Consider the following 57,671-nt stretch of genomic DNA (forward strand, 5'->3'; position numbering starts at 1 on the left):
TCATCTTTCAATTTTGCACAGCCCTGTGTTTTTGTTAAACAGTTGCCTGGACCTATTCTCTGCGCCTCGCCGTTAAGCGAGGACCCTTTATCCCGAAGTTACAGGGTCAGTTTGCCTAGTTCCTTAACCGTGAATCACTCAAGCGCCTTAGTATATTCAACCCGACTACGTGTGTCCGTTTGCGGTACGGGTACCTGCAGGATTAAGTTTAGCGGATTTTCTTGGAAGTATGATTACACGCACTATTGGATTGTTCTAAGAACGCTCCATACTATCAGGTTCGACTCTTGCTCCGGATTTGCCTGGAACAATCAGCATCTACACCCTTCAACGGACTATTCCGTCAGTCCGCGGCGCTGTCACGACTCCGTCTCCACGTCACTCCCACAGGTAGTACCGGAATATTAACCGGTTCTGCCATCGGCCTCGCCGTTCGGCTGAGCCTTAGGACCCGACTTACCCTGATCCGATTAGCGTTGATCAGGAAACCTTAGTCTTTCGGCGAGGGGGTTTCCCACCCCCTTTATCGTTACTTATACCTACATTTGCTTTTCCACACGCTCCAGCAAAGCTCGCGCTTCACCTTCGACGCCGAGTGGAATGCTCCCCTACCGATGATTTCTCATCCCAAAGCTTCGGTAGAATACTTATGCCCGATTATTATCCACGCCAAACTCCTCGACTAGTGAGCTGTTACGCACTCTTTAAATGAATGGCTGCTTCCAAGCCAACATCCTAGCTGTCTTAGCAATCTGACTTCGTTAGTTCAACTTAGTATTCATTTCGGGACCTTAGCTGTTGGTCCGGATTGTTCTCCTTTAGGACATGGACCTTAGCACCCATGCCCTCACTCCTGACATAGAACTGACACGCATTCGGAGTTTGTCAAGACTTGATAGGCGGTGAAGCCCTCGCATCTTATCAGTCGCTCTACCTCATGCCAGTATAAGTCAAGGCTGCACCTAAATGCATTTCGGGGAGTACGAGCTATCTCCAAGTTTGATTAGCCTTTCACCCCCACCCTCAGGTCATCCAGAAGCTTTTCAACGCTTATTGGTTCGGTCCTCCAGATGGTGTTACCCATCCTTCAACCTGCCCAAGGGTAGATCACTTGGTTTCGCGTCTACTCCTTCCGACTATACGCCCTGTTCAGACTCGCTTTCGCTTCGGCTGCAGATCTGAAATCCTTAACCTCGCCGGAAAAAGTAACTCGTAGGTTCATTATGCAAAAGGCACGCCGTCACACCAGAAGGTGCTCCGACCGCTTGTAGGCACATGGTTTCAGGAACTATTTCACTCTTCTGTTCGAAGTGCTTTTCACCTTTCCTTCACAGTACTGGTTCACTATCGGTCTCTCGGGAGTATTTAGCCTTACCGGATGGTCCCGGCAGATTCACGCAGAATTCCTCGTGCTCCGCGCTACTCAGGATACCACTAGGCTTCGCTTGGCTTCGCATACGCAGCTCTCATGCTCTATGGCTGTACTTTCCAGAACATTCTGCTCACCAACTTTCTTGCCACGGCGTGGTCCTACAACCCCACCCATGCCGTAACATGGATGGTTTGGGCTATTCCCCGTTCGCTCGCCACTACTGGGGGAATCATTGTTTATTTTCTTTTCCTGCAGGTACTAAGATGTTTCAGTTCCCTGCGTTAGCCTCCTGCAATGCAGGATGATACTTCTTCAAAGTACCGGGTTGTCCCATTCGGAAATCCGCGGATCAAAGGTCATTTGCACCTACCCGCAGCTTATCGCAGCTTATCACGTCCTTCATCGCCTCCGAGAGCCAAGGCATCCGCCATGTGCCCTTACTTACTTTTTGTCTTACCGATCACGTATGGTCGATATATACTTTCAGCTTTTAACTTTACTTTTTTTTGGTCACATCATGTCAAAGAACGGTGTTTCAATTATAAAACAATAATCAAAACGGAGTGGAGAATAACGGATTCGAACCGTTGACCCCCTGCGTGCAAAGCAGGTGCTCTAGCCAGCTGAGCTAATCCCCCTTCTTATAAGTGGAAAACGGAAAGTGGAAAGTGGAAAATCCGGAGAGTTCCCGATTTTCATTTCTCAATTTTCAGTTTTCAACTTTGAAGTAGTCCCAGGCAGAGTTGAACTGCCGACCTCTACATTATCAGTGTAGCGCTCTAACCAACTGAGCTATAGGACTGTCAGTCAAACCCTCGCCTTACGGCTCGGCTTCTACTTTTCTCGTATATTTTAATAAACAAGTACGCGCAGTACAAGAGGTTCTTATGGAAGCATAACTTCAAGAACCAACGATCGAGTCGAGACGTCACTCCAGAAAGGAGGTGTTCCAGCCGCACCTTCCGGTACGGCTACCTTGTTACGACTTAGCCCCAATCACCAGTTTTACCCTAGGGCGCTCCTTGCGGTTACGCACTTCAGGTACCCCCGGCTTTCATGGCTTGACGGGCGGTGTGTACAAGGCCCGGGAACGTATTCACCGCGCCGTGGCTGATGCGCGATTACTAGCGAATCCAGCTTCATGGAGTCGGGTTGCAGACTCCAATCCGAACTGAGAGAGGCTTTAGGGATTAGCATCACGTCGCCGTGTAGCTGCCTTCTGTACCCCCCATTGTAACACGTGTGTAGCCCCGGACGTAAGGGCCGTGCTGATTTGACGTCATCCCCACCTTCCTCACATCTTACGACGGCAGTCTCGACAGAGTCCCCAGCATAACCTGATGGTAACTATCGATAAGGGTTGCGCTCGTTATGGCACTTAAGCCGACACCTCACGGCACGAGCTGACGACAACCATGCAGCACCTTCACAACTGCCTTGCGGCTGACATGTCTCCACATCATTCAGTTGCAATTCAAGCCCGGGTAAGGTTCCTCGCGTATCATCGAATTAAACCACATGTTCCTCCGCTTGTGCGGGCCCCCGTCAATTCCTTTGAGTTTCACCGTTGCCGGCGTACTCCCCAGGTGGAATACTTAACGCTTTCGCTTGGCCGCTTACTGTATATCGCAAACAGCGAGTATTCATCGTTTACTGTGTGGACTACCAGGGTATCTAATCCTGTTTGATACCCACACTTTCGAGCATCAGCGTCAGTTACAGTCCAGCAAGCTGCCTTCGCAATCGGAGTTCTTCGTGATATCTAAGCATTTCACCGCTACACCACGAATTCCGCCTGCCTCTACTGTACTCAAGACACCCAGTATCAACTGCAATTTTACGGTTGAGCCGCAAACTTTCACAACTGACTTAAGCGTCCGCCTACGCTCCCTTTAAACCCAATAAATCCGGATAACGCTCGGATCCTCCGTATTACCGCGGCTGCTGGCACGGAGTTAGCCGATCCTTATTCATACGGTACATACAAAAAGGCACACGTGCCTCACTTTATTCCCGTATAAAAGAAGTTTACAACCCATAGGGCAGTCATCCTTCACGCTACTTGGCTGGTTCAGACTCTCGTCCATTGACCAATATTCCTCACTGCTGCCTCCCGTAGGAGTTTGGACCGTGTCTCAGTTCCAATGTGGGGGACCTTCCTCTCAGAACCCCTATCCATCGAAGGCTTGGTGGGCCGTTACCCCGCCAACAACCTAATGGAACGCATCCCCATCGATGACCGAAATTCTTTAATAGTTCTACCATGCGGAAGAACTATGCCATCGGGTATTAATCTTTCTTTCGAAAGGCTATCCCCGAGTCATCGGCAGGTTGGATACGTGTTACTCACCCGTGCGCCGGTCGCCATCAAACTTAGCAAGCTAAGTTCATGCTGCCCCTCGACTTGCATGTGTTAAGCCTGTAGCTAGCGTTCATCCTGAGCCAGGATCAAACTCTTCATTGTAAAAGTATCTTGACTGCGCATATTAAAAATTAAAGTGCGACAGCTTAATTATCTGTTCAGGACGCTCGAATTCAAAAAGTCTATCTTTACCTATCTATATAAAATAAGTATTGACGGTTCTTTTGTTTTACCCAGGTACGACGCGCCTTAATCATTAGTTTCCAATTATTAATTTGCGAAGCACCTGCTCTTGTACTACTTGTATTGTTTATGTAAATCTGTTCAAAGATCGCTTGTTTCACGATTGCTGTTCTTTTCAGAAAGCGGATGCAAAGGTAAGAACTTTAAAGCATATCTTCCAAATATTTTCGGAAGTTTTTTTCATTTTTTCTTTTTTTCTCTTTCCTCGTCGTCTCTCTTGTCGAAAGGGAGGCAAAAAGAAAAAGGAAGAAGGACCAGGCACCGTTTCTTTAAAAAGAATGTCAACTCGCGCTGCTTTCGTTTTCAAAAGCGGGTGCAAAGGTAAGGACTTTAAAGCATAACTTCCAAATGTTTCGGAAGTTTTTTTTCATTTTTCTTTTCCAAGGCCGAAGTTCCGAAAGAAACCTATGGCAAAGAAGAGAAAAATGGAAGCTTACCGCTCCGTTTTACTGTCAGAATGTCAAAACATCGCCGCCTTCGTTCCCGAAAGCGGATGCAAAAGTAGGGCTTTTACGGACATCTGCAAAATATATACAAGCTTTTTTTGAGGGTTTACGTGAACTTTTTCATAACTAGCTGATTGATAGATATGTTTTAAAGCATGTTTTTTAAAGGGAAAGAAAGGCAGGAAGGAAGGGGACACATTATATATATACGCGCGCGCATCGGAATATACTAAGTTCACCCCTTGACATAGACCACTGAACGGCCGGCACCACGCTTGAGGAGCCCAAAGAGAACTGACAATAAACCTGCGAAAGGCTACATCCGGAAAGCCCGGATACTAAACGAGAACTACTGAACAACTTTTCTCACCACAGATATGTTTCTTTCTTACCACACCCGCGTTTCTTTCTTTCCACAGCTGTGGTAAGAAAAGAACATTGCTGTGGAAAGATTAGTTTTTAGAGAAAAACAAGGTAGTACATCGCAGTTTTTTTCCTAACTCTTAGGTGTCATCTACGCACCATACTGCGACAATCAGTAGAAGCCTTTATCAAATCCACTTCTGTGCCCTACCCAAAGAACGCACAACGGCAGCAAACTCTTCCCGAGGAATGATAGCCTTATTACGTGTTTTCAAACGATTATTATAAACGGTCTGAGGTGAATAATGCAAGAATTCGGCAATCTTCACACTATCAGTGATACCTAAACGCACCAAAGCATAAATGCGCAATTCCGTATTCAGCAGCTCACCATCTTTTAGCACAATCTGCTCGTCAGGATGGAGCAAGGCATTGAAGTCACTTACGAAATCCGGATAAATGTGCAAGAAGATAGCATCAAAGTTATGATAGAACTCTTTCAACTCATTCTGTGCCATAGAATGAGTATCGGTCAATGCTTTCACATCCTCCAACTGGTTTGCCTTAAGCTTACGATTGATATTTTTCCGATACTCATCCAGCTTACTGATATAATTGGAACAAATGGAAAAGACATAACCTATGTATTCCTCCTTCACATAGTTGGATTCACGAAGCTGATTATTGGTATCCCTCAACTGTTCATTCAAAGAAGTAAGCTGTACATTCGTTTCTGCCACTTGTCCGTGCATTTTCGAAAGCTCTTCCACATGCTTATTCAAGCGGTTGTTTGCCTCATTCAGCTGTTGGCGCGACTGCTTCAACCGCTTCATCTGCTTGTATATATATAGGAAGGCAAACAAGGATATCAAGGACAAGACACTGACCAGTACCAAATACATACGTAACCGCGCTTCTTGCCTCTGATTACGTTCCTGATAGATCTGATGAATGGTGTCCTGCACCGCAGAGATGCCCACTACCCTCACCCGGTTCCGATATGCCAAGGCATTCTGCAAGCAGTAACTCATGTAGACATAAGCATGGTCAATATCACCCAAACTAAAAAGTACCCCCGCCAGCTCTTCCAACGAAGCAATATCTTTATTGGAGATACGTACATCGGCCATAGCAGAATATATCAGGTAAGTCAGATAATTTTCCTGCTCATCGGACTCGCGATAAAAGCAGGCCAGCACGTAAGCATTCATGGCATCGCGCCGAGTGTCGAATGCAGAATTAAGAATTCCCTTCTGCAAACGTTCTTTAAAAACATACATACTGTCCGTACCTTGTACTACCTGCCCTTTATACCACAAGAACAAGGGGTCTTCAGGGGTAAGAACCATATTCAAAGAGTCCTTGTAAACACGCTCCAACTGTGCATAATGTTCATGCAAAGTACCCATTTCACTACCGGTATACTGATTGAAATGCGAATACAGATACAACATTTGTCCGTAATAGTCCACTAACAATTCTTTGGGGAGCGAACCGCCCGAGACTCCGTCCAACTCATCCTGGGCTTCTTTCAACAGACCGGTGGCAGCCAACAGAAAAGACTTTTTTATCTTCCACTCCATCTGCCGGTATTTATCATTCTGCTTATAAACTATGTCCAAATTGCCTGCCACATAATTCATTGCAGAATCGGCATTATAGACACAATACTCATCATAAAGATTTTTATTCAGCCAATATCTCTCCTCCAAAGTACGCACATCCTTTCGCAACTTGTGCAACTGGGCAATCTTCGCCTCTTTAAGCATAGCAAACGTGTTTTTTTGCGCAATCAGAGAATCAAGACGCACCAGCAGTTCTTTTATCTTTTCACTGTAAGGTGCCGCATTCAGAAAGGTACACCCCATCAGCAAAAATAGTAAAGCTATGATTTTTCTTTTCATTTCTATTATCTATATAAGGCTGAGAGCACAAAGATAAATTAATCTATCTAAACATAAACTACCTCCACCCTAAAAAGTACATGAAATTTAAGAGATATTTCGACCGCTCAAAGCGACAAAACAGTATATACAGACCTCCTTCCATAGTGGCCGACCTTTACTTTACACAGTAATCAGCAAGAATACAACTTATTATATATCTGATATTTACATTTCACACAGACTTACTTCTCCATATTACCTGCCTATCGGACGAATAGGGTTGTCCGCTATCTTTGCAGCACAGAAAGAAAAGTGTACTATGGAAAACCACCAATCTCTATTAGGACATACTTTTCTAATAATAAATTAAATCTTTCAATTAAAGTACTATGAGAATGATTACAAGAAATCTTCTTACGCGGAGTTACAAGCTCCTTTTGACATTACTCGTACTGCTAATGTCAACAAATGCATTTGCCCAACGATTGACAGCTACGGGTAAAGTAACAGATGCTGCAGGCCTGGAGGTCATTGGCGCATCCGTATTGGAAAAGGGTACCGCCAACGGTGTTGTTACCAATCTGGACGGGGAGTTTTCCCTGAGTGTAGGACAGAATGCCACACTGGTAATATCCTTCATCGGCTACAAAACGATAGAGGTAAAAGCAACCACCAACATGAATATCACATTGCAGGAAGATAACGAACTGCTGGACGAAGTGGTAGTTATCGGTTATGGAAGTGTGAAGCGTAAAGACGTAACCACAGCCGTATCCACGGTTTCTACAAAGGATTTGGACCAACGCCCCATTGTATCGGCAGCCCAAGCCCTGCAAGGCAAAGCAGCCGGCGTGTCGGTTATGCAACCCAGCGGTGAACCGGGCGGAGGCATGAGCATCCGCGTACGTGGTACCACCTCATTCAACGGCAGCAACGACCCGCTCTACGTAGTGGACGGTGTGCCCGTGGACAACATCAACTTTCTCTCTCCCAACGACATTGAAAGTCTCTCTATCCTAAAGGATGCCTCATCGGCAGCCATCTATGGTTCGCGTGCAGCCAACGGTGTGGTACTGATTACGACCAAAGCCGGAGCAGAAGGCAATGCCAAAGTGGCACTGAACGTACAATATGGTATGACGAAAGTAGCCAAGAGCATGGATGCCCTGAATACAGAACAATACCGTGAGTTACAGGAAGAAATCGGGGCTGTCAACCCCGCTGCCCTTGAAGGTCTAACAGACCAGACAGACTGGTTTGATGAAGTTTACAAAACCGGACAGACCCAAAACTACCAGGTGTCCGTATCTAACGGAAACGAAAAGATGAAATACTTCCTCTCTGCCGGTTATCTGAATGAAAAAGGCATTTTGGAAGGCACGTACTTCAAACGATATAGCTTCCGTGCCAACATTGACAACCAGATACGCAGTTGGCTGAACGTAAGTGCCAATATCTCCTACTCCGACAATATCGGAAACACCGGCATCATTTCCGGTACGGGTGCCAACCGTGGCGGTGTAGTCCTCTCGGTTATCAACACACCGACCTATGCTCCTATTTGGGACCCTGAAAAGCCGAATCAATACAATAAGAACTTCTACGGGGTAAATATCATGAACCCGATGGAAAACCTGGCCCGCCAGAAAAACAACAAGAACAAGGAGAACCGCCTCATCGCATCCGGAGCCGCTACCATCAGCTTTCTGCCCAACCTGAAGTTGAAATCATCCGTAGCCCTGGACCGCCGTAACGGTGTAAGCACCACATTCCTCGATCCAATATCGACCACCGACGGACGCAACAGCTTCGGTACAGCCTCTGACAACCGGAATATGAATACCGTGTTGGTTTTCGATAATATATTGACTTACAATACCAATATCAAGAAGCACGGCATCGACGTAATGGCAGGTTCTTCCTATACCAAATCGGACTATACCAACAGCTGGATAAACGGCTCACATTTCCGGGACGATAAAATACAGACCCTGAACGCTGCCAATAAAATTTCATGGGACGGTACCGGAACAGGAGCTTCACAGTGGGCCATCTCTTCCTATTTCGCCCGTGTGTCCTACAACTATGACAGCAAGTACATGCTTACCATGAACATGCGTGCCGACGGTTCATCCAAGCTGCATCCCGACCATCGCTGGGGTATTTTCCCCTCCTTCTCGGCTGCATGGCGCATTTCGTCGGAAAAGTTCATGAAAGACATCGCTTGGATTGATGACTTGAAGCTCCGCGGTGGCTGGGGACAGACCGGTAACCAAAGCGGTATAGGCGATTACTCGTATCTGCAACGTTACAACATCAACCGCATACCCTGGTTTGAAGAAGGTAACGACCATGCAGTTCCCGGTATCAGCCAGGCCAACCTGAGAACAAGTGACCTGAAATGGGAAACTACCAACCAGACGAACATCGGTCTTGACCTGACTGTACTGAACAACAGACTGACCTTCAGCATGGACTACTATTACAAGAAAACTACAGACATGTTGATGAATGTAAGTCTGCCTGCTGGTGCGGCAGCAACCACCAGCATCACCCGTAACGAAGGCGAGATGACCAACAAGGGATTCGAGTTCGCCATCAACTCCCATAACCTGACCGGCGAGTTTTCTTGGGATACAGACTTCAACATTTCTTTCAATAAGAACAAGCTGACCAAGCTGTCATTGCAGAAAATCTATACAGCAGCAAGCAGCGCCGAGGTGGTGAAAGAAAATATCGTACGCAATGAGCCCGGACGTCCTTTGGGTGGTTTCTACGGCTACATCAGCGACGGTGTAGACCCCGAAACCGGTAACCTGATTTATCGCGACCTTAACGAAGACGGCAAGATTTCCACTTCTGACCGTACCTATATCGGCGACCCGAATCCCGACTTCATCTACGGATTGACAAACACCTTTACATGGAAAGACCTCAGCCTGAGCATCTTCATCCAAGGAAGCTACGGAAACGACATCTTCAATGTGTCCCGTATGGAAACCGAAGGTATGTATGACGGTAAAAACCAGTCAACGGAAGTATTGAAACGCTGGAGAATTCCCGGACAGATTACGAATGTCCCGAAAGCCAACTTCAACATCAAGAACTCCACTTACTTTGTAGAAGACGGCAGCTACCTGCGTGTCAAAGACATTTCACTCTCTTACAACATCCGTTGCCGCCAGTTCAAGAAATGGGGTATCAGCCGCGTACAGCCTTATTTTACCGCCAGCAATTTGCTGACCTGGACCAGCTATTCAGGTATGGATCCTGAAGTGAACCAATATGGCAACAGCGGTTCTGTACAGGGCATCGACTATGGAACTTACCCGCAGAGCAAATCATTCGTTTTCGGTATCAATGTTGAATTCTAAAAAAGGAAGAAATAACTTATGAAACTAAACCATATATATAAAAGTATAGCTTGCGGTGTATTGTTGGCAATGACCGCAACCTCATGTGACTTGGACTATAATCCGGTAGACACCTACTCGGATGTAACGGAAGGAGTGAACAAAACTGATGAAAAGCCTATTTTCAACAGTGTGCAAGACGTGGAAACTTCAATGGTAACCCTTCACAAAAAATTTCGTGACCAGCAGGAGCACTGGTATGTCGACAAACTGCTTATCGGTGACGCTCATTCCGATAATGCCTACGCCGGAACAACGGGGGCCGAAGTGGTGCCTTACGAAACCAACTCCATTGAAGGCTCTAATTCTGTACTAAAACGTGACTGGGACCGTTTCTTAGGCGACATTGCCGTTGCCAACCGCATCATCGTGGGCTGTGACCAGCTCAAGGCACTCAGTGAAAGTGAACGCGGCAAGTATCAGTCACAAGCCAAGATATTCCGTGCCATGGTCATGTTCGATATGGTACGCTTATGGGGTAACTTCCCGGTCATCACTACCGTGGGCGGTGACATTACCGAAGACAACGTAGAAGAAATGTACCCGACCTATTTTCCTCCACAGAATACGGCTGAAGAGGCTTACGCCCAAATAGAGAAAGACCTGACTGAAGCAGTGGAAAACCCCAACACACCGACAAACGACACATCAGACAAGAGCATACTTACCAAATCGGTGGCACGTGCCATGCTTGCCAAGGTCTATGCAGAAAAACCTCTGCGCGATTATGCAAAGGTTATCAAATATGCCGATGAACTTGCTGCCGACGGCTTCGACCTCGTGGAAGACTTCAGTGACCTTTGGGCGTATGATACGGAAAAAAAAGACTGCCGGGTGCGCAATACCAAGGAGGCAATTCTCGAAGCCCACTTTCCTCCCGGCTCCGGCAACTGGTGTACTTGGATGTTCGGCCGCAACTTGAGCAACTGGGATGAAAGTTTCACCTGGGCCAAATGGATTACCCCTTCCCGTGACCTTATCCGCCTCTATGAAGAGCAAGGAGACACGAAACGTTACAATGAATCTGTTGTATGGTATGACTGCGGATGGAGCAACTATTATCCGGCAGACCATTATGCCTTCATGTACAAATGCCGCTCTGCGTTCAACAGCATTATCTATCTGCGATATGCCGACATCCTGCTCCTCAAAGCCGAAGCAAAAATTATGGGAGAGACTCCCGACCTGAACGGTGCAGCCGACATCATCGACCGCATCCGCAACCGCGCCGGACTGGGCAAACTTCCACAAAGCACCCGCAGCAGTAAAGAAGCATTGCTCCAAGCTTATATGGACGAACGCCGCATGGAGCTTGCCTTTGAAGGACAGCGCTGGTACGACCTTTGCCGCCTCAATAAGGTAGAAGAAGTGATGAACGCCGTTTACGCCAAAGACAGCGGCCGCCATGCACAAGAAAATCTGTTCAATGAGAACTCCTATCTGCTGGCTATTCCCCAAGGAGCCATCGACCAGAACGAAAATCTGATACAGAACCCGGGCTATTAATACTAATGAGTAATATAAAAATCAATTGAATATGAATTTAAGAAATATATTCACTACCGCATTAGGCTGCTTCACCATACTGGCAGCCTGCGGCAATGACAATGACAGTAACATCACCCCTACACCGGAACCCAAGCCAGACCAACCCACGGAAGAGGTAAAGGATGTTACCCTCTATGTAACGAACACCAGTCGTACTTATGATTTGACAAAGTCCGGGCTGGCCTTCGGCACCGGAAGCAACATGTCACCTTCTACCGTGACACTCGACCCCACCACCCGTTATCAGGAAATGGACGGTTTTGGCGCAGCCATTACTGGCTCTACCAGTTACAACCTGATGCAAATGACACAAGAGAACCGCACGAAGTTTCTGACTGAGACATTCTCGGATAAAGAAGGCTACGGCTTCAGCTATGTACGTATTGCCATCGGTTGTTCCGACTTCTCATTCAGTGAATTTACTTGCTGTGACGAAAAGGGACTTGAGCACTTTGCCCTTCCGATGGAAGACACCAAGTATGTAATTCCTATATTGAAGGAAATTCTAGCAATCAATCCTACTGTCAAAGTGATTGCCGCTCCCTGGACATGTCCGAAGTGGATGAAAGTGAAAAGCCTGGAAGAACGTGTACCCTTTGACTCATGGACCAGCGGACACTTGAACCCCGAATATTACAGAACGTATGGCGAATATTTCGTAAAATGGATACAAGCTTTCGAAAAGGAAGGCATCAAAATCCACGCTGTGACTCCGCAGAACGAACCGCTGAACCACGGTAACTCAGCATCCTTGTTCATGGGATGGGAAGAAGCCCGTGACTTCATCAAGACTGGCCTGGGCCCTGCCTTCAAAGAAGCCGGAGTTACTACAAAGATTTATGTTTTCGACCATAACTACAACTACGACAATCTGGCCGACCAAAAAAGTTACCCTACCAAGATTTATGATGATGCGGAAGCCTCACAATACATTGCGGGCGCTGCCTACCATAATTATGGCGGTAACCGTTCTGAGTTGCTGAATATCCACAAACTCTATCCCAACAAGGAACTGCTTTTTACGGAAACCTCCATCGGTACTTGGAACTCCGGTCGCGATTTGGAAGCACGCCTGCTTAACGATATGGAAGAAATAGCATTGGGAACAGCCAACAACTGGTGCCGCGGCACCATTGTGTGGAATCTGATGTTAGACAGTGACCTGGGACCGGTAAGCCCCTCAGATGGTTCTTGCAAGACCTGCTACGGTGCAGTGGATATTGACAATACAAACTATTCTAAAATTGTCCGTAATTCCCATTATTACCTTATCGGGCACATGTCTTCAGTCGTGAAACCGGGAGCTGTACGTATCGGAACGACCGGTTACACAGCCAACGGAATCACCTACTCCGCCTTCGAGAATACGGACGGTACCTATGCATTCGTATTGGCAAACAACAATGCAGATGCCAAGCGAATCACCGTAAGCGACGGCACACACTACTTTTCCTACGAAGTTCCGGCCAAAGCAGTCGTTTCTTACCGTTGGAAAAAATAAAACTAATAATTTAAACAGAAGATTATAATGAAAAGCTTAAAATACTATCTAATGGCATTGGCAGGCATAGCCATGCTGAATGCTTGCAGCGATGACGATCCGGTTCCCGGCAACCCGACAATGGACTTTCAGGCAGAACCTTCTTCAGCCTTGTTCGGAGACAGTCTGCCTTTTACAATCAAGGCATCGGACGCAGATGTACCCCTTTCCACGTTAAAAGCGCGGTTATACTTCAGCGACGAAATGGTGTCAGAGACTATAATCCGTACAAAAGTAAACGGTCAAGACTATACCGGGAAAATATATGTTCCCTATCTGGCAAATATTCCCAACGGAACAGCTACATTGAAGTTCATTCTGCAGAACATCAATTTCACAATTACAGAAAAAAGCTATGACGTGGCGCTGAGTCGTCCGGACTTCCCCTACCTAACTCTGATTTCCGGAGACCAAGAATACCGCATGGAAAAAGTCGCAGCCAATCAGTATAGCGTGACCGGTGAATTTGCACAAAAAGTGAAAGGTTACATCAAAGCTCCTAAAGTAGGCGCCAACGGGAATGAAATCAACTTCGGATGGAGCAACGGTGCCATTACACAAGGTACCTCCAGTGAAATTACCTTCTCCAATCTGTCAGCTGGAGAATATTCCATCTCCTTCAATACGTTGACTTATGCAGCCGCTCCTTTCGTGAAACTACTGCTGAACGGTTCTGAAATGGAGATGGTGGATGATGACCATTACAGCATCGACCTCAATCTGAAGCAAGGGGACAACATCACTGCAGACATTCCCAACTTCGACCAATATTGGATAGACCCCGACTTCTTCGAAAAGAATGAAGACGGTTCGCTGAAGTTCCTGCCCATCGATGGAACTTATCGCGTCATTGCCAACCTGGCCCTGAATTATCTGGAAGTATTGAAAATGAACGGAACAAGCACCGCCACTCTGAACGATGACGGAACCGGCGCCCTTTGGATTATCGGTGACGGTATCGGTAAACCTTCCGTAGCGACCAATGCCGTAGGTTGGACTACAGAAAAAGGTCTCTGCATGTCACAGATTGAAGCGAAGAAGTATCAGGTAACAGTAGTAGCGGGAGAGCAAATCAAATCTGATGACATCAACTTCAAGTTCTTCCACCAGCAAGGTTGGGGAGGTGAATATAAAAACGATGCCTTGTCTACCACCAGTGACTTAGTATTTATAGGTGACAGTACCAACGGACGTGATGCCGGCAACTTGGGCCTCGTAGAAGGCAAAAGCCTGGAAAACGGTGTCGCTTACCGGTTCACAGTTGACGTAACGGCAGGTGTCTCTTCGGCAGTTCTGACAGTAGAAAAGGTAGAAAGATAGACGGATAACGCAGAAGATTAACTAAATGAGAAAGGGGCTGGCTCTATAAAAGAGTTCAGCCCCTCTTGTTTATGCAGAATATATGTTCCGGATTTAGCTTAAACCTTCTTTCGCCTCCTCTTGTGGAATACGTACCGAAGTGTAAAGCTCAAGAATGGCGGCTATCGTCAGAGACACAATCCATTCATTGCCCCTTGTAAAGAGCATGAATGCCCCCGTAAGCACCAGCAAAAGCGCACCGAATATTTGCTGTCGGCGCAGGCGTTTGACAGTGGGACTTTTACATTTGGACGGAGAATTAATTTGGGCCAAAGCAACCATCGTAGCGCCGATAGTATATATATAAGGTGAAAGAGGCCAGCCCGTGATATAAACGGCAGCTCCTGCCAAGAGCATCACGGCCCCTACTGCGAAAAGGGCGGGTATCAGTTGTTTCATTCTTCTATATCTTCTTCAAATACATAAATATCCTCATTGGGCTTTTTCATCAGATACTTCTCACGGGCAATCCGTTCGATGGCACCGGAGTCGACGGCAAGCTCATTGAGCCGTTCGGTATTCTCCTCGTATTCCTTGCGGTACTTTTCTATTTCATCGCGCAGACGGCTTTCTTCCCGGGCGTAACCCAAACGGCGTACAACACTGTTCTCATCCAGGAACCCGATAATTACAGCAAACAACGCAAGCGTAATCAGATATTTATGCTTGCGGACAAAAGACCAAAGAGAAGCAAGTTTATCCATCTCGTTATCTACTATTTAGCAATTTATCATTCATGATGGAGCTTGTCCATCATATAACTTCACGTCACAAAGATAAGAGGAATAACCGAAAGATTTCTTTTTTTTGTGTACATTTGCACAAAAAGCAAAGAATATCCCAAATATGGAAAACTATATCGTATCTGCACGGAAATATCGTCCCTCGACCTTTGAGTCCGTAGTAGGCCAACGTGCACTGACCACTACCTTGAAGAATGCCATTGCCACCGGAAAACTGGCGCATGCCTATCTTTTTTGCGGTCCAAGAGGCGTGGGAAAAACAACTTGTGCCCGTATCTTTGCTAAAACAATCAACTGCATGAGCCCCACAGCAGACGGCGAGGCATGCAACCAATGTGAATCCTGTACTGCCTTCAATGAGCAGCGCTCCTACAATATCCATGAGCTGGATGCCGCCTCAAACAACTCTGTGGATGACATCCGCCAATTGGTGGAGCAGGTACGCATTCCACCTCAGATAGGCAAATACAAAGTATATATCATTGATGAGGTACATATGCTGTCCGCCTCGGCTTTCAATGCTTTCCTGAAAACACTGGAAGAGCCTCCACGCCATGCCATATTCATCCTTGCCACTACCGAGAAGCACAAGATATTGCCCACCATCCTTTCACGCTGCCAAATATATGATTTCAGCCGGATTGGTGTGGAAGATACCGTAGCACACCTCGCATATGTCGCCTCCAAAGAAGGTATCACTGCTGAACCGGAAGCGTTGAATGTCATTGCCCTCAAAGCAGACGGCGGTATGCGCGACGCACTATCCATCTTCGACCAGGTGGTAAGCTTCACCGGAGGACACATCACCTATAAGAGCGTGATTGAAAACCTCAATGTGCTGGACTATGAATACTACTTCAAACTAACCGGATTCTTTCTTGAGAACAAAATCAGTGACGCGTTGCTATTACTGAATGATGTGCTCAACAAAGGCTTCGACGGCAGCCACTTCATCACCGGACTTTCATCCCACCTGCGCGACTTGCTTGTCAGCAAAGACCCGGCGACACTGCCGTTGCTTGAAGTGGGCGCAAGCATCCGCGAACGTTACCAAGCACAAGCACAGCAATGCCCCCTCCCTTTTCTTTACCGTGCCATGAAGCTCTGCAACGATTGTGACCTGAACTACCGTGCCAGTAAAAACAAACGGCTACTGGTAGAGCTCACTCTGATACAAGTGGCACAACTGACCGCCGAGGAGGACGACGGTGCCAATGGGCGCAGCCCTAAACAAGCTATAAAACCCATATTCACGCAGCCTGCCGCCGCTCAGCAGCCACAGGCCACTGCTGCCATGCCCCAACAAACCGTACAGCCGGCAGTACAGACAAACAGCACTCCCCAACCTGCTGCCACGCAGCATAGTAATGCAACAACTCCACATGCCACACCTGCTGCCGTATTAATGGCGCAAGGGAGAGAAGAGAAAAAAATTCCGGTCATGAAAATGTCCGGATTAGGGGTCTCCATCAAACGCCCCCATATAGAAGAGGAACAAAGAAACCCTTCATCTAACCCTACTGCCGCCCACCAAGCAGCACAACCGGAAGAAGACTACATCTTCAATGAAAGGGATTTGAACTATTACTGGCAGGAGTATGCCGGACGTATGCCCAAGGAGCAAGTAGCCATAGCCAAGCGCATGCAGAACATGCGCATCACTTTAATAAATGACACAACTTTTGAGGCTGTGGTAGACAATGAAATCGTTGCCAAGGAATTTACCGGCATGATACCCACTCTGCAAAATTACCTACGTACCCGGCTAAAGAACCGCAAAGTCACCATGACTGTCCGGATTAGTGCTCCTACTGAAAAGGTACGTGCCTATGGACGCGTTGAAAAATTCCAAATGATGGCACAAAAGAACAGTGCACTATTACAACTAAAAGAAGAGTTTGGTTTGGAACTGTATTAATCCCTTCCAATCGCCTGCATAAAGTTGCTAACAAATTGAGTATAAAGGATAAAAAAACATCTATTTAATTTTTTATTTATTCATTTATATTTATTTTTGCCAATAATAAACAAAAGAGGCAAACAAACATTTGAGAACAAAAATGATTATATGGATGCTATTGGGGCAGATACTGTATACTTCTGTCTTATCAGCACATACAATAGCCAATCAAGAAAAGCAGAGTATTCTGCAATCATTGGTCAAAAGACAAGTTCTCTATGATGACTCCATATCCATAGACAGTGTCATTGCGTGGAGCGAGCAACTTCTTCCCACCCAACAATCAAATGAAGATAGAACAACGTATTTTCTATTACAACTTCAATTGGCCAATGCCTATACATTGCGCGGCGATATCAGCTTAGCGACGAACCGGGCACAACTTATGTACGAAGAAGCTAAAGCAACAGACTACCAATTTGGTATGGTAGTGGCCAACCAAGCCATCGGAGACGCCTATAATACAATAGCCAACATGGGGGATAAAGCCCTGGAATCATACCAGGATGCTTTGACTGAACTATCCAACATTTCAGACCAGCATCCATATAGGGCACAGCTTCTTTTAAAAATGTCCAACGTTCTGCAACGGAAAGGACGTCTGGAAGAAGCGGAAAAAATCCTGGAAGAGCTGGAGAAAATATTATATCAGGAGCCTGACTACCCGACAGACTTCTTTTTCTGCATCGAAAAGACGAATTTTGCCATTTCCCATGGACACCTCTCACAAGACTATCTTGATGAAGCAAACATCTGGCTCCACAAAATGGACTCCATTTACCAACTGCACCCAGAGAAGTTCTATCGGTTTCACTTGGATTATACCACTGCCGCCTACTATAGAGCCATGGGAAATTGGGACAAACAATACTGGAAACAAGCTCTGGACATCTACTCCAAATTGCAAGCAGAATACTCCGGTAATAAGCGCTCCACGTATTACCGCTGGACTTCGCTGGAAAAAATCTATCTCTGTAAAATACAAGGCATGGCCATGGAAGCCTGCCGAATCTACCAGGAATTGTATCCTCCTATAGATACACTCGCTTCACAAAGCTATATCCGGCAAATCAATACGATAAAGGCAAAATACCAGGTAGATAAGGCAGAGACGGCCAGCAATAACGAATACAATAAAATCATAACCAGCATATTGGTAGGAACGATGGCATTAGTAACGTTATTTGTTCTACTTGCCATCCTACTCAAAAGGCAACGGGAAAAGGTGAAACTCTCCACCCAAAAACTGGCAACATCACGGATAAATGCCGAAAATGCCATGCGTGCAAAAAGCGTGTTCCTCTCGAACATGAGCCATGAAATCCGTACCCCACTCAATGCATTATCGGGCTTTTCATCCCTATTGACGGAAGAGGGACTGGACGATGAGACACGCCGTCAGTGCAATGAAGTTATCCAACAGAACTCAGAACTATTGCTGAAGCTTATTAACGACGTGATAGATCTATCGAGTCTTGAATTCGGCAAACTGCAATTCTGTATTGCACAACATGATGCCGTAAGCATCTGCAGAAACGTGATAGATACCGTGAACAAAGTGAAACAGACACAAGCTGAACTTACATTCACCACCGAGCTGGAAGAAATGCCCATCGAGACTGACGACTCACGCCTGCAGCAAGTCCTGATTAACCTACTGATAAATGCTACCAAATTTACCCCACAAGGCAGCATTGTCCTAAAGCTGGAAAAAGAAACGGACGACACCGTACTATTCACCGTAACAGATACCGGTTGCGGCATTCCCAAAGACAAGCAAGCCAACATTTTCCAACGTTTTGAAAAGCTGAATGAGAATGCTCAAGGCAGTGGGTTGGGGCTCTCCATATGCCAACTTATCATAGAGCATATCGGCGGACAAATATGGATTGATTCAGAGTATGCCGAAGGCTCACGCTTCTGCTTCACCCACCCCATAAGCCAGACAGGCAGAAAGGAGAATAAGAAATGAAACAGATATTTACATTGCTCATTGCCTTATGCTGGCTGTTACCGTCCGCACACGCAGATGTGCGACGGACAGAAGCCAAGGATAGCCTGCTACGTATATATCTTGCCTCCCCAGCCGATACCACCAGATTGGAAACCCTATATCAGATAGCACTGCTTGACCAACTGTCACCGACATTCATCTATTACGAGAACAAATTACTGGAAGAGGCCATCGCCCAGAAAAATATACCTTACCAGAGTGCGGCCATATATGCGCACATTATTTATTACTACAACCTACTGGACCAAAAACATGCAGAACAATGGCTGAAGAGGCTCGAACAGTTGTCTGAAGAGCACAACTACTACCGTCATTACTTCAGAGGCAAAAAGATGATGATAGAATTCTATGTCATCAGCCAGAAGATTGAATTAGCCCTCAAACAAGCACAAGACATGTACGACAAGGCTCAAAGTCTTGGCAACCATGACGGTATGCGCGAAGCATGCCTATGCCTGATGACTGGATATTTCAATACCTTACGTTACAAAGAAGGAATCACCTACCTAAACAAGGCTTTTGAACTGACAAGTCCGGATTCCTCCCTTGCCACTCAGATTGATTTATTGACAAAAGCGGTACTGGCTTACTCATATCTGCATGACAATGACAACATGTTCCGGTATCTGGAGGAACTCAACAATGCAAAAAACAGATTGCAGGAAGAAGGCACCACCGTACTGACAAACGGCTATACCAATTTGTATCTGCTCATAGATTTACAATACGCCCTTTACTATACCCGCCTTCAACGTCCTGCGGAAGCATGGGAATATTTGCAGAAAGCAGAGCGGCATCTCAGTACATCTTCATTTCTTCCTTATCGGTTGATACGTTTGGCAGCATATGCCGAATATTACCAACTGACAAAAGAATACGACAAAGCTTTGGTTTATTTAGAAGACGCCATTGAACTTGTAACCCCTATTTCACTGGATAATGCCATGATTTATGGACTTCAGAAAGCGGATATACTAGTAAAGATGGGGTTTCCGGACGACGCACTTCCTATCTATAAACAAATAACCAAGGCAAGAGATTCGTTATATACAGTATTCTCCACCTCACAGATAGAACAGATACAAAGCCTATATAATATGGACCAACTGCTTTTCCAGAAAGAACAGCGGCAAGCCACTTTTCACCGTATCTGTCTGGTCACTTCCATTATCATCATTATAGCCTTGTTACTTTTCAACCTACATATGTATAGAAGCAGGAAGCGGCTGCAACAAGATGAGAAGGAAATGCGTAAATTGGCAATTATTGCCGAAGAAGCCAACGAAGTAAAAAGCCGTTTCCTTGCCAATATGAGTTATAATATCCGTATTCCACTGAACAATGTAGTCGGTTTCTCCCAACTGCTTTCCACCGACAACGAACTGGATGAAGAAGAGCGAAAAGAGTATTCCGGTATTATCCAGACCAATTCGGGTGAGCTTATCCAACTGGTAAACGACGTATTGGACCTCTCACGCCTGGAAGCGAATATGATGAAATTTCAATTGCAGGATTGTAATGTAAAAGAATGGTGCAACGAACTAGGTTGTCTAATACAAATGCGTAGTGAAGGCCGTATCCTCCTGGAACTACAAGTAGAGGTGGGAGATGTGCGTATCCATACCGACGTCAACCGCCTTACACAAATAGTGACAAGTATGCTGCTTTATCCGAACGACTGCAAAGAAACGCGCAAAGTCAGCATGTTCTTGGTCAACCATCCGGACAAACACATCATCGCATGCCGGATAGAGAACAGTCCTATAGCCGATTCCAGGTTTGCCTCTCAAAAAGTATCAGTGCAACAGAAAATCAACCAGTTGTTCTTTGAACATTTCAAAGGTACCTATCAAACCGAGAATGTCGAAGAAGGAGAAATCGCAGTGATTACTTTTACCTATCCGACTCTTTCTTAAAAGTTGAAAATCGGCTTAAGCTCCAGCTAAAGCCAATAGTATCAGAGCAATTCGTTTACGAAATTCAAAAACGAACATTTTTCAGTCTCTGCGGTATGCTGTGTCGCTTTCTCGACTCCTTATTTAGACGACATACAAATTATACGTTTTTAATCAAGATTGATAGCAAGTAATAAAGAAAACCACTATTTTTGCCAAACGAATTAGTACTAATAATAATTTAAATCTAAAAGAAAATGGCTTACGTAATTAGTGACGATTGTATTGCTTGCGGAACTTGTATCGACGAGTGTCCGGTTGGCGCTATCTCTGAAGGTGATATCTATCATATCGACCCTGAGACTTGCACAGAGTGTGGTACTTGTGCAGATGTTTGTCCTTCTGAAGCAATTCATCCGGGAGAATAATACAATCCCAGTATCAAAAACAAAAGCGTGGGTAGATAAACTGCCTGCGCTTTTTTATATCCCCCACGTGAAATTCAGTACCTTCACCCCCCTCATTGTTATTTTCTATATACGGATAATACGTTAGTTCACAGACATGAACACTTTGTTCCATAAGTATAAAACAAAGTGTTCATATAGTAGAAAACAAAATGTTCGTATAATATAAAACAAAGTGTTTATACTGTATGGAACAGAGTGTTCGCTATAATGAAACAAAGTGTTCGTCATAACAAAACAAAGTGTTCGTCATAACAAAACGAACAGTCCGCTTTGATGAAACGAACTGCTCGTGACAGCATGACAGATGTCTTGCTAAAATAAGTTTGTAGAAGAAGTTAGAATCACTTCAGATTAGCCAGTGCTTCTTTTATACGACGGATAGCTTCAACTATATTTTCATCGCTGGTTGCATAACTCATACGAATGCATTCAGGAGCTCCGAAAGAAGCACCACCTACGCAAGCCACATGAGCCACTTCCAACAAATACATGGCCAAATCATCTGAATCATTGATTTTACGTTCTCCGGCAGATTTACCGAAGAATGAATCGCATTTAGGGAACAGATAGAAAGCACCTTCCGGTACATTCACCTCGAAACCCGGAACTTCCTTGGCCAACTTTACAATCAAATCACGACGACGCTCGAAAGCCTTGCGCATTTCCTCCACCGGAACTTGTGTACCCGTATAAGCAGCCTCAGCAGCCTTCTGAGATACAGAACAAGGACCGGAAGTATACTGTCCCTGCAATTTATTGCAAGCCTTCACAAGCCATTCCGGACCTGCAATGAAACCGATACGCCAACCAGTCATTGCATATGCTTTGGAAACACCATTCACAATGACCGTACGCTCTTTCATTTCGGGGAATTGTGCTATGCTCTGATGCTTGCCGATATAGTTGATATGTTCGTAAATCTCATCGGCAATCACAACAACCTGCGGATACTTTGCCAATACTGCGGCCAGGCCTGCCAACTCCTCCTTGCTGTACACCGAACCCGTAGGGTTAGAGGGAGAGCAAAGAATCAGCGCCTTTGTCTTCGGGGTGATGGCAGCCTCCAGCTGTGCAGGTGTTATCTTAAAGTCCTGGTCGATACCGGCAGGTACGATAACCGGCGTACCCTCAGCCAACTTTACCATTTCCGGATAACTGACCCAATAGGGAGCAGGTACAATTACTTCGTCACCCGGATTTACCAATACCAGGATTGCATTGCAAACCGACTGCTTGGCACCATTGGCGCAAGAAATTTGTGCGGCGGTATATTCCAGACCGTTTTCCTTCTTCAACTTCTCTACAATTGCATTACGTAAGGCAGGATAACCCGGCACTGGAGAATAGCGAGAAAAGTTATCGTCTATCGCCTTTTTCGCAGCCTCTTTAATGTGGTCGGGAGTATTGAAGTCCGGTTCTCCCACACTCAGGTTAATTACGTCTACGCCTTGAGCCTTCAGCTCTGCGCTCTTTTGAGACATAGCCAGTGTCGCAGAAGGCGACAAACTGTTTAAACGATCTGATAATTGGTTCATTTTGTTACTATTTAATGATTGTTACGCAAATCCGGTTGCAAAATAAGCGATTTTCTTTGATATAAGAAAACAAAAAGACAGTTACTTATTGAAATGAAGTGTATGTCCCATACGTTCTTTCTTGGTACGGAGATAACGCTCGTTGTATGGATTCGGAGTAGTCTCAATAGCTACGTTCTCCGTTATTTCCAAACCGTAAGCCTCCAAGCCCACACGTTTCACGGGATTATTGGTCATCAGCCGCATTTTGTGCACTCCTATCTCACGAAGAATCTGGGCACCCACACCATAATCACGCTCGTCTGCCAGATGTCCCAGGCAAATATTAGCATCCACAGTATCCATGCCTTCTTCCTGCAATTTATATGCTTTCATTTTTTCCATCAGGCCAATGCCGCGACCTTCCTGATTCAGATATACAACTACCCCCTTACCGGCTTTCTCTATCATCTCCATTGCCTTATGCAGCTGCTCGCCACAATCACAGCGTTTGGAATTGAATATATCACCAGTGGCACAAGAAGAATGTACACGCACCAGAATCGGTTCATCCAATTCCCAAGTACCCTTGAACAAAGCTACATGTTCCAAACCGTTCGACTTCTGGCGGAAAGGAATCAAACGGAAATGACCGTGGTCTGTAGGCATATCCACTTCCACTCCTTTTTCTACAATAGACTCCTGCTTCAAACGGTAGGCAATCAAGTCACGGATAGAAATCAATTTCAAGCCAAATTCATCTGCCATTCTGCGCAATTCGGGCAAACGGGCCATTGTACCATCCTCATTCATTATTTCCATAAGGGCTCCCGCCGGATAAAGTCCAGCCAAACGTGCCATATCAATAGTAGCCTCCGTATGTCCGGCACGGCGCAACACACCTTTCTCCTGAGCATACAATGGATTAATGTGGCCAGGACGCCCGAAAGTGGCCGGAGTAGAAGCCGGATCGGCCAACGCCTGGATAGTAGCAGCGCGGTCTGCCGCAGAAACCCCGGTACTACAGCCTTCCAATTTATCAATAGTAACAGTGAAGGGAGTACCCAATACAGAAGTATTATCCGATACCTGATGCGGCAAATCCAGTTCCTTGCAACGCGAAACTGTAATTGGAGCACAAAGCACACCACGGGCATGCTTCAACATAAAGTTTACTTTCTCCGGTGTAATCTTTTCAGCTGCAATTATCAAATCACCCTCATTCTCACGGTCCTCATCATCCACAACAATCACAAAGTTACCGGCTTTGAAGTCTTCAATGGCCTCTTCTATCGTATTCAACTTTACATTTTCCATAATCTATTTTGTTTTTATTTATTCTGATCCCTTTCTATAATTCCAATCACATCTTCATTTGTCTTGATAATCCGCTCCATATCCTTATTCAGACGGATACGGAATGCCCAGATACGGAAATAAAAGAACAAGCCTATCGGGAAAACAATACCGCAGAGCAAGTTTAACCAATAATTGCGGAACGGACGGACATGCGCATGGATGGGGATGACCGGATAGGTGTTCAGCGCTGTCAACAAAGTAACGGATCTTGTATTCGACATCTCATCTATCAGACTTTCCAAACGTTCGTTAATATCTTCCACTGCCTCATCCTGGCTATCAGTCATCCACAATTTAAAGTAATTGGGAGCACGTTTCAACCCCTTTCTATCAGCATATTCACGACAGTCTACGGACAAAGCCTTCAGCTCTTCCGGAATACGTGTATAATCAGGATCATGGATGATTACTTCCTTACGGAACAGATGGCGTACACTGCGAATACCCACAACCTTCTTGAACCAATTTATATAAGCATCAGCATTCAATACCACTGAATCATTGTTGGATTTATATGTCAAGAACGCACCCAATGGAGCCAAGACAGCAGTACTGGTCCACATACCCATCCAGACAACCCACTGTCCGTCACGGGCCATCTTATACCCCGTATTGTTGATGATGTAATAGATAATAAAAATCAATACAGAAACCACCACCGGCATTCCCAAGCCTCCTTTACGGATAATTCCTCCGAGTGGCGCACCAATAAAGAAGAAGATGAGACATGCCAGAGAAAGAGTCAGTTTCTCATGCCAGGAAGTCATGTGCCGTCGAAGGCTGCTTTCAGTCTGCGATATATTAAAGCTCTTAAAACTCCAGTCACTCCCCGCACTCTCTGCACGGCTGACGGCCGTGGATATAACCTTCTGTTTCTGCATCAGTGTAGCCACATTGTAGAGGCTGTCTACATTGTACTCACCTAAATAGGCCTTTTCAATCTTCAATGTATCCTCTTTAGACAAGCTGGCTGTCACCTTATAAGTTCCTGCCATAGCTTCTTTATAATAACCACGTCCCACACTGTCATTCTGCAATTTCATGGAATCAATATCCGCCTGCAGCATTCTCATATCCTTACTGTTGGACTGATTACTCATGATACCTGCATCCACCATATTAAAATCCGAATTGAACTCAATGATTGCATGCTTTTCGCGGAATGTCTCACGCCGGTAAGGCACATTCCTTTGGTTCATGTTCTGCGATTTCAAATTCTCAAACTGCTCACCACTGTATAAATGCAAATATAAATGCTGTTTGTCAGCCGTCATCTCCAGACGTCCCGAATCAGACTTGATAATTTGAGCATTCTCAAAACCTTTCTCAAAATTATATATCAGTACGTCATACAGCATACCAGTTTTGCGGTTCTTATGCTTCACATACAGATTATAACCATCTATTTCATCGTAGAACACACCTTCAGGAATATCCACTTCGGGAGATTTCTGCTTCATGGAAATAAGCAAAGTCCATAATTTTGTTTGGGCTTTTGGTCCTATGACATTTTGGAAATAGAAAGAGACACAACAAATGAAACAAATAAAGATAATCAGGGGCCGCATAATTTTCAATAAAGAAATACCGGCTGCCTTCATGGCAAGTAATTCAAAACGTTCTCCGAAATTTCCAAAGGTGATAAGGGCAGCCAGCAGAATAGCCAGCGGCAACGACGCAGGTACCAACGAAAGCGCAGAATAAAAGAAAAACTGTGCAAGGACAGTCATCTCCAATCCTTTTCCTACCATTTCGTCCACATACCTCCATAAAAACTGCATCATAAAGATGAAGAGGCAGATGAAGAAAGTACCCATAAAGAGCATGCAAAAGCTCTTCAAAACAAATATATCTAACTTTTTTATGCGCAGCATTTTACTCGTTTCATGCAATGAGAGCACAAAAGTAGTACAAAAAAAGGGAGTACGGGAAATTTTTAATCTAAAGTTAACTAAAAACCACAAGTTCTTCGCAAAGTATCCACTTGCGATTCCCATAATTCACGCGAATCACCCACCTCGTCTATATCGGCAAAGTCTGTTATCTCCAATACGAAATCATTGGTCAACTCATTGTTTGTCATCTTCAGTTCAAAGTATTCTCGCTCGTTCTCATCGTCCAGCCAGCGGAAGCGGATGAATGAATACGCCCGCACGGCAATAATCTCGGCATCACGTTTTTCTGTTTTTCCCCAAAAAAAGGTTACTGTTTTATCGTCTGACTGAACCCTATCAGCAAACCAGCCCTCCAAACCAGTAGGGGTACTTATCGCTGCCCAAAGAATACTTTTAGAAGTCGCATTCAAGAGATATTCCAAATGTATTTTCTTTCTTTCCATAGTCTATTCTGCTTTTTATTGCGCCAGCCAAGATAAATACTTTTTTCTAATTACAGAAAATAAATCATCAAATTTATTTATACCTCCCTTTCCATACGCCCCTAATTCATTGATAATGTTATACAAAGACTTTTAATAAAAAGTACTGCAAACCACTTCAGCACCCTATCAGCAAAAGAAAAAGCAGAAAATATCCATAAAAGTTTTGGCAATTTAAATAAAAGCTATATCTTTGCACCCGCAATCGAGAAATGATGGCGGGATAGCTCAGCTGGTTAGAGCGCATGATTCATAATCATGAGGTCCCCGGTTCAATCCCGGGTCCCGCTACAAAGAAGATTTAGACTGTTAGGAGGCTTCCACTCTTGGCGGTCTTTTTTGTTTTTAATACTCGTTTTTTACTATGGTTTGTTTTCAAATTATAGTAAAAAGGAAAATATGAATACAAACAGTTGATATATGGATAGTCCTCTTGCATTTTAAGCCACTAACTTTGTGTGCAAATATCAAGTGACTATTATGAAAAGACAACTGTTCACATTTTCCTTTCTGTGTCTGCTTGCACTAGGTACAAGAGCACAAGATACCCTAACCTTGGAGGACTGCCTCAAAATAGGTATCGAAAACAATTTGTCCTTACAAAGCAAACGGAAGGAAATACAAAAAGGGAAATACGGCATCTCTGAGAATCGAGCCAAACTACTGCCCCAAATCAATGGTTTTGCCAACTATAACGACAATATCGATCCACCCGTATCCGTTACCGATGGTTCAGCGTATGGCAATCCCTATAATGTAACCCAAACTTTGCAATACAACGCCAACTTCGGATTACAGCTGCAGATACCACTTTATAACCAAACACTCTACACCACTCTGTCCATAGCTAAAACCATGGATGAGATGAATCGCCTTTCTTATGAAAAGGCAAGAGAAGACCTCATCCTTCAAATTAGTCAAATGTACTACCTAGGACAGGTTACAGCTGAACAGATTATTTTGATAAAAGCCAACATCACTCGCCTAGAAGAGTTGAGAGATATCACTCAGGCCTTCTATGACAACGGTATGGCTATGGAAGTAGATGTGAAACGCGTCAACATCAACCTGGAGAACCTCAAGGTGCAACACGACAACGCACAAGCCATGATGGAACAGCAACTGAACCTACTGAAATACATCATCGACTATCCGGCAGAAGAAAATATAGCACTGGTACCGGTGAATACAGAAATGATTACGCCCGCAGCACTCACCGGGCTATCTGAAACACTATATGAACTACAGCTGCTGCAATCACAGAAACAACTCGCAGAGCAACAAAAAACAATAGTCAGCAACGGTTACATCCCCTCCTTGAGCTTGACGGGAAGCTGGATGTTCTCTGCCTATACGGACAAAGCTTACCATTGGTTCCATTCCGGCCCTTCCAACCATTGGTATCGCTCCTATGGAGTGGGACTCTCCTTGCGCATTCCCATTTTCGACGGACTGGACAAACGCTACAAGATGCGTAAGGCAACCATTGACATAGAGAACATCAAACTCGCTCAAGAGAATACCCGAAAAAATCTTCAGACACAATATCTGAATGCTACCAATGACCTGATGAACAGCCAGCGTAACTTTAAGAAGCAGAAGGACAATTATCTGCTTGCTGAAGATGTATATACCGTTACCATGGACCGTTATCGGGAAGGAATCGCCTCAATGACCGAAGTGTTGCAGGACGAAATGCGGATGAGCGAAGCCCAAAACAACTATATCAGTGCCCACTACAATTACCGGATAACCAATCTGACTTTGCTGAAGCTGACGGGACAGCTGGAGACGTTGAGCCCCTCAATTCATTAAAGAGGAAGATGAATAGAGCCCGTATTCAAGGACGGATGTATATATAATAATAAGTAAACAATATAATATAGAAAATATGGAAACAAAAGAGAACAATAACACCGCAAGTACCCACCAAGAAAAAGCACGGAAATTGAAGAAGCTTCGCCGTTGGCAAATCGTTGTCAGCCTATTAGGAATAGTTATCCTTATCTGGGGAATTATTCAAGTGGTCTGCCTCTTTTTGAACTACAAACGGACGGAAACCAGTAATGATGCACAGATTGAACAATACATATCTCCCGTCAATCTGCGCGCATCAGGATATATCAAGAAAATTTGTTTCACAGAACACCAAGAAGTACACAAAGGAGATACCTTACTTATATTGGACGACCGGGAATATAAAATCAGAGTCATGGAAGCTGAAGCTGCACTCAAGGATGCACAAGCCGGTGCCACAGTCATTGGTGCCACACTACAAACCACGCAAACTACAGCCTCTGTCTACGACGCCTCCATAGCAGAGATAGAAATCCGCCTTACCAAGCTGGAGAAAGACCGCCAACGATACCAGAATCTGGTGAAGAGAAACGCTGCCACCCCCATTCAATTGGAACAGATAGAAACCGAATATGCAGCTACCCACAAGAAGTTGGAAGCCGTGAAACGACAACAGAAAGCTGCCTTGTCGGGTGTGAACGAAGTGTCACATCGCCGTGAAAATACCGAAGCTGCCATACAACGGGCAACAGCCGCACTCGAAATGGCACGACTGAATCTCTCCTACACCGTAGTAGTAGCTCCTTGTGATGGGAAATTGGGGCGGCGTACTCTTGAAGAAGGACAATTCATCACTGCCGGACAAACCATCACCTACATTCTGCCTGACACACAAAAGTGGATTATAGCCAACTACAAGGAAACCCAGATTGAGAATCTGCACTTGGGACAAGAAGTAGTCATTACCGTCGATGCCATCAGCGACAAAGAATTCAAAGGAAAAATCACTGCCATCTCCGGAGCCACCGGCTCCAAATATTCCCTAGTGCCCACGGATAATTCTGCCGGCAACTTCGTGAAGATACAGCAACGCATCCCAGTCCGCATCGACTTTACCGATTTGTCCAAAGAAGACAACAGCAGCCTTGCCGCCGGTATGATGGTAATAGTCAAAGCGAAGATGGAATAATGATTAGTGTTTAATGATTAATTTTTAATTATCCATGCCCTCATCCCCCAAGAACTATCCCTTCTACAACTGGGTACCTAAGCCGGTAGGTATCATCATCCTATTCGTATTCTTTTTGCCGATACTGACTGTAGGCGGTACCTACTCGGTGGCAAGCACCGAAATGATGAGCGAACTCGGCATCATTTCCGAGCATATCCAGTTTGCCAACTTCGCCACTTCCATTGGCATGGCAGCATTCTGCCCTTTTCTGTATAGGCTGGTAGTCATACGCCGGCAGAAAATGATGTGCCTGGCAGGATTCTCCCTGATGTACATCTTCAGCTATATCTGTGCCAAGACAGACAGCGTTTTCCTGCTGGCACTATGCAGCATCTTTATGGGATTCCTACGAATGGTGCTGATGATGGTCAACCTCTTCACCCTCATAAAGTATGCAGGGCATATCGAGGCGTACGACAAAATTACACCCGGCAACGAGCCCACAACTGACGAAGGCTGGGACAAGCTGGACATCGAACGGAGTGCGGCACAACCCGCCATCTATCTATTCTTCATGGTACTGGGGCAATTGGGAACCTCGCTCACCGCCTGGCTCGCTTTTGAATATGAATGGCAGTACATACACTACTTTATGATGGGGCTACTATTACTTTGCATCCTCATCACCTTCATTACTATGCCTTATCATAAATATACCACCCGCCGTTTCCCCATCAACTTCAAGCAGTTCGGCAATGCCTCCATCTTCTGCATCACACTAGCCTGCATTACCTACGTGCTTACTTATGGCAAAGTGCTCGACTGGTACGATGACCCAACCATACAATGGGCCACAGTCTGCGCCATCATTGCTGGCGGCATATTTCTCTATATCGAGTCTACCCAGCGCAATCCTTACTATCAGCTCGATGTATTCAAACTGCGTACCATCCGTATGGGTTTCCTATTCTATTTTCTGTTAATGGTACTGAATTCCAGCGCCATGTTTGTCAATGTATTCACGGGCATAGGCATGAAACTGGACAACTTTCAGAATGCCACCCTGGGCAACTGGTCCATGCTGGGCTACCTCATCGGCGGTATAGCCACTATCTGGCTCAGCGTAAAAGGCGTACACTTCAAATATCTCTTTGCCGCCGGTTTCCTTCTATTGGGGCTTTCCGCCATGTTCATGTATTTCGAGGTACAAGGTGCAGGACTGTACGAACGGATGAAGTATCCGGTCATCATCCGCTCCACCGGCATGATGTTCCTCTACTCGCTGATTCCAACCTACGCCACCCAACGCATGCCTTACAAATATCTTTCTTCCTGGATATGTACCATGATTACCGTACGCATGGTATTGGCTCCCTGCATCGGAGCCGCACTCTATACGAATGTGCTGCAAGAACGCCAGCAGCACTACGTCACCCGCTATGCACAGAATGTAGACATGTTGCACCCCGAAGCGTCCGCCTCGTTTACCCAAACCGTACAAGGCATGCAATATCAGGGAAAAAGCAAACAAGAAGCAATCAACATGGCTGCCATATCCACCAAAGGACGCATCCAGGTGCAGGCCACCCTCTCTGCTGTAAAGGAAATGGCAGGATGGACACTCTATGCCTGCCTGATTTGCATGATATTTGTGCTTGTCGTGCGGTATCCTAAACGAAAATTACTAACTTAGCAGACAATTTTCGGTACAACCTGTAATTTTGTCTGTTATGGATACTCAACAAGAACGTTTATCCCACTTGGACCGCGCATTGTCCAACGGAGAAAACATTTGTAGTTCAGAAGGTATGCTCTGCTCCTTCCCTGCCTCCTTGAAGAAACCTTTCATGATTAATGGAGCAGGACTGATGGTCTGCCGCCAGGGCAACTTCACCTTTTCGCTCAACATGAAGGTATTCTCGGCCCAGGCAGGCGAAACAGTTTTCATTCCGGAAGATTCCCTCTTCCAAGTGCTGAGCGAATCGGAAGACCTGCAACTATTCATATTCATTTACCAGATAGAACCGATAAGGGACATCATAGGCAATTCAGTGGCAACCATGTACCTATACATGCAGCTCCGGACCGAACCATGCTACGTATGGAACACCGGAGACGAAGAAGAAGTCCTGAAATACATGTCCTTACTGGACAATACCCTGCACTTAGACAACAACACCTTCAACGACAACGAACAAAGGCTGCTTCTGCTGGGACTCACATACCGCATCTGTTCCATTTACAACCGTAAACTGATGAACCTTAAAACAACGGTTGGCCACAAACATGAAATTTTTATCCGGCTGATTCAGTTGATAGATGCACACTACACGGAAGAACGCGGTGTAGAGTTTTATGCAGACAAACTCTGCTTATCACCCAAATACCTCTCTGCACTATCCAAGTCCGTCTGCGGATTCACCGTGCAGGAACTGATATTCAAATCCATCATCCGCAAAAGCATCTCACTACTCAAGAACACCCAGAAAAATATCCAGGAAATCGCCGATTTCTTCAATTTTCCCAATGCTTCTTATTTTGGTACATTTTTCAAGAAACAAACAGGCATGTCTCCGCAACAGTACCGCAAAAAATAGAAAACGTTACGCTTTCAACCGGATAACGAAGCGGCTCCCCTTACCCAGCTCACTCTGAACAGTCAGTGTACCGCCATGCGCTTCCACAAAGTCTTTCGAAATGGAAAGTCCTAAGCCACTACCTTGCACTTTAGTGCCCGGCACTCGGAAATAACGGTCAAAAATGCTCTGGTGATAACGCGGGTCGATACCTTTTCCAAAATCCTGCACATACATTTCCACAAAATCCTCGTCATGCTTGGCGCCGATAACCACCCTCCCGTTCTCTTTGGAATAGCGGATAGCATTACTCAACAAATTGGTGAGTACCCAAGCAATCTTTTCGCTATCGACAAACAATTTAGGCATTTTTTCTTCCGGATACTCCACTTCTATCTGAATGCCGAATTTATCAGCCTGTACCTGATTAGCCTTGATGGCATACTCTATCAGTTCAATGGGCTTTGTTATTTTAGGCATCATCTGCAGTTTACCGGCTTCTACCTGCGTCATGTTCAGTAGTTCTCCGGTAATCCCAAGAAGGCGATCAGCATTTTCCTTAATGCTGTTCGATAATTGCTCCTGCTCGTCGTTCAACACCCCTACCCGTTTGTCCTCCAACAACTGCAGACTCATCAGAATAGCGGATATAGGCGTTTTCAGTTCATGAGAAATAGTCGAGATAAAAGTAGTCTTGGCACTATCCAATTCTTTGAATTCTGTAATATTTTTCAGTAAAATCACATCGCCAAGATTATGAGGTTCGTCATCATCAGCCTCTGCATTTATAATGGTAATGTAAGAAGCTTTAAAGTAACTCTCCTTATTGTCTGCATAAATCTTCAACGGTTCTTTCTTTTCACCCGGATTTACCAATTCACGAACTAAACGGCGGAGCAAATCATTCTTCAAAGAAAGCTCCTCAGCCGAACGGCGAATTACCTCTTCCCGTTTTAAATTCAGCACAGTTAAAGCCTCATTATTGATAAAGAGAATTTCCCTATTACGGTTCAAACCAATAATAGGTTCATCAATACTATTCACAATAGCCTCAAGAAATTTCTTAGCAGAAAGTATGTCGTTCAGCGTACTGGCGCGATACTCCGTCAGTCGTTCCGCCATCCGATTAAAACTATCAGCCACTTCACGAAATTCCTCGCGTCCACTCATATCCAGACGTTTCTCATAATTATGGTTCGCTATTTCAAGAATCCCACGCGTCAGTTCTTGAATAGGTTTGCTGATGGAACGGGGAAGCCATACCAACAATATGATACTGGCAAAAATACATACCCCACCTATCACAGAAATCCAGAGCAATGCACGTTGCAATCCCGGTACAGCAGCAGGACTATCCGGCTCTGTAGCCGTCAGTATCTGTAGATTCACCACAGAAAGAGCAACCAACAAAATAATCATTCCAGCCAATACCCCTACGCTGAGTATCAATTTTGTACGAATATTCATAATGTTCCTAAGAATTAATATTATGCAAGTATAATCAAATCTATGTTTACTTGTGCCAAATCACGCACAAATTTTCGGTATTTCAATATCATGAACAATGATTTCGGAAAAGAAAGTGACGGACTTCCCATGCAGACAGTTGTTATCTGTTTCTCCCTACAAGTATCAACAATGCTTCCCAGCACATCCGGCGATTGCACCTGAACGACCTCCCCTCCCAGTTCGGTCACCAATTTGAAGTGGTTCAATAAATACCTTTGATTTGCCAGACCGATGCGGTCAGTACTTTCTCTGGGAGTCTGCACATAAAGGGCAACAAACGAAGTATTGTAGCGGGTTGCCAGACGTGCAGCTTTACGAATGATGCGTCGTGGTGTTTTCTCGTTGCTGCTGATACATGCCAGAAATCTCTCATGACGGACTCCCACACTGGTAACCACTTCATTCTCCACTTTCTTTTCCACCCGTAAAGCCACCTCTTTTAAAGCCAGTTCACGTAATTGGAGAATATTTTCCGTTTTAAAGAAATTGTTCAAGGCAGTAGAGACCTTTTCCGGCTTGTAAATTTTTCCAGCTTTCAGACGGGCTATCAATTCTTCCGCAGTCAAGTCAATATTCACCACCTCATCTGCCTCTTGCAAAACGCTATCGGGAATACGTTCCTTCACCTCAATACCCGAGATGCCTTGTACTTCTTCATTGACACTCTCAATGTGCTGGATGTTAACGGCAGAAATCACATTGATACCCTCATCAAGCAAATCCATCACATCCTGCCAGCGTTTCTCATTCCGGCTACCTTCCACATTGGTATGTGCCAGTTCATCCACCACTACTATCTCAGGGTGTATCTGGATAATGGCATCCAAATCCATTTCTTCCAGCTCTTTTCCTTTATAGAATATCTTACGACGAGGAACAACGGGCAATCCTTCCAACATAGCATCCGTACCGGCACGCCCGTGTGTCTCTATATAGCCTATCTTCACATCTACTCCGTTGTCAAGTAACTCGTGTGCTTCCTGAAGCATACGATAAGATTTACCTACACCAGCAATCATGCCGATGTAGACTTTGAACTTGCCACGCCGCGACTTTTTAATCAAATCAAGAAAATGCTGTACGCTTTCTTCCCTACTCATTTCTTCTGTTTTTTTACTTGTCTTATATATGCCATATAACCCGTAACGATCATCACGACCGCCACGGGCATCCAACACTAATTCATGAGTTCTAAAGTTATATCTAAATAAATCATGGCCTTAAAGTAAAGCCGAATACCAGATGTGCATCTTCCATACGAGGGTTCCAAATGGCTTGTGCAAATACAGGTATTGAGAAACTGTCAGTAATCTTGATTTCCGTAATACCTTTCAGTGCCACATTGGTTACGGCAAATCCACTGTTAGGAACACCATATACTCCTACCCCAGCTTCATAAGGCAGAAATCCGCAAGTCAGGTTCAAATCTACAGACTTAACACTGAACGGATAGTTGAATTCAACATACGAAGAATAATTCTGCCTGCCTTTGTCATCTTTGTCAGCTCCGGCAAACATTGTGTACCAAGCGATTGACAAAGGGAACTTTTCAACCGGCAATGTATAGGCTAATCCCGCTTCAAAGTGATGAGCTGTTTCGTGACTCTTAAAATTAAAATACTTTCTTGCTCCTTGTCCGCCCCACCACAAGCTGGCAACAGAAAAAGTTAGACCTGATTCTCCCAAAGCATAGGCAGCCGTCAAATCAATCTCCTTAGCCGCAGCCCCTTCTCCTGAAGAAACTCCGTCAAAATCGGTAGAGCCCCATGCCGTCAAAGAAAAATCACCGACCCCAAAACCCAAAGTGGGCTGAAAACTGACTCCCGTCTGGTAAAAGCCGCGCCAAACATAAGAACTGACTAAATCACCTTGTATTGTAAATTCCTGAGCTTGCACTTTGCCGGTTCCCATAAAACAAGCAGCTACCATACTCGCAAAAACTAGAATTGATATTTTTAAACTTTTCATATCCAACTATTTATTTACCATTACTAATCAATCGTTGAAAGGCAGGAAGGAAGTTTCGGCTCCCCCTGTAAAATGACAGTCTTTCGCTGCCTGAACAGAAATACTTCCGCTCCTGCCCATAACACATGACAAACACAACTAAAAAATTATTTATTCTGATCGGCTTCTTCTAATGCAATGTTCAGTTCCAGCACATTGACAGTTTCCGTACCAAACACCCCCAAAAAGGGTTTGCTGATGTTCTTGTCTACAATGGCTTTCACTTCAGCCTCGTTCATGCCACGTGCCTGAGCCACACGCTTCACTTGTACATAAGCACAAGCAGGTGTGATATGTGGGTCTAGACCGGAACCACTGGCGGTTACCATTTCAGCAGGCACATCCTTGCGGCTCAGATAAGGATGATGTACCAGAAAAGTATCGATACGGGCTTCCACTTCTGCCAGGTATTCATCGTTCGTAGGCCCCTTGTTACTACCACCCGAAGCATCGGCTGTATAATCACCCGCAGACGGGCGTCCCCAAAAATAAATATCTTGCGTAAACATCTGGCCTACATTGGCAGCACCTACCACTTTACCATTGAGGGTTGCCACCTCTGCATTTCCCTTGTTGGGACCGGCGAACTGTGCAAATATCCACAAGACAAGGATATAGAACAGAGAGAAAAATATGCAAAATGCAATTGTTATTTTAAATGATTTCCAAAGAGTTTTCATTTTATCCAAGTTTTAAAAAAACAGACTAACTATCATATCTATCAGTTTGATGCCGACAAACGGAGCGATGACACCGCCCACACCATAAATCAGCAGGTTGCGACGAAGCAATGCACTGGCACCGATTGGCTTATACTGAACACCTTTCAAAGCCAACGGAATCAAGATAGGAATGATGATAGCGTTGAATATGACAGCCGAGAGAATGGCCGTTTCAGGGCTATACAGTCCCATAATGTTCAGAGGAGCCAACTGAGGGATGGCTACCATAAACAAAGCAGGGATAATGGCAAAGTACTTGGCAACGTCGTTCGCAATGGAGAAGGTAGTCAACGTACCGCGTGTCATCAACAACTGTTTGCCAATCTCCACAATTTCAATCAGCTTCGTCGGGTCGTTGTCAAGGTCCACCATATTACCGGCTTCTTTGGCTGCCTGCGTACCGCTGTTCATCGCCACCCCCACATTAGCTTGTGCAAGGGCGGGAGCGTCGTTTGTACCGTCACCCATCATAGCCACCAGCTTACCGGCCTGCTGTTCTTTTTTAATATATTCCATCTTGTCTTCCGGCTTGGCTTCAGCAATGAAATCATCCACTCCAGCTTTCTCTGCGATGTATTTGGCTGTCAAAGGGTTGTCACCGGTCACCATCACAGTTTTCACACCCATCTTGCGAAGACGCTCAAAACGTTCCTGAATACCCGGTTTGATAATATCCTGCAACTCGATTACCCCGGTAACCCTCTGATTGACACATACTACCAACGGAGTTCCACCGTTGCTGGTAATTACAGCAATCACCTCTTCAATCTCTTTCGGGAACTTGTTTCCGGCATTTTCCACAATCTTGCGAATAGCGTCGAAGGCGCCTTTACGTATCTGAGTACCATCCTGCAAATCCACACCCGAACATTTTGTTTCGGCTGTAAACTTAATCATATGAGCACCGGTAGTATTCAAATCACGCATACGATGACCGTTTTCACGTCCCAGTTCAATGATAGACTTACCTTCCGGAGTCTCGTCAGAAAGTGAGGACAACAAGCAAGCCTCTACGAACAAATTCTCGTCAACACCCGAAGCCGAATGAAACTTAGTAGCTTTACGGTTACCGATTGTAATGGTGCCAGTCTTGTCTAGCAACAAGGTATCAATGTCACCGGCTGTTTCTACCGCCTTACCGGATTTGGTGATTACATTAGCGCGCAAAGCACGGTCCATCCCAGCAATGCCGATGGCAGAAAGCAGTCCGCCGATAGTAGTCGGTATCAAGCAGACAAACAAAGAAATGATGGCTGCAATGGAGATATAAGTTCCCGGATGGTCGATATTCGTATAGTCGGCCATAGGAATCAACGTCACACATACAATGACGAATACCAAGGTGAAACCGGCCAGAAGAATAGTCAATGCTATCTCGTTCGGAGTCTTCTGGCGAGTAGCGCCTTCTACCAAAGCAATCATCTTGTCAAGAAAGCTCTCACCCGGTTGCTGCGTCACCAATACCTTGATTTTATCAGAAAGAACTTTTGTACCACCAGTTACGGAACTCTTGTCACCACCGGCCTCACGGATAACCGGAGCAGATTCACCGGTAATGGCACTTTCGTCAATGGAGGCCAAACCTTCCACAATCTCACCGTCGGCAGGAATCGTATCTCCTGCTTCACAAATAAAATAGTCACCTTTCTTCAAACGTGAACTGCTAACGGTATGGATTTTACCGTCAACCAACACTTTAGCAGGAGTCTCTTCACGGGTTTTACGCAAACTGTCAGCTTGGGCCTTACCACGAGCTTCAGCGATGGCTTCAGCAAAATTAGCAAACAGTAACGTCACAAACAAGATGATGAATACCAATAAATTATATCCGAATGCTCCATATTCCGAAGTACCCAATGAAAGGAAACAGACAATCAGCATGACGACTGTTACGACTTCCACCGTAAACATAATCGGATTCTTTATCATCACCCGTGGATTCAGCTTCACGAATGATTGCTTCAAACTTTCCATTACTTGCTCCTTCTGAAACAAAGAAGCTGATTTATTATCTTTCATACCTATGAAATTACTTTTTACAAACTACTATTACAAACTGAAATGTTCAGCAATCGTACTCAATGCATGTGCCGGGAAGAATGACAAGGCAGCCACAATAAAGATAACGGCAAAAGTCATCACACCGAAAGTTACTGTATCCGTCTTCAGCGTACCGGCACTCTCCGGAACATATTTCTTTCCGGCCAACAGACCAGCAATGGCTACCTGACCTACGATAGGCAGGAAACGTCCTAAAATCAGCGTCCAGCCGGTAGTATAGTTCCAGAAGTAAGTATTGTCGCCCAATCCTTCGAAGCCGGAACCATTATTGGCCGCAGCCGAAGTATATTCATAAAGCTGCTCACTCAGTCCGTGGAAACTGGGATTATTCAACCAGCCGCCTTCACCTGCCACAAATTCAGGATAATGAGCGAACAAAAAGCAAGAAAGTGCCACACCGCCCAAGATGATAAGCGGATGAAGCAGTGCCACAATGGTAGCAATCTTCATTTCACGCGCCTCTACCTTCTTACCGAGAAATTCCGGAGTACGTCCCACCATCAGTCCACTGATGAATACGGCGATAATGATGAATGTATAATAGTTCATGAAACCTACACCCACACCTCCAAACCACGTATTAATCTGCATGTTCAGCATTTCCATCATACCGGAAAGAGGCATCGTTGAATCATGCATACCATTCACAGAGCCATTGGAAGTAACTGTAGTCACAATACTCCAAAGAGCAGTAGCAGCAGACCCTAAACGGACTTCTTTACCTTCCATTGCTCCATTGTCTTGAGCAATTCCCATCTCATCAATGCGCGGATTACCTCCCATCTCCTGCGAAACATTGATGCAAACACCGACAAGAAAAGCAAAAAGCATTACACTATAGATAGAGTAAGCCATCTTCTTACGTTTGATGTAAAAGCCGAGTGCAATCACCATAGACATTGGTATAATTAGGATAGACCAACATTCTGCAATATCTGTCAAGTAAGTAGGATTTTCCAACGGATGTGAAGAGTTACATCCAAAGTAACCGCCACCGTTCGTACCCAATTGCTTGATAGGAACAATCGCTGCCGTAGGACCTTGTGAAACCAACTGGGTTTGTCCTTCCATCGTCTGAACTTCCAGCTTACCATCAAATCCCATCGGAGTACCTTGTAGAATGAGGATGAAGCCCACAATCAACGAAAGCGGTAATAATACACGTGTACAGCTCAAAACCAAGAACTTCCAGAAGTTACCGATAGTCTTCGTCGATTTAGCAGCCATACCCTTCATGATACCTGCCATAGCTGCCATACCGGTAGCGGCGGTAATGAATTGGAACAACATAATGACGAACAACTGTGTAAAATATGTCAGTCCGCTTTCACCGGAATAATGCTGCAAATTACAGTTCACCATAAAACTGATACATGTATTGAATGCCAGATCCGGTGTCTGGTTAGCGTTTCCATCCGGATTTAACGGCAACCACTGCTGTGTACAGAGTAGCACCATGCCCCATACAAACCAAAAGGCATTCAGAATCAGCAGGGCTTTCAAGAACTGTTTCCAGTTCATCTCTTCCTCCGGATTGACTCCGGCCACTTTATAAATCAATCTCTCGACCGGCTTCATGAAATCCGACCATGTCTTTTCGCCTTTGTAAACCTTGGCAATATACTTTCCCAGAGGATAGGATATCACAATCAGCAGAACAATCTGCAAGGCTACACCTAAAATTTCAGTGTTCATTTCTCCACTCTCCATTCATTAAAACTTTTCGGGTCTTATCAGCACATAAGTCAGATACCCGAACATTACAATACCTAATACAAATAAAGCTGTGTACATAATTCTCTCTTTTAAATCTTCTCAAACCAATCTACGCATTTCCAGAAAAGCCAAAAGGCGAACAAACCGCTCAATAGGCAAAAAATAAATGATACTGTTATTCCCATGTTTTTACCTTTTAAAATGTTACTACATATTTTTGTCTGCCAGGAATGTGCCAAATATGTGCCAAAAAGAGCGCATATACCATACACCATTAATTATCAACAGAATACATACTAAACAAGTATAAAAAGAAACAGGTTGCACCCTTTCAAAATGAAAAGGTGCAACCTGTTTTGATATGTTTTAGCCCATAGGCACTTTCTGCTTCTAAGCCTGTTTCAAGAATAATCTTGCCACGGTCCTATATCGAAGGTACCTCAGTCGTATACTGAGCCCCCTATTATAGATCTGAGATCTTGTATTCCTCAATCTTCCGATACAACGTCGTCAAACCTATTTTCAATAACCGGGCTGCTTCTGTCTTATTCCCCTTTGTATACTCCAGTACACGGGCAATGTGCCGGCGTTCCATAGCTGAAAGTTCAAAACTGCCGGGACTTGAATCATTGGAGTGTTCATAATGGGCATTCTGAATATCAAACGGCAAATCAGCAATGTCCAGATATCCGCTCTCGCAAACAATCATACTGCGTTCTATCACGTTACGTAATTCACGAATATTTCCCTTCCACGGTTGGGAGTCCAATGCTTCAAGAAATGCGGGAGCTATTTCAACCACCGGACGCGCCAGCTGTTCCGCAAAACTCTTTATAAAAGCCTTCGCCAACAGCCGGATATCACCTGCACGTTCGCGCAATGGCGGCAGATGTATCTGAAATACGCTTAATCTATAAAACAAATCCTCGCGGAAACGTCCGGCAACAATCTCCTGGGACAAGTTGCGGTTCGTAGCGGCAATGATGCGGACATTGACACGGGTAGGTTTCGTATCACCTATCTTAATATACTCACCGGTTTCAAGAATACGCAGCAACTTGGCTTGCAGTTCAAACGCCATCTCACCGATTTCATCCAAAAAAATAGTCCCATTATTCGCTTCCTCGAACAGTCCCTTCTTATCCTTCAATGCGCCGGTAAACGAACCGGCTTTATGACCGAACATTTCACTTTCCAGCAACTCCTTGCTGAACGAAGAACAGTTAACCGCTACAAAATTCTGCCGTGCACGCTTACTACTGTAGTGGATGGCCTGGGCAAATACCTCCTTACCCGTGCCCGTTTCTCCAGTCAACAGTACAGGAACATCAGTCCCTGACACCTTCTGAGCTAATGAAACAGCATCCTTCAGGACTTTGGATTCTCCCAGGATAGAATCAAAAGAGTACGTCTGTCCCACCTTCTTCTCCAGTTTTTCCAACCGCACATTCATACGCGCTTTCTCTACAGCACGGCTTATCAGAGGAATAATCTTGTTATTATCGTCTCCCTTGGTGATGTAGTCGAAAGCACCGTTCTTGATGGCCTGCACCCCATCGGGAATATTGCCGTGCGCTGTCAGCAGAATAACTTCCACATTGGGTGCCGCCTTCTTGATAGCCAACACCAGGTCTACCCCATTTCCATCGGGCAGAAACACATCACACAAAACTACATCGGGATTTTGGAGTTCCAGTTGCTTCAGGGCAGCCCTGCAATCACCAGCCTGACAGACGTCATATCCCTCCAACTCCATCATCCGTGTCAGAAGGGTACGGATTTGTACCTCATCATCAATGATTAGAATCTTACTCATATCTATTCGATAAGTTTTTAAACTGATAACGGTAAAAAACAGGGTGTGCAAATATAGGCTTTTCCCAAATACCAACGGCATATCTTTTGAACTTTTATAGGTGAAGGGGCAAGAGCCTGCCACCAACCGGGATATGAATATCCCACCACAGCAATGCCACAGCGGCATTATGCAGGCCTAGTCCCAGTGAAAGCCCCTCATGCCTCCCCCTTCCATTTTGGAAAGAGGCCACCTGAAATGAAAAGCCGGAAGGAAGAACATCCGGATGAATGCAATTATGAAACTGTTAAAAAAGAAACAAGAAATGAAAGTTTGTAAATTCGGCGGAACTTCCGTCGGCACCGTAGAGAGAATGAAACATGTAGCAACACTCATTAAAGATGCAACACCCAAGATTGTGGTACTGTCTGCCACTGCAGGCACCACCAACCATCTGGAGGAGATTGCCGCCAACTTGTTCAACCGTGAAATAGAACAAGCTCACGACCGTATCACCCGGCTGGAATTCCAATTCATCGAATTTGCCAATGGGTTGCTGACCGACGAGAAACTGAAACGGGAAGCAATAGATTATATCCTCGACCGCTTCCAGCAACTTTGGAAATTTACCAAAGATTCCTTCACCTCTGTCGAAGAGAAGGAAGTGCTGGCACAAGGCGAACTTATCAGTACCGCCCTAATGCACTTCTACCTGCGCGAGCTGAAAGTTCCCAATGTACTGCTTTGTGCATTCGACTTCATGCGTATCGGCCCCGACAACGAACCCGACTTGGAATATATAGAACAGAAACTCCGAGAACAGCTTGCCTGCCATCCCGGCATCAATCTCTTCATCACTCAGGGTTTCATCTGCAAGAATGCCTATAACGAAACAGATAACCTGAAACGCGGCGGCAGTGATTACACTGCTTCCCTCATTGGCACCGCCCTCCAAGCAGACGAGATACAAATATGGACGGACATAGATGGCATGCACAACAATGATCCGCGCGAGGTGTCAGGTACCCGCCCCGTGAAACGCCTCAGCTTCAACGAAGCCGAACAACTGGCCTTCTATGGTGCCAAGATACTGCATCCCTTCTGTATCGCCCCGGCACGCCTAAGGAATATTCCCGTCCGGTTGCTTAACTCTATGGAACCGTCGGCAGAAGGCACGCTAATTTCCAACCTGCAGGACGACAATATCATCAAGGCCATAGCCGCCAAGGACCACATCATATACATAAAGTTCGAATCGAACCATAATCTGTGTCCCTATCTGTTCATCAGCAAGATTTTCGACATTTTTGCCAAGTACCGTACCCCCCTCTGCCTGCTGGTATCTTCCAATCTGGACGTATCTGTGGCTATAGACGACTGCACTCGTTTATCGAACATCATCTCCGAACTACGCCAATATGCCCATGTATTGGTAGAAGACCGCATGACCATCGTCTCCGTGGTGGGCAACATGCAATGGGAATATGCCGGGTTTGAGGCAAAGATTATGGAGGCGCTAAAGGACATCCCCCTACGGATGATTTCATATGGCAGCAGCAATAATGATGTGGCATTCGTCATTAAGAATACAGACAAAAAAAGGGCTTTACAAGCCCTAAATGATAAGTTATTCCAACCGGAATATGCAGAACGGAACTAAAAGAAATGGTTCCGTATCTCCTTCGCGATGTAACGGCCCATCAGCTCCTGCCCCGGTTTGTCGGGATGCAACCCGTCGCGCAGATAGCGCCCGCTACCGGAAGGCTGCTCAAACTTTTCGGTGATACCACAATTGGAGTAACAGTCTATCAGCTGCACGGAAAGCGCCCGGCACAACTCACGCAAGATGGCAATCTTCTGCAGATTCAGTGCATTGTGTTCGGGGTTGCCGGTCTGAATCGGCGTGCACACGAATACGCGGCATTGGGGATAATGCTCCAGAATGGTCTGAATGGACCAACGGGCACCGCCCGCCATGGTGTTGACATCTACTTCATCGAGCGTCTTCCCTTTAAGGGCCTCTTCGGCACTACCCAAGTTACGGTCATTCGTTCCCATAGAGAACACAAAGACATCGGGCGCAGGGTAAGCGCCACTTTCCACTTCGGCTATGAACTTCTGGATATGCACCTTTGACACGTTGTTGTGCCGCATCTGTAACTCATGCTTATCCTCCGTAACCTGCCAACCGCCGGAGATGCCGGCAAAAGCTTCGCTGCCATAATCCTGAGTATCGGGATGGCATGCCCATGTGGCAGAACCGACCGCCACGTTGTGATGTGTAGCGAATCCGAGTTTATCCACTACAGTCTTAGACCATTGTTCGCCTGCGGTAATGCTGTTTCCATCGCACCCGAAGTTCAGCTTGCTGAAGTCCGGATAAAGAGATTGCGCATGCAGCGCAATCCCCATCCAGACAAGAATCCCCAAAACCATCAATCTATTCATCTTCTTATGATAGAAAACCTATGAAAAACGTTCAATAATTTCCATGCACATACGTCCGTTGTGATACGGACATTTCCAGAATCCCGCCTTGTCATCATCGGTGTTCACCGTGCCGTCGGCACGCACGCTCCAATGCCATTCTCCGTACTTGTAGTCTACCAGATGCTGCTTGATGAAGTCCCAACATCGGAGAGCCTTCTGCATGGCCACTTCGTCATCAAAGTGCTGGTAGAGGTTGGCATGTCCCACTACGTTCTCGGCCTGCACCCACCAGTGGCGGTCAGTATCGGTCTTTCCTTTATCCAGAAAAGTCTCGTATATCATGCTGCCGTCGGGCGTCAATCCTTCATCGGCAGCGGCAGCGATGTATTCTACAAGTGGTTCCACTTTCTCCAGGAGGTCCTTATCGCCCAGAACAAGGGCAGCCTCGTGTATCAACCAGGAGGCTTCGATGTCGTGCCCATAGGAGACAATGCGGTATTTACTAACCCAATCATCATTGAAGAACAATTCCAGATGACCGGTCTTGATATTCAGAATCCGTTCCGTGAAAAGGCCTATCAAATTGCGCAGTTGCCTCTCCAGACGGGTATCCTTCCACACGCGGAAAAGATTGGTATAAGGTTCCAGAATATGCAGATGGGTATTCATCGTCTTGCGCTCGTTCTCATCCTTGGCGCTGAGGCGCATGTCGGCTATTTCTCCCCATTCGCGGGTCAAGGCTTCGCAATAACCGTTTTTCACGGGGTCGAAGCTATGCTCTTCGATGGTCTCGAACAAGCGGATGGCATATGCCAGCGCTTCATCATCGCCCGTGGCACGAGCATATTCACTCAGCCCGTAGATGGCGAACCCCAAAGCATAAATCTGCTTCTTGGTATCGAGCGGATTGCCTTTATAGTCGAGAGACCAGTAAACTCCACCAAATTCATTGTCATAGAAACGGTCGATAAGAGTACGTTTGGCACGCGTAGCCGTTTCCAGATACTCCGGCCTCTTCAGCAAGCGGTATGCAGCCGAGAAGGTCCACAAGATGCGGGCGTTCAGGATTGCCCCCTTTTCTGCTTCGGGCTTCACCTCCTCCCGGCCCGTGATACGGCCGTAGAAACCGCCGTTCACTTCATCCGTCATTCTATTTATCCAGAAGGGGAGGATATTGGAAACCAGCTCCTCCTCCATCTCCTGTTTCATCTTCTTGATATCCACAAGTTTTTGAGTTATGAGTTATAAGTTATGAGTTATTCTGCTAAAGGTTCTCACGGCGCTCTTTCAGGTCTGCATTGATGGCTGCCATACGCGTCTTATTCAATGGATAGATGAATACGACAACGATGGAAAGTGCGGCTATCGCAGCAGGAATAAAGCTCATCAGATACTTCAAGCCATCCAGCGCCTCGGGAGTCTGCACGGCATTCTCTGCGGTATTGTAACCGAAGAATGCCAACAGTGCCATTACTGCCCAGCCTGCAAATGCACCGCCAAACTTCTGCGCCATAGAACCGGAAGAGAATATCAGCCCCGTAGAGGATGTGCCATCCTTTTGCTCGGCATAGTCCGCCACATCCGCATACATGCTCCAAATCAACGGAGATACGATACCGGTGCAGATGGAGATAAGCACCTGGAAAATCATCATCAGCCACCATCCCAGCCCGTCATTCGGCACAAAGAAGAAGAGCACGCTGAGCACTACCAGGCACACGAGCGAAATGATATAAGTGGACTTCTTTCCAAACTTCATGGACAGAGGCACAGCCAGCGCCACACCAATCATATTACACACTTCACCCACCATCAGGAACAAGCCGGCATACAATACCAGATTGAACACCCCGAAATCGAGGAATGCATTGGCACTGATATAGTCCTTGAAGAAGTAGGCGGCAGTAGCTCCGCGTACCGTATTGAAGAAATTCGACAACAACGCCGCACCATTCAATATCCACCAAGGCGAATTGCGCACCAGTGACTTCACATCCTTACCGATGGATTCGGACGCCACACTCTTGACATGCTCGCGCGTCATGCTAAAGCAAAACAGAAAACCCAAAAAGCAGAGCGTGGCAATGCATACCATGGCATATTGCCAACTGGAAGCATTGCTATAGTCCATTGATTTAAACCAATTACACAATGGCTCCCATGCTCCCAAAGCGATAAAACTACCTCCGTATGCAAAAAACATACGGTAAGAAGAGAAAACCGTTTTTGTGTTCGAATCATCAGTCATTACTCCCAACATAGCCCCGTATGGTACATTGATTGCCGTATATACCGTCATCATCAAGATGTAAGTGACATAAGCCCATACCAGCTTACCCGTTGTCCCCATGTCGGGCGTTGTAAAAAGTAAAATCCCGGCAATGGCAAAAGGAGCTGCAATCCACAACAAATAAGGACGGTATTTACCCCAACGCGTATGAGTACGGTCTGCAATGACTCCCATCATCGGATCGGACACTGCATCCCAAATACGTGTCACCAGCATCAGCAATCCTGCATCAGCCAAGCTCAAGCCAAAAATATTCGAATAGAAGAACGGTAAGTAATAGGAGAATATTTTCCAGAACATAGAGGAAGACATATCCCCGAAACCATAACCGATTTTCTCTTTTAGTGTTGCCATAGTATGTTGTATTTTTATTATTTCATTATCTGCAAATTCTTGTCTATCAGCTTCTTCAACGTTTCTACCGAAGCTGATGAAGACAAGCCGTCAGCAGGCGTATTCATGCAATAGTCCACCAGCTTATCAATGGTAGAGGTAGCCACATGCATCCGCGTGTCGGAAGAAGCGTAGTAGATGAATACTGTTCCGTCTTCGTCGGCAATCCAGCCGTTGGTGAAAAGTACATTGCTTACGTCACCTATACGCTCCTCACCCTCGGGTACCATAAAGGCCCCACCGGGAGTGGCAATCAGTTTCGTCGGGTCTTCCAGGGAAGTCATGTACATATAGAGCACATAACGCAATCCGGCGGCACAACCGCGGACACCATGAGCCAGATGCAACCATCCTTTCGGAGTCTTGATGGGATGCGGACCTTCACCATTCTTCACCTCCTTGATGGTGTGATAGTAGCGCTGGTCGATAATCTTCTCTTCCTTCACCTCAGCATGGGTTATGTCGTCCACCAGCGCCCAGCCGATACCACCACCGCTGCCGGCATCAATAAAGCCATCCTGCGGACGGGTATAGAGGGCATATTTGCCATCTACAAACTCCGGGTGCAGCACTACGTTGCGTTGCTGGCTCTTGGTCTTCAGGTCGGGCAGGCGTTCCCAGTTCTTTAAATCCTTGGTGCGGGCAATGGCAGCTGTAGCCGTAGCCGAGGACAAATCACCGGCAGGCGCATTGTCGTCGTGGCGTTCGGCGCAGAAGATACCGTAAATCCAGCCGTCCTCATGAGCCGTGAGGCGCATGTCGTATACATTCGTTGCCGGAATCGCGTCTTCGGGCATGGTGATGGGATAATCCCAGAACCGGAAATTATCAATGCCGTTGGGACTCTCGGCTACGGCAAAGAACGACTTACGGTCAGCGCCCTCTACACGTACCACCATCAGATACTTGCCATTCCACTTAATGGCCCCCGAATTCATGGTCGCATTCATACCGATACGTTCCATCAGGTACGGGTTGGACTTCTCATCCAAATCATACCGCCAGAATACAGGTGTATGAGCAGCCGTCACTACCGGATATTTATAGCGGGTGAATATGCCATTGCCGTCTTCCACGGCCACATTCTTTCTCGTAATCAACTCTTCGTGTCTCTGAAAGAGCCTCTCTACCTTTTCTTTAAAAGCTTCCATGTCTGTTATATTGATTGTTTGTTTATTGATACAGATTTACATCAGCTGCAAACAGCGTCTTGGGATTGTTATAGAACTCCACAAAATCCTCCGCAGATGTCTGTCCCGGATAGGGGGCATAGTAATGGGTCACCTTTTCACGGGCATTGCGCCACACCAGCACATAGGCAAGCGGATATTTCTCCAACGCAGGCAGCAGAGTACCAGTCCACCATTTGGCATCGGGAATTCCTTCGTAACCGGTTTCGGTCACAGCAATCACCTTATTGTGTGCTTTCCCTACACTGTCGATAATGGAAAGTGCCCTATCCATCCCGGCAAGATAGGCATCCCGATCGAACTGATAGGTATCGAAACCGATAACGTCTATCAACTCATCGCCCGGATACTTCTTCAAATATTCCGTCGTGTCCTTGGGTTCCGTGCCCGGAGAGTAAGCATAAAGTGCATTGTCCACTCCTTTGGCCTGCAGAGTATCCACTGTCATGTGCCACAATGCCTTATACTCTTCAGGGGTACACAGTTTTTCGCCCCACCAGAACCAGCTGCCGCTGTGTTCGTGCCAGGGACGGAAAAGTACGGGTATCTTCACGCCGTCCGCCGTCTTCAACGAATGAAGGAAATCGGCCACTCCTCCCAACCAGCCGGCAAATTTCTGGTGATTCTCGCCACCAGGCAAGATGGACTTCACCACCGTCGTATCCGATACATCCCAGGCATCACCGCCCGTCTTGGGATTGCGCGCATGCCAACTGAGCGAAACCATGCCGCCCCGCTGATACTGATTGATTATCTCTTTCCTGATTTTATCGAAGGGAACCTTATCCAGATTGGCGGCATTCCCAAGTTCCAGCTCTCCCAAATCAAAGCTGATAACAGCCGGATAGTCGCCACACACGCTTTTCACATCCGAACGGCCTTCCTCACCTTCCCAGCCGATACCATATACCGTATCGTCATGATGGCCGAGCATGATACCTTTGGAAGGGATTTTTTTCAAGTTAGCCAGTAAGTTCTCCGTTTCCTGCGTACGCGCAGCAGCCGTCTCTTCATTCACACTCTGTTCTTTCTTGGAAGAACCGCAGGCGGTCAACAGACTTGCCGCCAGAATCATCATAGCAAATTTTACTTTTCTCATATCCATGTTTTTCAATCTGGTATTGTTATTGGTAACACTAATTCCTGGCACAAAGATAGCGGATTGCACCAAGAGAAAATGATACAATTTTATCCCTTTACTGTATTAAAAAGCAGAATATAAAAAACGTATCATCTAACTTTCACCGGAACGCGCTTCCGCGAGACAATTCCCCGTTCCACTTTCCGGCGTTCCAGCTTCACCGGTTCGCTTGTAAAATCGGGAACATTGTACGAGTAGACCAGACGGTCGTAATACTCCCAAGGATTTTCCTGAGGAAGCAGGAAAGGCTTGCCCACCACCCCATTCTCATCCATACTTGCCAGATACAGACGGGTATAAAGCCCATCTCCCCTGCGGCTACTGAACACAAACCATCGGGAGTTGCTGCTCCAGTTATGGAAACTTTCCGTATCATCGCTGTTCACCTCCTTTATGGGACGCATACCGCCATCCTTCAAATCCAACAGCCATAAATCGGCTTCTTTATGCCAAATTGAGAAATTCCCGTAATCCGACAAAGTAAACATGATATACTCGCCATCGTACGAGGGCCTCGGGAAGGAGATGCTTTTCTTCATAGCTGCCGCATTGACCAGCGTATCTATCTTTTCGCCAAATGTCCCGTCTTCCGGATTGAAATCTATACTACACAAGCTATAACGTATTTCCTTATATTCCGCCGGTATCGGCTTGGCCTCCGCAGTACAGAAATACAGTTTGCGTCCGTCCGGTGAAAATACTGGAAAGGTTTCGAAGACTTCCTTCTTCTGAAGCAAGGGAGAGAGCAGTAATTCATGTGTCTCGGGATGATAGACCAGTACATCCGATTCCAAGTCGAGCACTTCCACACGCTCATCCTTCACCGCATGGAAAGACTGGCGCGTATTGTTGACAGAATAGGCAATATATTTGCCGTTTGGATGCCAATAAGGGTACACCCCCGCAGAGAGAGTGGAATCCGTTTTCGTATCCAGCATTTCGCGCTTCCCGTCTATCTGCATCAAGGTCCCTCCGTTCTTTCCACGGATATGCAGGCTCAGATGGTCCGGATTTGTTTTGTTGAAAGCATGACAATTCAGGCACATGCCCGGCACCATGGTATTCTCCAGCAAGGGACGCTCCTCGAACGAAGCAAGGTCACGCTCATAAATGCCCATCTTGCTATAAACTTCATATCCGGGAGCCAGCTTGCGGTATACCACCCCATAATCTATAGGATACGGACTGACATACATGGGAAAAGAGCGGTACTGTTTCCACTCGCCGTCTTTCCGGATACATACCGTAAACAGAAGGCTATCACCCTTGTTCTCCTCCAAAAGCTCTTGCCATGCATCTTGCGGAAATGATACTATTTTATCATTTACGTGCATCTCTCCGGACTTTCCTCCGGTCACGGTCACATCCACACGTTCGTACGCTCCACCAATACAATTGAAATTCATAGGAGCAATGGTTGCAGGAATAGTCACACCGATATAGTCGGGATAGATATCCGGCCATTCATCCACCCTTTCCGGGGAAGTCACCGGATTGCCGCAAGCGGCAAACCACCATGCAGCCATTATGCAAACAGCTATATTCTTCATCTTTTTCATTTTACTTTCTTAGTAGCAAATAATTCCAGTATGTACTGCCGAAACGCGCCTCCAACATCTGCCGGGCATTCTGCTGCGAGGTATATATCCGCGCAAATTCCGTTACATCCCGCACCACTTGGGGCGAAATGCTCCACGGCATACCCTGGAAGTTCTTGTGCGTCTGTGTCCATACATATATCAACGCCTCTTGATAGCTGCGGGGAATATGGTCGTAGCCGGCATGCTTACCCAGCGGATAGTACTTCATGAAACGTTCCAAATCACGTTGCTGCAGGACATAGGCCAGCATATACTCAAATGCCATCCGGTTCCGGTGGTTGTGCTGGTAAAGCAGCCCCAGCATGATGTCCGTTTCCTGGCTGCTGAACAAGAAGTCTTCCGTATAGCGTATCTGCCTTAACCAACCCCACTCCTTGTGGGCATTGATTTTTTCCTCATTATACAGATAGGTCATGGCATCCTCTGCCCAATCCCTGTAGAAGATTGTCTTCCTCAACAAACGCAGGTACTTGGCTGCCACTTCGTATTGCCCGTTTATCAGGTTCGTCTCTGCCAGACGCTTGAAGCAACGGCCACTCTTGTTGAAGTTAGGTATGGCCTCCATCGCCTCAAAAGTGAAACGCTGTGCCGTATTGACCATACCCAAATGATAGTATGCCTCACTGGTGGGCAACGGAGAAGTAAAATCACGCTGAAACTCCGGCAGCAGCCCTTCCGTCCCGTTCTGGTAAAACTCGAACATACGGTCGCCCATCTGTCCCGTCTTTCCCAAAGCAAGATTCAGGCAGGTCACGCCGAAAGGTGAAACCGGTGACTTCTCTTCTGCCTTTTCTATAATCTCCTGCCATTGTTTATTACGTACCAGCTGGTCATACTCCATCGCTTCCTCTTTATCCATATCGCAACCGGCCGCCACGTAGTAATAGCCGAACAATGTTACCGCCACCACTTGCAGAACTCCATAAAATACCGGCTTCTTCTTCAAAGCGGGCAAAGCGGACAGCAGGAAGGGGAGAACAACCAGTAATACGGCAAGCCCTATCTCTATCCAGGGAATCACTGCCGGGAAACGGTAATATCCTATACCACCCATCAGACGGTAAATGGGGAATTGTACCCACATGCTTGCCAATAGCGGACAACCGATACCCCACAATCCTACACCCCAGAACACTCCGACACCACCCCAGAAATTCTTACCTTTAAGATTCAACCGGAACTCGCGTACAATCACCCAGCCCATAAAGATGAAGTGTGCCGCACCCGCTGTCCAGTAAAGCAGCGGAAGGACTATCAGAATGTATGCCACACGCTGCCACTTCCCTTTCAAATCCGCATACCAGCAGGATGCAGACAATGCTAACAGCAGAGCCACCACCAATGACAGCATCGCATTTTCATCACCCATGAAATGCCACAAGACAATGATGGGCAGAAAACTCAGCGGATAATACACATCAGCCGCACCCTGCTCCTTCGCCAGTTTCCAAACCAACCGTTGCAACAACACGTACAAAAAAGCCAGAATACAAGCTCCCGCCCACACGTGATAATAGAACTGCGTCAGATACTCAGCGATATAATCGGCCAACCCACCGGGAACCACTATCCGTTCCCACCAGTAGTCGGCATCGAACAAGAAAAGCTGGAACTGCTCCTGATAGGAAATATGGGCCGGATATACGCTTCCCCAAAAGAGAAGCACCGCTACGCCAAAAAGTATCGACAACCCTATCTTCCAAGTCTTTTTCAGAAATAAGAACATTTACTATTTACAATTTATTATTTACAATTTGGTACTCTCTGTATGTCTTGTCATTTGAATTCCTCAGCCTTCAGTTGCCGGTTTATCCGCTTGATGGAAGAAGCATCAAAAGGAACGGGAGTAGCCGACAAATCGGGAATATTGTAGGATTTCAATGTCAAATCGTCTTTTTCAGGGTCCGACTGGGGTAGCACAAAAGGCTTATGCGCCTTCCCTTCAGCATCCAGATAGGCAAAATAAACCCGCCCGTACTGCCCGTCACCCCGCTTGCTGGCAAAGGCAAACCAACGGCTGCCTGACGACCAACTGTGATAAGTGTCCGAACGGCTGGAGTTGACCATTGGCAGGGAGTCGATGGCGCCCGTCTGCAAATCCATCAGCTGCAATTCCGTCTCCCGGTGCCAAATGGGGAATGTTCCATAATCAGCAACGGTATAAAGCAGGTAGCGTCCGTCCGGTGAGGCTTTCGGATGACACACGGAGCCTTTCTCCAGCCGGGCATTCCAAAGGGTATCCACGCGGTCACCCCATGCGCCGTGATTGGCATCGAACGCAATGCGGCAAAGCGAATAGCGTAATTGCTGTACGCTGTCCGGCAATGGCACAGTCGGAGCTGAGCAGTAATATATCCATTTCCCATCGGCAGAGAATGTGGGAAAAGTTTCCAATACGGTGGAATCCGCCGTAAGCGGAGATAGAATCATCCGGTTTCCGTCAAAATCGGCGACAGCCAAATCGGAGACGGTATCGTAAACTTCCAGACGGCGGTTACTTTCCGTATGGAACATGGGAATAATCACATTAGACGAGAACACACCATACCGCCCGTCAGGATGGAAATCCCCGTAGACAGCCGCAGATATCATCTGTTCATTCTTCAAGGCAAGCTTACGGAGCTTGCCGTCACGGTTCAGGACAGTCCCCCCTCCCTCACCCCGAAGATGGAACATCGAAAGGTTGCCACTATTTCCTCCGTGCACATGACAGTTCATGCACTTGCCGTCTGTCTGACTGTTATCCGCCAAAATACGCTCTTCGAAATTCTCAATACAACGTTCACGTATCTGCAAGGTATTCCATACCTCATAACCGGGCTCTATCAGACGGTAACTGACATAGGCGTCAAGCTTGTCCGCCACTACCTGCCATGCAAAGGAAGGATAGCGCAGCCAGCGGCCGTCGGTACGGGCAGTAACAGTTACTTCCAAAGTATGTTCCTTCTCCGCTTCAAGCAATGCACGCCAAGCTTTCAAGGGGAATATCGCCTTGTTCCCGCGCGCATTTATCTCCAAGCTGTCCGATGCTCCCTTTACACTCACGCATACCGCATCCACCCCTTCATTCCGCACAAGGAAATTCAAAGGAGCCACATTGTAGGGAATGGTTACATCCTGATATTCCGGATAGAGCATCAATAACCGGTCTGCAGGCTGTACAGACTCCGGACGGGGACTGCAAGCATATAGGCAGTAGCACAGTAACAGCCCCACAACAACTTGTATATATTTCATATCTATGTTCATCATAAATCACTTCCCCTTTTTCATCGTAGCATAGTGGAAATAAAACCAATATGTTTTTCCGTATTTGGCTTGCAAAGGGGCACCATTACCACCATTCGCCTCGTACAGTCGGGTATAATCGCCAAATTCATCCAATACTTGAGGCGGTATATTCCATTTTTCCACTTCATCCAACGAAGCCTTTTTCCCGGCAAGATAGATAAGTAAACCTTCGGCATACAATCTGGAAGGAAACTTCTTTGCAGCAAACTCCCGATAATCTCCGGCGAAAGCCCCAATATCCTTATTCAGCAAATCAAAGCAGAGAAGGTAATCGCATGCCAACGTATTATCAGGATTGTTACGCAACAGATGACGAAGTGAAAGCGGAATGTCGGCAGAAGAACGCAAAGTATCCGTTGCAGGCAACAACAACCGCTTCCGTTCCAGCCATTGGCAGACTTCGGCCGTCTGTTTTCCGGGAATACGTCGTTCTGCCCAATCACGGTAACACATTGTCTTTTGCAGGAGACGAAGATATTTCATAGCCGCCGCCTCATCACCGTTCACCAGGTTGATTTCCGCCAAACGCTTGACAGCTCTTGCCCCGGTGTGGTGCGGAGAAAAAATCATTCCCAGAATGGCGGCATGTTCAGCCATCGTCATATCTCCCAACGCAAACCAGACTTCATTGGCTGCATAAATAGTGAGGTAGGTAGAATGGGGAGCCACAGGCAGAAACAGCCCTTGCGAAGCCGGTTGATAACCATCCATCAGCCGGTCGGGAAGCCGGTTCTGCTGTGCATTCAGCAAATTATAATAATAGGCAGTGAACGGAGAGCGGTATTCACCCTCCACCAACAGTTTCCGTACTTTTTCCGAACGGCCGAAATACATTTCCGAATCCAACGCCAAAAGATATTCCCGCCCTAAATCGGGCATATTGTACCATCGTGACGACCAATCGCCACAGCCAAACAGCCAATAGCCGGACAATACCGCCAATATGCTTACCGGTAAGCCCGACTTCCACGAACGTCGCATGCAGCTACGGCACAACAACAAAACACCTCCGATACCGGTTAAAGCGATTGTGCCGGAAAGCGGATAACTCAATCCGCATTGCCTTCCTGCCTCCCAAGCCACCGCCAACACCGTAGGAATCCACGCCCAACGTCCCATGTACGGAGCCAACAAACGAAACACCACCACTCCCCAAAGCAACAGCACGACAGCCATTATGGTCGGGCCACCCCCTTCGTAATAAAAGAATTGAGTGAGGAAATCTCCTGACAGACGTGCCAGAGCCGCCGGATGCCGCAGATACCCGGCCAATGGTTCGGTGGCAAGCAAAAAGAGCTGTGTCTGCTCCCGATGGAACAGATGATAGGGCAATATCCGGAAGAAAAAAAGAAACAACGCCAAAGCACCGATTCCTGCCGCTCCCCATTCAATGTATTTCCTTCTGCAAGCTTTCATCCAACAGTTTTTGTTGTTCTTCCGTCAAGGAGCCACGCACCATCTTCCGCATGAATGTCCCCAACGTATTGTTTCCCTGCTCTTTCAAAAACAGAAAGTTCGTTTCCTGCTCCTGCATCCTCAGACTGTCACGTATCCGTATCAGATGCAGTGAATCTTTTCCGGTGGCATTCCGTAGTCCCGTCCGGATAAAATGGTAAGCCTCTTGCTTCTTTTCCCTCCCCTCTTTCCATTTCTGAAGGGCATCATTTTGCGGAGTGCCCGTTACCGAACCGACAGAGTCGGCCTTCACATGTATGGTTCCCGGCTCCGTCACCACCAGCAGTTCCTGGATGTAGATACGCAGCAGATGGCGCAGACGCAACACCCTCATCTCCTCCCCTTGTCCGGAAAAAGAAAAAGAGGCATTGGTTATCTTTACAGAATCCACCCGCCCCGGCGCATTCTCCATCGGCACGAGGTATATCCATTCCCCGTCGTATTTCACCGACGGCAACGTTCCTTCAATCACATAATTCTGTCCGGAATTTCCACAACTTGCCCAAAGAAGGCAACTGATACAGAAAAGCAAGATACGTGTTTTCATCCTTATACATTAGAATTTCAACAAAGGTAGGCGTTTACCAACTGTCAGCCTAATATTCAATTAACCAAAGATAATATTTTTAATCAGAGATTTTCTTCACCGCCATACACTCCATTTCCACCAGCCACCCCGGGCGACAGACGGGAGCCAGCGTAATCACTCTCGGCGTATCGGGAAAACGCTTGTCAAACATCTCTTTCACTACAGCATAATCCGCAATATCACGCAGATAGACAATGATATGCCCTACATCTCCAAAGCCGCAGTCAGCTTCCTTCAGCAGAGCCTCCACATTCTCCCACATCCGTTCTGTCTGACGGCGTACATCTCCGGCATACATCACTTCCCCACGGTTGTTGATACTCGCCGTACCGGAAATGAGTACTTGCCGACGGTCGTCGTAATCCACCGCCGTTCCCCGTTCGAAACTGACTCCATACTCATAAGTGGGGTTCAGATGTGTGCGGGCATAGAGATATTTGATTTGTCCGGGCTTTAATCCCGCTACAGCAAAAGCGTCAAGCATCACCAATGCTTTCGGATCGGCATGACGCCCACCGATACCGGTACTGGCAATATAGTGCGTGTTCTCCGTCAGGTTCTGGGTGACGAACATCTCATTGCGTGCCTTGACTACACCGGCATAATTGCAATCCACATTCTGCACAAATATCCAGGTACGCAGGCAATTGTCGGCCAGAGTACACCCTTCCTCCATCAGTTGCATGGCATAGTCGTTGAGCAAAAGACGCATCTGGTATTCCGAATTGGCGGCACGATTGAAGCTGCCTCCCATCCAGAGCTGGCGGTAAGCACCGTGTTTCACTTCATACAGTCCGTTCGGCAGCACTCGTGTCTGCACATCGGTCTGCAGATAGGCCCACAAAGCAATCTTGGTGCCATCCAGCGGAGGCTGTTCCACCACAGACAGCGCGCAATCGGAGCTTTCCGCCGTAGCGGCAAGCAACAGTTCCGCTTGGTTGGCGGCATCACTCAGGAAGTATCTTTTAAAAACCGCCACGGCTCCGGACAGTTCTTTTTTCAGTAAAGCGGCATACGCATCCAACACGACATTCATCTGTTCACGATAGGTCTGTTTCGGGTCAGTGGCATGT

The 57,671-nt window shown here is 46.3% G+C and carries 39 protein-coding genes, 3 tRNA genes and 2 rRNA genes (2 of these 44 cut by a window edge); 14 read left to right on the plus strand and 30 right to left on the minus strand.

Translation table 11 applies throughout. From position 1 onward, the window contains the following. The 5 genes from NQ510_RS01820 to NQ510_RS01840 all read right to left on the minus strand — a co-directional run. Positions 1-1,823: ribosomal RNA gene (locus NQ510_RS01820) — 23S ribosomal RNA — on the minus strand; it reaches 1,057 nt to the left of the window's first position. 113 nt (positions 1,824-1,936) lie between these two features. Further along, positions 1,937-2,010, minus strand: a tRNA-Ala gene (locus NQ510_RS01825). A 90-nt stretch (positions 2,011-2,100) separates the two neighbouring features. Continuing rightward, positions 2,101-2,174 (minus strand) — tRNA-Ile (locus tag NQ510_RS01830). Between the two features lie 135 nt (positions 2,175-2,309). Continuing rightward, positions 2,310-3,836 (minus strand): 16S ribosomal RNA (locus tag NQ510_RS01835). The 16S and 23S rRNA genes sit together here with 2 tRNA genes alongside, the layout of an rRNA operon. A gap of 1,138 nt (positions 3,837-4,974) precedes the next feature. After that, positions 4,975-6,690, minus strand: coding sequence for a DUF6377 domain-containing protein (locus tag NQ510_RS01840; RefSeq protein ID WP_005824747.1), 1,716 nt, complete (start codon positions 6,688-6,690; stop codon positions 4,975-4,977). Between the two features lie 440 nt (positions 6,691-7,130). Here NQ510_RS01840 and NQ510_RS01845 point away from each other — a divergent pair, with 440 nt between their 5' ends. From NQ510_RS01845 to NQ510_RS01860, 4 genes are read left to right on the plus strand one after another with little or no spacing between them, the layout of a single operon-like run. Continuing rightward, positions 7,131-10,046, plus strand: coding sequence for a SusC/RagA family TonB-linked outer membrane protein (locus NQ510_RS01845; protein WP_369738703.1), 2,916 nt, complete (start codon positions 7,131-7,133; stop codon positions 10,044-10,046). A gap of 18 nt (positions 10,047-10,064) precedes the next feature. Then, positions 10,065-11,591, plus strand: a complete 1,527-nt coding sequence (locus tag NQ510_RS01850; RefSeq protein WP_005824743.1) for a RagB/SusD family nutrient uptake outer membrane protein — start codon at positions 10,065-10,067, stop codon at positions 11,589-11,591. Between the two features lie 31 nt (positions 11,592-11,622). Continuing rightward, positions 11,623-13,134: a glycoside hydrolase family 30 protein gene (locus tag NQ510_RS01855; protein ID WP_005824741.1), complete on the plus strand. Its 1,512-nt coding sequence runs from the start codon at positions 11,623-11,625 to the stop codon at positions 13,132-13,134. Between the two features lie 27 nt (positions 13,135-13,161). Then, positions 13,162-14,493, plus strand: coding sequence for a DUF5125 domain-containing protein (locus tag NQ510_RS01860; protein ID WP_005824739.1), 1,332 nt, complete (start codon positions 13,162-13,164; stop codon positions 14,491-14,493). Between the two features lie 93 nt (positions 14,494-14,586). Here NQ510_RS01860 and NQ510_RS01865 read toward each other — a convergent pair whose 3' ends face one another. After that, positions 14,587-14,931, minus strand: a complete 345-nt coding sequence (locus NQ510_RS01865; protein WP_005824737.1) for a hypothetical protein — start codon at positions 14,929-14,931, stop codon at positions 14,587-14,589. After that, the gene (locus NQ510_RS01870; RefSeq protein ID WP_005824736.1) at positions 14,928-15,236 is read right to left on the minus strand and encodes an FtsB family cell division protein; all 309 of its coding nucleotides are present in this window, start codon (positions 15,234-15,236) and stop codon (positions 14,928-14,930) included. Before NQ510_RS01870 ends, NQ510_RS01865 begins: the two co-directional genes overlap by 4 nt. 142 nt (positions 15,237-15,378) lie before the next feature. On the opposite strand from NQ510_RS01870, the gene NQ510_RS01875 reads away from it, so the two are divergent. The 4 genes from NQ510_RS01875 to NQ510_RS01890 all read left to right on the plus strand — a co-directional run bounded on the left by NQ510_RS01875 (position 15,379) and on the right by NQ510_RS01890 (position 21,572). Next, entirely contained in the window at positions 15,379-17,193 is a 1,815-nt protein-coding gene (locus NQ510_RS01875; protein WP_005824735.1) for a DNA polymerase III subunit gamma/tau, read from the plus strand. Positions 17,194-17,335: 142 nt separating this feature from the next. Next, a complete protein-coding gene (locus tag NQ510_RS01880) occupies positions 17,336-19,207 on the plus strand; it encodes a tetratricopeptide repeat-containing sensor histidine kinase (protein WP_005824733.1) in 1,872 nt (623 codons plus the stop codon). Further along, positions 19,204-21,165 carry a sensor histidine kinase gene (locus tag NQ510_RS01885; protein WP_005824732.1) on the plus strand — a complete coding sequence of 654 codons (1,962 nt, stop codon included), beginning with the start codon at positions 19,204-19,206 and terminating at the stop codon, positions 21,163-21,165. The genes NQ510_RS01880 and NQ510_RS01885 overlap by 4 nt, the downstream gene beginning before the upstream one ends. Positions 21,166-21,401: 236 nt before the next feature. After that, the gene (locus tag NQ510_RS01890) at positions 21,402-21,572 is read left to right on the plus strand and encodes a DUF362 domain-containing protein (protein WP_005834872.1); all 171 of its coding nucleotides are present in this window, start codon (positions 21,402-21,404) and stop codon (positions 21,570-21,572) included. Positions 21,573-21,955: 383 nt separating this feature from the next. Here the strand turns inward: NQ510_RS01890 and NQ510_RS01895 are convergent, their stop codons facing one another. The 4 genes from NQ510_RS01895 to NQ510_RS01910 form a co-directional block, all read right to left on the minus strand. Then, entirely contained in the window at positions 21,956-23,149 is a 1,194-nt protein-coding gene (locus NQ510_RS01895; protein WP_005834870.1) for a pyridoxal phosphate-dependent aminotransferase, read from the minus strand. 81 nt (positions 23,150-23,230) lie between these two features. After that, positions 23,231-24,445: a bifunctional 3,4-dihydroxy-2-butanone-4-phosphate synthase/GTP cyclohydrolase II gene (locus NQ510_RS01900; RefSeq protein WP_005824728.1), complete on the minus strand. Its 1,215-nt coding sequence runs from the start codon at positions 24,443-24,445 to the stop codon at positions 23,231-23,233. 14 nt (positions 24,446-24,459) lie between these two features. Continuing rightward, entirely contained in the window at positions 24,460-26,361 is a 1,902-nt protein-coding gene (locus NQ510_RS01905; RefSeq protein ID WP_005824727.1) for an LptF/LptG family permease, read from the minus strand. Positions 26,362-26,438: 77 nt separating this feature from the next. Further along, positions 26,439-26,825: an START-like domain-containing protein gene (locus NQ510_RS01910; protein ID WP_005824726.1), complete on the minus strand. Its 387-nt coding sequence runs from the start codon at positions 26,823-26,825 to the stop codon at positions 26,439-26,441. A gap of 256 nt (positions 26,826-27,081) precedes the next feature. On the opposite strand from NQ510_RS01910, the gene NQ510_RS01915 reads away from it, so the two are divergent. The 5 genes from NQ510_RS01915 to NQ510_RS01935 all read left to right on the plus strand — a co-directional run bounded on the left by NQ510_RS01915 (position 27,082) and on the right by NQ510_RS01935 (position 32,429). Beyond that, positions 27,082-27,155 (plus strand) — tRNA-Met (locus tag NQ510_RS01915). 189 nt (positions 27,156-27,344) lie between these two features. Continuing rightward, a complete protein-coding gene (locus NQ510_RS01920) occupies positions 27,345-28,679 on the plus strand; it encodes a TolC family protein (protein WP_005824723.1) in 1,335 nt (444 codons plus the stop codon). A gap of 76 nt (positions 28,680-28,755) precedes the next feature. Beyond that, the gene (locus tag NQ510_RS01925; protein ID WP_005824722.1) at positions 28,756-29,850 is read left to right on the plus strand and encodes an HlyD family secretion protein; all 1,095 of its coding nucleotides are present in this window, start codon (positions 28,756-28,758) and stop codon (positions 29,848-29,850) included. A gap of 34 nt (positions 29,851-29,884) precedes the next feature. After that, entirely contained in the window at positions 29,885-31,525 is a 1,641-nt protein-coding gene (locus NQ510_RS01930) for an efflux MFS transporter permease (RefSeq protein WP_005824720.1), read from the plus strand. 37 nt (positions 31,526-31,562) lie between these two features. Then, the gene (locus NQ510_RS01935) at positions 31,563-32,429 is read left to right on the plus strand and encodes a helix-turn-helix domain-containing protein (protein WP_034525423.1); all 867 of its coding nucleotides are present in this window, start codon (positions 31,563-31,565) and stop codon (positions 32,427-32,429) included. 6 nt (positions 32,430-32,435) lie between these two features. Here the strand turns inward: NQ510_RS01935 and NQ510_RS01940 are convergent, their stop codons facing one another. From NQ510_RS01940 to NQ510_RS01970, 8 genes are all read right to left on the minus strand, one after another. After that, positions 32,436-33,875: a sensor histidine kinase gene (locus NQ510_RS01940; RefSeq protein WP_005824715.1), complete on the minus strand. Its 1,440-nt coding sequence runs from the start codon at positions 33,873-33,875 to the stop codon at positions 32,436-32,438. A 20-nt stretch (positions 33,876-33,895) separates the two neighbouring features. Continuing rightward, positions 33,896-35,017, minus strand: coding sequence for a sensor protein KdpD (locus NQ510_RS01945; RefSeq protein WP_005834862.1), 1,122 nt, complete (start codon positions 35,015-35,017; stop codon positions 33,896-33,898). A gap of 112 nt (positions 35,018-35,129) precedes the next feature. Further along, positions 35,130-35,885, minus strand: a complete 756-nt coding sequence (locus tag NQ510_RS01950) for a hypothetical protein (protein ID WP_005824711.1) — start codon at positions 35,883-35,885, stop codon at positions 35,130-35,132. 146 nt (positions 35,886-36,031) lie between these two features. Continuing rightward, a complete protein-coding gene (locus tag NQ510_RS01955) occupies positions 36,032-36,604 on the minus strand; it encodes a K(+)-transporting ATPase subunit C (protein WP_005824709.1) in 573 nt (190 codons plus the stop codon). Positions 36,605-36,616: 12 nt separating this feature from the next. Then, positions 36,617-38,665, minus strand: a complete 2,049-nt coding sequence (gene kdpB, locus NQ510_RS01960) for a potassium-transporting ATPase subunit KdpB (RefSeq protein WP_005824707.1) — start codon at positions 38,663-38,665, stop codon at positions 36,617-36,619. Positions 38,666-38,695: 30 nt separating this feature from the next. After that, positions 38,696-40,402 (minus strand): potassium-transporting ATPase subunit KdpA, encoded by a 1,707-nt coding sequence (gene kdpA, locus NQ510_RS01965; protein WP_009037805.1) that lies wholly within the window; start codon positions 40,400-40,402, stop codon positions 38,696-38,698. 18 nt (positions 40,403-40,420) lie between these two features. Next, positions 40,421-40,501 carry a K(+)-transporting ATPase subunit F gene (gene kdpF, locus NQ510_RS18865; protein WP_055305132.1) on the minus strand — a complete coding sequence of 27 codons (81 nt, stop codon included), beginning with the start codon at positions 40,499-40,501 and terminating at the stop codon, positions 40,421-40,423. A gap of 385 nt (positions 40,502-40,886) precedes the next feature. Further along, positions 40,887-42,239: a sigma-54-dependent transcriptional regulator gene (locus NQ510_RS01970; protein WP_008662930.1), complete on the minus strand. Its 1,353-nt coding sequence runs from the start codon at positions 42,237-42,239 to the stop codon at positions 40,887-40,889. Between the two features lie 304 nt (positions 42,240-42,543). On the opposite strand from NQ510_RS01970, the gene NQ510_RS01975 reads away from it, so the two are divergent. Beyond that, positions 42,544-43,878, plus strand: a complete 1,335-nt coding sequence (locus NQ510_RS01975; protein WP_008662927.1) for an aspartate kinase — start codon at positions 42,544-42,546, stop codon at positions 43,876-43,878. Here the strand turns inward: NQ510_RS01975 and NQ510_RS01980 are convergent. The 11 genes from NQ510_RS01980 to NQ510_RS02030 all read right to left on the minus strand — a co-directional run. Next, positions 43,875-44,666 carry an SGNH/GDSL hydrolase family protein gene (locus NQ510_RS01980; protein WP_005824695.1) on the minus strand — a complete coding sequence of 264 codons (792 nt, stop codon included), beginning with the start codon at positions 44,664-44,666 and terminating at the stop codon, positions 43,875-43,877. The genes NQ510_RS01975 and NQ510_RS01980 overlap by 4 nt on opposite strands. Before the next feature lie 18 nt (positions 44,667-44,684). Continuing rightward, positions 44,685-45,872 carry an AGE family epimerase/isomerase gene (locus NQ510_RS01985; protein WP_008662925.1) on the minus strand — a complete coding sequence of 396 codons (1,188 nt, stop codon included), beginning with the start codon at positions 45,870-45,872 and terminating at the stop codon, positions 44,685-44,687. A gap of 40 nt (positions 45,873-45,912) precedes the next feature. After that, positions 45,913-47,292 carry an MFS transporter gene (locus tag NQ510_RS01990; protein ID WP_005824990.1) on the minus strand — a complete coding sequence of 460 codons (1,380 nt, stop codon included), beginning with the start codon at positions 47,290-47,292 and terminating at the stop codon, positions 45,913-45,915. Between the two features lie 17 nt (positions 47,293-47,309). Further along, positions 47,310-48,482, minus strand: coding sequence for a glycoside hydrolase family 130 protein (locus NQ510_RS01995; protein WP_005824991.1), 1,173 nt, complete (start codon positions 48,480-48,482; stop codon positions 47,310-47,312). 22 nt (positions 48,483-48,504) lie between these two features. Continuing rightward, positions 48,505-49,620, minus strand: coding sequence for a glycoside hydrolase family 26 protein (locus tag NQ510_RS02000; RefSeq protein ID WP_005834842.1), 1,116 nt, complete (start codon positions 49,618-49,620; stop codon positions 48,505-48,507). A gap of 131 nt (positions 49,621-49,751) precedes the next feature. Next, entirely contained in the window at positions 49,752-51,212 is a 1,461-nt protein-coding gene (locus NQ510_RS02005) for a TolB family protein (RefSeq protein WP_005834841.1), read from the minus strand. A 10-nt stretch (positions 51,213-51,222) separates the two neighbouring features. After that, positions 51,223-52,989 carry a DUF6057 family protein gene (locus tag NQ510_RS02010; protein ID WP_005824995.1) on the minus strand — a complete coding sequence of 589 codons (1,767 nt, stop codon included), beginning with the start codon at positions 52,987-52,989 and terminating at the stop codon, positions 51,223-51,225. Between the two features lie 50 nt (positions 52,990-53,039). Next, the gene (locus NQ510_RS02015) at positions 53,040-54,515 is read right to left on the minus strand and encodes a TolB family protein (RefSeq protein WP_005824996.1); all 1,476 of its coding nucleotides are present in this window, start codon (positions 54,513-54,515) and stop codon (positions 53,040-53,042) included. Positions 54,516-54,518: 3 nt separating this feature from the next. Further along, on the minus strand, positions 54,519-55,970 hold the full coding sequence (locus NQ510_RS02020; RefSeq protein WP_005824997.1) for a DUF6057 family protein: 1,452 nt from the start codon (positions 55,968-55,970) through the stop codon (positions 54,519-54,521). Further along, entirely contained in the window at positions 55,942-56,556 is a 615-nt protein-coding gene (locus tag NQ510_RS02025; protein ID WP_005824998.1) for a DUF4369 domain-containing protein, read from the minus strand. The genes NQ510_RS02020 and NQ510_RS02025 overlap by 29 nt, the downstream gene beginning before the upstream one ends. A gap of 79 nt (positions 56,557-56,635) precedes the next feature. Beyond that, positions 56,636-57,671, minus strand: partial view of a Rid family hydrolase gene (locus tag NQ510_RS02030; RefSeq protein WP_005825000.1) — the 3' portion only. 92 nt of this gene lie beyond the right edge of the window; the window shows 1,036 of its 1,128 coding nt (coding positions 93-1,128); its start codon lies beyond the right edge, outside the window; the stop codon is at positions 56,636-56,638.

Origin of the sequence: Bacteroides uniformis (assembly GCF_025147485.1) — a bacterium.
Taxonomy (GTDB): domain Bacteria; phylum Bacteroidota; class Bacteroidia; order Bacteroidales; family Bacteroidaceae; genus Bacteroides; species Bacteroides uniformis.

Excerpts from the sequence above, each read along its gene's own strand:
- NQ510_RS01840 (WP_005824747.1), bottom strand. The coding sequence starts at position 6,690 with ATGAAAAGAAAAATCATAGCTTTACTATTTTTGCTGATGGGGTGTACC.
- NQ510_RS01845 (WP_369738703.1), top strand. The coding sequence starts at position 7,131 with ATGTCAACAAATGCATTTGCCCAACGATTGACAGCTACGGGTAAAGTA.
- NQ510_RS01850 (WP_005824743.1), top strand. The coding sequence starts at position 10,065 with ATGAAACTAAACCATATATATAAAAGTATAGCTTGCGGTGTATTGTTG.
- NQ510_RS01855 (WP_005824741.1), top strand. The coding sequence starts at position 11,623 with ATGAATTTAAGAAATATATTCACTACCGCATTAGGCTGCTTCACCATA.
- NQ510_RS01860 (WP_005824739.1), top strand. The coding sequence starts at position 13,162 with ATGAAAAGCTTAAAATACTATCTAATGGCATTGGCAGGCATAGCCATG.
- NQ510_RS01865 (WP_005824737.1), bottom strand. The coding sequence starts at position 14,931 with ATGAAACAACTGATACCCGCCCTTTTCGCAGTAGGGGCCGTGATGCTC.
- NQ510_RS01870 (WP_005824736.1), bottom strand. The coding sequence starts at position 15,236 with ATGGATAAACTTGCTTCTCTTTGGTCTTTTGTCCGCAAGCATAAATAT.
- NQ510_RS01875 (WP_005824735.1), top strand. The coding sequence starts at position 15,379 with ATGGAAAACTATATCGTATCTGCACGGAAATATCGTCCCTCGACCTTT.
- NQ510_RS01880 (WP_005824733.1), top strand. The coding sequence starts at position 17,336 with ATGATTATATGGATGCTATTGGGGCAGATACTGTATACTTCTGTCTTA.
- NQ510_RS01885 (WP_005824732.1), top strand. The coding sequence starts at position 19,204 with ATGAAACAGATATTTACATTGCTCATTGCCTTATGCTGGCTGTTACCG.
- NQ510_RS01890 (WP_005834872.1), top strand. The coding sequence starts at position 21,402 with ATGGCTTACGTAATTAGTGACGATTGTATTGCTTGCGGAACTTGTATC.
- NQ510_RS01895 (WP_005834870.1), bottom strand. The coding sequence starts at position 23,149 with ATGAACCAATTATCAGATCGTTTAAACAGTTTGTCGCCTTCTGCGACA.
- NQ510_RS01900 (WP_005824728.1), bottom strand. The coding sequence starts at position 24,445 with ATGGAAAATGTAAAGTTGAATACGATAGAAGAGGCCATTGAAGACTTC.
- NQ510_RS01905 (WP_005824727.1), bottom strand. The coding sequence starts at position 26,361 with ATGCTGCGCATAAAAAAGTTAGATATATTTGTTTTGAAGAGCTTTTGC.
- NQ510_RS01910 (WP_005824726.1), bottom strand. The coding sequence starts at position 26,825 with ATGGAAAGAAAGAAAATACATTTGGAATATCTCTTGAATGCGACTTCT.
- NQ510_RS01920 (WP_005824723.1), top strand. The coding sequence starts at position 27,345 with ATGAAAAGACAACTGTTCACATTTTCCTTTCTGTGTCTGCTTGCACTA.
- NQ510_RS01925 (WP_005824722.1), top strand. The coding sequence starts at position 28,756 with ATGGAAACAAAAGAGAACAATAACACCGCAAGTACCCACCAAGAAAAA.
- NQ510_RS01930 (WP_005824720.1), top strand. The coding sequence starts at position 29,885 with ATGCCCTCATCCCCCAAGAACTATCCCTTCTACAACTGGGTACCTAAG.
- NQ510_RS01935 (WP_034525423.1), top strand. The coding sequence starts at position 31,563 with ATGGATACTCAACAAGAACGTTTATCCCACTTGGACCGCGCATTGTCC.
- NQ510_RS01940 (WP_005824715.1), bottom strand. The coding sequence starts at position 33,875 with ATGAATATTCGTACAAAATTGATACTCAGCGTAGGGGTATTGGCTGGA.
- NQ510_RS01945 (WP_005834862.1), bottom strand. The coding sequence starts at position 35,017 with ATGAGTAGGGAAGAAAGCGTACAGCATTTTCTTGATTTGATTAAAAAG.
- NQ510_RS01950 (WP_005824711.1), bottom strand. The coding sequence starts at position 35,885 with ATGAAAAGTTTAAAAATATCAATTCTAGTTTTTGCGAGTATGGTAGCT.
- NQ510_RS01955 (WP_005824709.1), bottom strand. The coding sequence starts at position 36,604 with ATGAAAACTCTTTGGAAATCATTTAAAATAACAATTGCATTTTGCATA.
- kdpB (WP_005824707.1), bottom strand. The coding sequence starts at position 38,665 with ATGAAAGATAATAAATCAGCTTCTTTGTTTCAGAAGGAGCAAGTAATG.
- kdpA (WP_009037805.1), bottom strand. The coding sequence starts at position 40,402 with ATGAACACTGAAATTTTAGGTGTAGCCTTGCAGATTGTTCTGCTGATT.
- kdpF (WP_055305132.1), bottom strand. The coding sequence starts at position 40,501 with ATGTACACAGCTTTATTTGTATTAGGTATTGTAATGTTCGGGTATCTG.
- NQ510_RS01970 (WP_008662930.1), bottom strand. The coding sequence starts at position 42,239 with ATGAGTAAGATTCTAATCATTGATGATGAGGTACAAATCCGTACCCTT.
- NQ510_RS01975 (WP_008662927.1), top strand. The coding sequence starts at position 42,544 with ATGAAAGTTTGTAAATTCGGCGGAACTTCCGTCGGCACCGTAGAGAGA.
- NQ510_RS01980 (WP_005824695.1), bottom strand. The coding sequence starts at position 44,666 with ATGAATAGATTGATGGTTTTGGGGATTCTTGTCTGGATGGGGATTGCG.
- NQ510_RS01990 (WP_005824990.1), bottom strand. The coding sequence starts at position 47,292 with ATGGCAACACTAAAAGAGAAAATCGGTTATGGTTTCGGGGATATGTCT.
- NQ510_RS01995 (WP_005824991.1), bottom strand. The coding sequence starts at position 48,482 with ATGGAAGCTTTTAAAGAAAAGGTAGAGAGGCTCTTTCAGAGACACGAA.
- NQ510_RS02000 (WP_005834842.1), bottom strand. The coding sequence starts at position 49,620 with ATGAGAAAAGTAAAATTTGCTATGATGATTCTGGCGGCAAGTCTGTTG.
- NQ510_RS02005 (WP_005834841.1), bottom strand. The coding sequence starts at position 51,212 with ATGAAGAATATAGCTGTTTGCATAATGGCTGCATGGTGGTTTGCCGCT.
- NQ510_RS02010 (WP_005824995.1), bottom strand. The coding sequence starts at position 52,989 with ATGTTCTTATTTCTGAAAAAGACTTGGAAGATAGGGTTGTCGATACTT.
- NQ510_RS02015 (WP_005824996.1), bottom strand. The coding sequence starts at position 54,515 with ATGATGAACATAGATATGAAATATATACAAGTTGTTGTGGGGCTGTTA.
- NQ510_RS02020 (WP_005824997.1), bottom strand. The coding sequence starts at position 55,970 with ATGAAAGCTTGCAGAAGGAAATACATTGAATGGGGAGCGGCAGGAATC.
- NQ510_RS02025 (WP_005824998.1), bottom strand. The coding sequence starts at position 56,556 with ATGAAAACACGTATCTTGCTTTTCTGTATCAGTTGCCTTCTTTGGGCA.